This window comes from Rhodococcoides fascians A44A, assembly GCF_000760735.1.
Taxonomy (GTDB): domain Bacteria; phylum Actinomycetota; class Actinomycetes; order Mycobacteriales; family Mycobacteriaceae; genus Rhodococcoides; species Rhodococcoides fascians_E.
The window spans coordinates 1,352,370-1,410,040 of record NZ_JMEX01000008.1 but is presented as its reverse complement, the minus strand read 5'-3'; the positions used below and the strand labels follow the sequence as shown (position 1 = coordinate 1,410,040).

Sequence of the window (57,671 nt, the reverse complement as noted above, 5' to 3'; positions counted from 1 at the left end):
CGCCGGGCGCAGGCAAGCTCACCGCCATTCGTTTCGCAGGCCAGTTCGGCGACGGACTCTTCCAAGCCGCACTCAGCGGCGCCATCCTGTTCAACCCCGAGCGGGAATCGAATCCGGCTGCCATCGCAGCCGGGTTCGCTGTCCTCCTCGTCCCCTACTCCGTCATCGGCCCGTTCGCAGGCGCCATGCTGGACCGCTGGGATCGCCGCGCAGTCGTACTGTGGGCCAACGTACTTCGCATCGTTCTCATCGCCGTCACCGCAACCCTGCTCTGCGTCGGCGGCGGTGAGACACCCCTGCTCCTGCTTGCCCTCACCACCGTCGGACTCAGCCGATTCGTCCTCGCCGGCGTCTCGGCGTCGCTCCCGCACGTCGTACGAACCGAATGGCTCGTACCCATGAACTCCCTCCTCGCCACCATCGGTTCCGGCTTCGCCGCTGCCGGGGCGGGCGCAGCCGTCGGAATCATCGGATACGTCGGGGCGGGAGACTTCGGCTCCGGAATGGCCGTGGCCGCGGCAGCGTCGGGCTCGATCGTGGGCACCGTCGCCGCCGCTCGATTCGCACGTAGGTCACTCGGCCCGGAAACACTCCCCGAGCGTGGTGACCACGGCGCGATGAAAGCCGCGGTGGACATCGCCCACGGACTCGGATCCGGTGCCGTGGCCGTCTGGAGATCGCCGACGGTCACCGCCGCCATGACCGGCATCGGCGCCCACCGAATCGTGTTCGGCGTCGACACCCTCGTCATGGTGCTCATCCTGCGCGAAACCACGTCGAGTTCCCTGCCCGGCGGACTCGCCGGATTCGGCATAGCCGTCGGCGCCACGGCAGCCGGAATGTTCGTCGCTGCCCTGCTGACGCCGTTCGTTCTGCCACGATTCGGCCGTGTTCGCTCGATCATGGTGGCTCTCGCGGCCGCCGCGATCGTCCAGGTCACGTTCATCAACACCCTCACTCAGACGAGCCTGCTCATCGGCGCGTTCCTGCTCGGTGTCGCAGGCCAGACGATCAAGCTCACCGGCGACGCATCGATGCAGACCGAAATCGACGACGATCACCGCGGACGTGTCTTCGCCCTGCAGGACACCGTCTTCAACATCTTCTTCGTCGCCGCTTTGGCGGTCGCGGCGTTCGTCGTCGGTCCGGACACCACCGACCTCGCTGGTGAAACCTCTGCACACGTCGTCGTCCTGGCTGGTGCCGCGGTGTACCTGGTGGGAGTGGTAGCGATACTCCGCAGGTGAGTGGAAATGTAGGCCCTGGCCTACATTTCAACTCACAGGACGTTTTTCTCAACTCACAGGACGTTTTTCCACCAGGCCAGCAGTTCCTTCTCCGCCTCCTCGCGGGGGAGGGGACCTCGGTCGAGTCTGAGCTCCTTCAGGAACTTCCAGGCCTTGCCGACCTCGGGGCCCGCCGGGATACCGAGAAGTTCCATGATGGCGTTGCCGTCGAGATCGGGACGAACCCGCGCCAGGTCCTCTTGCGCCGCCAGGGCGGCTATCCGCTGTTCCAGATCGTCGTAGGTGGCCTGCAGTGCCGCCGCCCGACGCTTGTTACGCGTCGTACTGTCGGCGCGAACGAGCTTGTGCAGCTTGGGAAGTAGATCTCCGGCGTCGGTGGCGTAACGGCGCACGGCCGAATCCGTCCACTGACCTTTGCCGTATCCGTGGAAACGGAGGTGCAGAAACACCAACTGCGACACGTCGTCGATCATCTTCTTGGAGTACTTCAGCGCGCGCATCCGCTTGCGCACCATCTTCGAGCCGACTACCTCGTGGTGGTGGAAGCTGACGCCTCCGCCCGGCTCGTGCCGACGCGTATCCGGCTTCCCGATGTCGTGAAGCAGTGCAGCCCAGCGCAATACGAGGTCCGGGTCACCGTCCTCCAGCTCGATCGCCTGCTTCAGCACCGTCAACGAATGCCAGTAGACGTCCTTGTGCTGGTGATGCTCGTCGATCTCGAGCTTCATCGCAGGTACCTCGGGCAGCACGTACCCGGCCAATCCCGTCTCGCACATCACGTCGACACCCTCGAGCGGGAACTCGCCGAGGATCAGCTTGTCCAACTCCACCTGAACACGCTCGGCCGTGATGCGTTCGATCTGACCGGCCATCTCCGTGATCGCCTGGTGCACCCGCGGCATCAGCGCGAACCCGAGCTGCGACACGAACCGTGCGCCGCGAAGCATCCGCAGCGGGTCGTCGTTGAACGACTTCTCCGGGGTCGACGGAGTGTCCAGCAGTCCCTCGAGCAGTGCGTCCATGCCGCCGAGAGGGTCGACGAACTCCTGCGAGCCATCGGCGCCGAGACGAACGGCCATCGCGTTGACGGTGAAATCACGACGAACCAGGTCCTCTTCCAGGCTGGTGCCGTACCGAACTTCGGGATTACGCGAGACCTGGTCGTAGGAATCGGTGCGGAACGTGGTGATCTCGACCAGCTGATCGCCCTTCGCCGCACTGATCGTGCCGAACGCGATACCGGTGTCCCACTGATTGTCGGCCCACCCGGTCAGGAGCCGCTGGACGACCTCAGGCCTGGCGTCGGTCGTGAAGTCGAGGTCCGTGCCGAGACGACCCAGCACAGCGTCGCGCACACTGCCGCCGACCAGGAACAATTCATGTCCCTCGGCGGCGAACCGACCGGCCAGCGGCGTCAGGATGTCCGACAGTTCTTTCAACGACACGGCAGCCGACGCCAGCAATCGTGCGCGACGGTCGGCGGACACGTCGGGCTGCTGGGGAACAGGAGACTTCTCGGCCACGTCGACAGAGCCTATTAGCAGGCGGTCCGACCGGGGGAAGGGCCCCACGTGAACAGGCTCGGTATGGCCGCGAGTGGAGCCCGCGGAACGAGCTCGGAATGGCCGCGAGTGGAGCCCGCGGAACGAGCTCGGAATGGCAGCCCGAAGCATTGGTTCTTTCCCTCTAGTATTGGTTGGGTGTCTGCTGGCGAACGTGCGAACAGGAGCCGCCGCAACCCGCGGCGGCGGAATTCGCGTGCCGAGACGGACAAACCGCGGCTTCGAACGGTTCGGGAGACGTCTGCTGGTGGGTTGGTGGTGGATGGGCTGGACGGCCCGCCTGCGCAGCGTTGCGCGGCGTTGATCGGCAGAACGGATCGTCGGGGCCGGTTGTTGTGGTCGCTGCCGAAGGGGCATATCGAGCAGGGCGAGACGGCGGAGCAGACGGCGATGCGTGAGGTCGCCGAGGAGACCGGTATCCAGGGTTCGGTGTTGGCGTCGCTGGGAAGTATCGACTACTGGTTCGTGACGGAGGGCCGTCGCGTCCACAAGACCGTGCACCATTACTTGCTGAGGTTTCTGGGTGGTGAACTCTCCGACGAGGACGTCGAGGTCACCGAAGTGGCGTGGGTTCCGCTGAGTGAACTGAACTCGCGATTGGCGTACGCGGACGAACGGAAGTTGGCGGCCATCGCCAGCCGCCTTATAGACGGTATGAGCGGCGAGACGAACGACCCCGAAACGCCCGTCGGCAAGCAGTGATGGCGCTACGTTCCAGGATCACTGCAGCGACGTCGGTGCTCGTTCTCGGTGCGTCGCTGCTGCTGGGGACCGGTGTTGCTGCTGCACAGGATCCAGCCGCGCAGGATCCAGCCGCACAGGATCCACCGGAGAGCTCGCAGAGCGAGGACGGGACCGTCACGTATCAGTCGTCGGCGTCCGATCTTCCTCGGACGACGCGCGGTACTCAGTTTCTCGAGATGTCGATCGACGCGGTTGCTCCCGGGACGGTGACGACGACGAGCGAGCCGTTCGTGACGGTGCGCGCCACTGTCCGCAACACCGGGGACCGCCGGGTCGACGACATCAGCGTCCGTATGCAGAGCGCGGACGCTGTGGAGTCACCGGACGAGCTTCGGACGACGCTGTCGTTGGATCAGCAGGAGTACGCCGACGTCGGTGAATTCCAGGTCGTCGCGGACAGTCTCGAGCAGGGCGCCAGCGCTCAGTTCACGGTGTCGATGCCGCTTCGCGGAACGCAGTCTCCGTCGTTGGGCATCGACCGCCCCGGCGTGTATCCGCTGCTTCTCAACGCCAACGGAACGCCGGAGTACGGCGGAACGGCGCGGCTCGACGACGCCCGCTTCCTGCTCCCGGTCACCGGGGTTCCACGCGATCCGACGGTGCCGGACCCGATGGCTCCCGACGCCGTCCCGCTGCCGCCGAGCACCGCGGACCCGGTGGCGACGACGGTTCTGTGGCCGTTGGCGGACAAACCTCGCCTCGCGGCGGGCATTCCGGGTTCGATCGACGACAGGGTTCGACTCGTCGACGACGATCTTGCCGGTGAGTTGGCGTCGGGCGGACGGCTCGATCAACTTCTGGAGGCAGTGGAATCGGCGACCGCGTCGGACGTCGACCCGGGCGGCAAGCTCGCACAGAGCCTCTGCATCGCGGTGGATCCGGACCTGCTGGTCACCGTCTCCAACATGACGCGCGGATATCTCGTCGTCGCCGATCCCGCCGATCCTGCGGGACCGAGCAGGGAAGGCAACGGTCGCGACGCAGCGACGGCATGGTTGTCGCGGCTCGAGACCCTCACCGAATCGATGTGCGTGACAGCGCTGCCGTTCGCGCAGGTGGATCTGGACACGCTGGGGAACGTGGGCGACGCGTCGTTGGCGTCGACCGCCCTCGAGTCGCCGGCCGAGGTGGTCGACGCGATCCTCGGCGTGACGTCGGTACGCGGTGTGGTGTGGAGTTCGACGGGTCAACTCGGTGAGGCAGGCGCGGCGACGGTGCGGTCCGTCGGCCAACGCACCGCGCTCGTCGCCGACAACAGCATCGCTCCCGGAGCTGCGGGGGCCGTGGCCCGCGTCGTCGGAGACACCACTGTCGCAGCCGAGCTGAACGCGACCGTGTTCGACGGCCCGACGGCGACGGCTCTGGCCGGCGTCGGGACGGATCCGTCGACGCCGCGTTTCACGCCCGACGACCAGCGGTACGACCTGGCCGGCGACTCGCGGACCGCTCGCTTGCAGGATGCTCTCGGCGCGGTGACGTACCACGCGTTGACGCCACCCGACGGCGCTCCTCGAGCTCTGACCATCGCTCCGCCTCAGTACTGGACGGCAGGCGGTGACGAACCCGATGCGATTCTCGGCACGGTGTCCTCGCTGCTCCGGACCGGTCTGGCGACGCCGCGCCCGTTCACCGAGCTGGCCGAGGAGCAACCGACCGGGCTGCCCGTCGAGACCGTCACGACGAGTGTGAGCGATCGGGACCAGAACCTCGAGGATCGCATTCGAGCACAGAGCAAACGCATCGAGGCGTTGCGTGGATCGCTCGTCGAGGACCCCCAATCGGTGTTGACGCCGCGCCGGTTCACCGCACCGCTGCGTGAGGACCTGCTGCGTGCCATCGGGACCGCCGACCGATCGGTGGACCCGACGGCCGCATCGAACACGGCTCGAATCCGTCTGGACACGTCCGAGGCGGGGCTGAACTCCATCTTCGAAGCCGTGACGGTTCTGGCTCCCGGTGGCGTCTACACCCTGGCGTCCGAGCAGAGCCCGCTGCTGTTGGTCGCCCGCAACGATCTCCCCATCGGGGTCAACGTTCGGCTGAAGGTCGACGCTCCCCCCGAGATGACCGTCAGCGACGTCGGAGCGATGGCACTACCGGCGCGCGGAAGTCGAACGATCACCGTGCCCGCCCAGGTCGACGACAGCAGAAACCTCGCCGTCGACTTCTCCTTGACCACTCTGGACGGCCAACAATTGGGCGAAGCGTCCACGGTGTCCGTACGGTCGAACGCGTACGGACAGGCGTTGGCGATCATCACCGCCTGCGCCGGGGTCCTTCTGTTGCTGCTCGCCGGCCGCAGATTGTGGCATCGGTTCAAGGGTCAGCCGGATCCTGCAGACGAAGGGTACGAACGACCATGACGGGTAGCGACTTCCCGTATTCGGGAAACTTGCCCTATAAGGGAGCGCCGCCCGCCGGCGGCGGGCCTCGCGAACGGCTGCCCGCAGCTCAGGTTTTCCGACGCACCGAGCCGCCGAGGCCTGCGCCGTGGGAACGCGACGGACGGACCGCGGTACCGCCTCGGGAGATGCGGAGCTACCCGGCACCGCCGTCCCCCGACGGTGGCCCTGCCCCGGACAACTCGGTCACCCAGCTGATCCCGCGATTCCGCGACGAGGACTATCCGCAGCCCCCTCCGCCGGAGGCGGCACCGCCGCAGATGGACGAGCCGAAACCGCAGAAGAGCCTGCTCGCCGCCACCGGTTCGATCGCGGTGGCGACGCTCGTCAGCCGTATCACCGGCTTCTTCAAGCAGATGATCATGCTGGCGATCCTCGGCGGAGCCATCGCGAGTTCGTTCACCGCCGCCACGATCCTGCCGAACATGATCTCGGAGTTGGTGCTCGGCGCAGTCCTCACCGCGATCGTCGTACCGGTCCTCGTCCGGGCCGAGATGGAGGACCCCGATCGGGGCGCGTCCTTCATCCGTCGGCTCTTCACGTTGGCGTTCACCATGCTGTTCGTCGTATCGGTCGCCGCGACGATCAGCGCGCCCCTCCTCTCGCGCGTCCTGATCAAGGACGACGCCAAGGTCAGCAGCGACCTGACCACCGCGCTGTCCTTCCTGGTTCTCCCCGCGATCCTCTTCTACGGACTGTCCGGCCTGCTGACGGCCGTGCTGAACACCCGCCAGAACTTCCGGCCCGGCGCATGGGCACCGGTGTGGAACAACCTGATCGTGCTCGGTGTCTTCTCCCTCTACTTCTTCGTCCCGGGCGAGATCACGCTGAATCCGGTCGAGATGAGCGATCCGCACATCCTCATCCTGGGCCTCGGCGTCACCGCCGGTGTGGTGACGCAGGTCGCGGCTCTGATCCCGGCGTTGCGGCGCGAAAAGATCGACCTACGCCCACTGTGGGGATTCGACGCCCGCCTGAAGGCCTTCGGTGGGATGGCCGCCGCCATCGTCCTCTACGTGGTCATCAGCCAGGTCGGCCTGGTGTTCGCGACGAACATCTCCGCCGGCGCCGACGAAGCAGGCCCGGCCATCTATTCACAGGCCTGGATCCTGCTGCAACTGCCGTACGGCATCCTCGGCGTGACGGTGTTGACGGCCATCATGCCGAGACTGAGTCGCAACGCCGCCAACGGTGACACGCCGGCCGTCGTCGACGACCTGTCCGTCGCGACTCGCCTGACACTGGTCGCCCTGGTGCCGATCGTCGTGTTCCTGACCTTCACCGGCCCGTGGGTCGGCGAAGCACTGTTCGGTTTCGGCAACTTCAAGGACGAGGCACCGCGATTGGGAGAAGCGGTGAGCTGGTCGGCCTTCACCCTCATCCCGTACGCCCTGGTGCTGATCCACCTCCGCGTGTTCTACGCCCGTGAACAGGCTTGGACACCGACGTGGATCATCCTCGGCATCACCGGAATCAAGATCGCCCTGTCCGCGCTCGCCCCGGTCGTCGCCAGCTCGGACGAGCAGGTCGTGCTGTGGCTGGGTGTCGCCAACGGCATCGGTTTCGTCGTCGGCGCCTGTATCGGCGGAATTCTGCTGCACCGCAGCCTCGGAAATCTCCGCATGGCGAACGTCGGCAAGACGATCTGGATGGTTCTGATCGCGTCGGCCGCAGGCGGGACGGCGATGCTCGCGATCGACCGAATCGTCGATCTCGGTGGCCTCACCGAACCGTTCGGCATGATCGGTGCCATCGTCCGCGTCGGCATCTGCGCAGTGCTGATGCTCGGCATCACCTTCGGGATCCTGTGGTTCGGACGCATCCCGGAAGTCCTGGCCGTCACCGTCGCCATCCGCAGAATCGTCGACCGCGTCCTGAAAAGGTCAGCGCCCGCTCCCGAGCCCGTCGTCCCAGCACATCCCGATTCCATACCGGTCGTCAGTTCTGTTTCTGCATGGGACACTGCACCCGACCGACTCCCGTACCCTGGACGTCGGCGGACCGGGACGCCGTCCTCGTCGCGCCTGCCTGAACCTGGCGGGCGCATGGGGCTACCCGGGGCATACACGCGTGAAGGAGTGAGAGTGACCGACGACGAAGTGGCTGGGGGGCCGGCCGAGTCCGCACACAAGGGCGGCGACCGAGCACAAGGTGGCGTGGAGGTGGACGAGCGGCAGGCCGCATCGTCGGACTCCACCGAGCCGACCACAACAGCGTCGTCCGACAGCACTGCCACAGCCAAGCTCCCGGTGAACAAGCCCGATTCCAACAAGCCCGCTTCCGAGAAGAGCGCCGGCGAGAAGACGTCTCTGATCAAGGGTGCGACCGCGGCCGAGTCCGAGTCGGCTTCGACGACTGCTGCCGCCGAGCCGGCAGCGAGCAAGACACCTACTTCGAAGGCACCGCAGGCCGCGACAGCGGACTCCGAGACAGCCTCCACGGCTGAAGATGCAACCGAGAAATCGACGTCCGCAGCAGGCGCGGAATCGGCCGAGAAGGCCGCAACCCCAGCCAAGGACGCCCCGGCCAAGCAAGCTCCGGCCAAGGACCCTTCAGCCAAGGACGCTCCGGCTGCCGAGGTGACGCCGGTGAAGTCCGGTGCCCCGACCGAGAACCCGCGTTCGCTCCGCGGTCCGAAGCTGATCCCCGGCGCTTCGGTTGCCGGTGGCCGCTATCGACTGCTGGCACCGCACGGCGGTGCACGTGGCCTCAAGTTCTGGCAGGCGCACGACGTCAAGCTGGACCGCGAGGTCGCGTTGACGTTCGTCGACTCCGAGCAGCAATCGACCGACGTCTCGGTGGACCGCCCCGAGGGTCCGCAGGCCATCCTGTCCCGCACACTGCGCCTCGGCCGCATCAATTCCCCCGGCCTGGCACGCGTGCTCGACGTCGTGCGCGGAAGCTCCGGCGGAATCGTCGTCGCCGAGTGGACTCCGGGTCGCTCGCTCCGCGAGATGGCGGACACCGTTCCGTCGCCGACGGGTGCAGCACGGGCCATCAAGGCATTGGCGGCCGCGGCCGAGGCTGCCCACCGCAGCGGCGGCGCACTGTCGATCGACCATCCGGACCGCGTCCGCATCAGCACCAGCGGCAACGCCGTTCTGGCGTTCCCGGCAACGTTGGCCGACGCCGATCCAGGTTCCGACGTCCGTGGTCTCGGCGCGATGTTGTACGCGTTGATCACGGCGCGCTGGCCCCTCGTCGACGCCGCATCCGGCGGACAGCCTCGATCGGTCGGCGGCATGAAGCCCGCAGATCGCGACTCGAACGGTAACGCCGTCGAGCCACGCCGAGTCCGTTCGGACGTACCGTTCGAGATCTCCGCAGTGGCGGTGCGCGCCCTCGAGCAAAACAGTGGCATCAGGACCGCTGCGACGGTTCAGCATGTCCTCGACCAGGCAGCCGTCGTCAACGACAAGACCGATCTGATGCCCGCATTGAGGCTCGGACAGCGGGCACCCGGTGCATCCGGCCATTCGCTCGCCGATCCGGAGGAGATGGCGGCCCAGCAGGAGCGGTCCCGTCGCACCAACATCGCCTTGGCGGTGCTGGGCGTTCTCACGGTGGTCGTGCTGGGATTCGCGGGGTACTGGCTGTTCACGTTCATCGCGGGCGGCAGCTCGGACGAGCCACTGACGTCTCAGGAAGCCCTCGGTCTGACCACCGAGGAGACGGCACCGCCCGCACCGGGTGCGCCCGCTCCTGCGGCCCCGGCGTCGAGCCCGGTGGCAATCGATTCGGTGGAGGTGTTCTCGCCGCAGGGCAGCGCGGACAACGCCGGATCGGCATCCAATGCCATCGACGGGGACCAGTCGACCGTGTGGGCGACGGACTCCTACTTCCAGCCGTTCCCGTCGCTCAAGGACGGTGTGGGCCTGATCGCCACGCTCCCGTCGTCACAGGTGCTCACCAGCGCGTTCGTCAATTCCCCGTCACCGGGAACGGTCGTCGAGATCAGGTCCGCACCCAGCGATTCGCCGAGTCTGAGCGACACCACCGTGATCGGTCAGGCAACTCTGGGTAGTGGCGTGACCGATATCCCGCTCCAGGTCAGCGAGCCGACAAGCCACGTTCTGCTGTGGATCACCGGGTTGAGCTCGGACAGCGGTCGCAATCAGTCGTCGATCGCGGACTTCGGGTTCACCGCACAATCCTGACCAACGGTCTGCGGGATCTCCCCTCACCTGCAGAATGCTTGAATTCGACAACGTTTCGTACTCCGCGGTCTCTATGGCTTAGGCTCTCCAGCAATGCGGTAACACGGGGGGAGCCGTTTTCGTATGGGGAGTGCAGATCTAAGCGGCGTCGGGGATGTTCTGAGTGGGCGTTCCGACGTGGAGTTGTTGGCTGCGCACGTTGCAGGCGACGAGCGGGCGTTCACGACGCTCGTGCATCGACACCACGAGCATCTGTGGATGACGGCGCGGCGAACCAGCTACACCACCGAGGACGCCGCCGACGCCTTGCAGGAAGCTCTGCTGTCCGCGCATCGGACCGCAGCGTCGTTCCGAGCGGATGCGGCCGTACGTAGTTGGCTCCACAAGATCGTCGTCAACGCCTGCCTCGATCGCATCCGACGCAATCGCTCGAGGCCGACGGTTCCACTGCCCGAGGGTGACTCCGCCGAACTGCCGGACGTCCGCGATCAGATGTCCGCGGTCGAAACGTCGATCGAGGTGCACAACGCACTGATGGAGTTGGCCCCGGAGCAACGTGCGGCGGTCGTGGCGGTGGACATGGAGGGATACTCGGTGTCCGACGCGGCCCGGATCCTCGGTGTTCCGACGGGCACCGTCAAGAGCCGCTGTGCGCGCGGCAGATTGAAGCTCGCGGGGCTTCTCGACTTTCTCCGCGAGGAGGGGAACCGATAACCAGGTCGGTGCGTCTTACAGTGTGTAGGACCGAATCATGCGTGGAAGGAGATCGGCATGACTTCATCCGACGCCGGTCTCCTGGAGCCTCCGTACTCGCCGGATCTCCTGGCCGATCTCCATGCAGGCGTTCTTCCGGATGCAGTGAGTGCGCAACTGTGGCCACGCGTCCGACAGGACCCCGATGCGGTCCGGATTCTCGACGCACTCGACGCCGTCACCGAGCGGTTGGCTACCGCAGGCCGTGAGCTGGCCTCGGGCGAGCCGATGCCTCCCGAGGTCGCGGAACGTATCGATCGCGCACTGTCCGCCGCACCCCCGGTTCAGGCTCCGACGGACACCTCGACCCAGAACCGGGCCCCGGTTGCACTCGCGTCGCGTCGTCATACGTCACGCACCGTCCTGGCGGCCGGGATCGCAGCTTCGGTCGTGTTGGTGACGGTGGTCGCGGCAGCGGTGGTGGTGGCGACGTCGGACAAATCGGGCGTCACCGACGGCGGGTACGCGGATGATCTTCGAGCGGATGCACCCACGTTGGTGCTGAGCTCCGACGATCTGGACAGCTCCCTCGCCTTCGACGTGATGGCGACGCGGGGGCGAGACGAGGTCACCGACGCGGGCAACCTTCGCGAATGCCTGATCGCCAACGGCTTTCGCTCGAACAGCACGGTGCTCGGGTCTGCGTCCGTGGAACTCGACGGCAGGCCGGGAGTGATGCTGGTGATCGCGACCGCCTCGGCTGCCGACGGCATGGTGCTGTTGGCGGTCGGACCGGACTGCGGGGCGAACAATCCGGCGACGTTGGTCCGACGCGACATCGAGTGACTGGCCCGATACGAGCGGGAACAACACCCCTTACCCTGGTGTTGTCACACACGTCTGAAGTTCACTTGCTTCACGCGATTGCTACCCGAACATCTATCGGAAGGTCCGCATGACTACGCCCAAGGTTCACGACCTCATCATCGTCGGCTCGGGACCGGCCGGCTACACCGCTGGTGTCTACGCAGCCCGGGCCGAGCTCGAGCCACTGCTGTTCGAGGGCACTCAGTTCGGTGGCGCATTGATGACCACCACCGAGGTGGAGAACTTTCCCGGTTTCCGGGAAGGAATCATGGGACCGGACCTCATGGAGCAGATGCGCGAGCAGGCCAAGCGCTTCGGAGCCGACATCCGCACCGAGGACGTCGAAGAACTCGACCTGACCGGCGATGTCAAGACCGTGTCCGCGAACGGCGAGACCTACCAGGCACGTGCCGTCATTCTCGCGATGGGCGCAGCAGCCCGCTACCTGGGCATTCCCGGGGAAGAGAAATTGCTCGGCCGCGGCGTCAGCGCCTGCGCCACCTGCGACGGCTTCTTCTTCCGCGACCAGGACATCGCCGTCATCGGCGGCGGGGACTCCGCGATGGAGGAGGCGACATTCCTCACTCGGTTCGCGCGCAGTGTCACGATCGTCCATCGCCGCAGCGAATTCCGTGCGTCACGCATCATGCTCGAACGTGCGAAGAAGAACGACAAGATCCGCTTCCTCACCGACACCAAGGTCAACGAAGTCCTCGGTGACACGTCCGTCACCGGCCTGATCATCGAAGACGCCCGCACCGGCGAGACCAGCACCCTCGACGTCACGGGTTTGTTCGTCGCGATCGGCCACGATCCCCGCAGCGAACTCGTCAAAGGCCAGGTGGACCTGGACGACGAGGGCTACGTCAAGGTCGCCTCGCCGTCGTCGGCAACGTCGCTGCCCGGCGTTTTCGCCGCCGGAGATCTCGTCGACCACGTGTACCAGCAGGCCATCACCGCAGCCGGTACCGGATGCACCGCCTCGATCGATGCCGAGCGTTGGCTCGCGGAGCAGGGTGACATCACCAGCAATACGCTCGAACACGCTGACCAGCCGGTCGACGCTGTTTCCGCCTGATCGACCCTGCTTCATCTTTCGTCCCAACCCTCAGGAGCACACCGAATATGTCCGATGACAAGAAGACCGTGACCATCACCGATGCGTCGTTCGTGGACGACGTCCTGACCAGCGAAAAGCCGGTCCTCGTCGACTTCTGGGCGACATGGTGCGGACCGTGCAAGATGGTCGCCCCGGTCCTCGAGGAGATCGCCGCCGAGCACTCCGACAAGCTCACCATCGCGAAGCTGGACATCGACGCCAACCCCCAGGCCGCGCGCGATTTCAAGGTCATGTCCATCCCGACGCTCATCCTCTTCCAGGGTGGCAAGCCCGTGAAGCAGATCGTCGGCGCCAAGGGCAAGGCAGCACTGCTCAAGGACCTCGACGCCGTTCTGTAGCAGGCACACGGTCTACCTCATCCACGCCCGACTGCGCAAGGTCGCTCGTCCGGGTCCACTCGGGCGTGGATTGCGGTCCGTCGGCTACTTTCTGCGACAATCGTCTGATGTGCCGACGCAGTGTCGGCACATCGACTGTTGTTCGTCGGCGTCGTAGCCACCGGTGGTCACGGTTCCTCCGGAACGCGACGCGGCCGACGATCAGCGTTCTTCAGCAGGAGGTCTTGGGGTATGCACCGACTCGGTCACGGCGACAGCGGTCCCGCCGTCGCAGAGGTACGGAGCACGCTGGTTTCTCTCGGATTCCTGCTGGACACCGCGTCGCCCACCACCGATGACACGCTGCACTGGAGTGCACCCACCTCGGACTTCGATTCGTCCCTCGATGGCGCCGTCCGTGCATTCCAGCAACACCGCGGTCTACTGGTCGACGGCATCGTCGGGCCCGCGACGTACCGGTCTCTCAAGGAAGCGTCCTACCGGCTCGGCGCTCGCACTTTGATCTACCAGTTGTCCGCGCCGCTGTACGGCGACGACGTCGCCACCCTCCAGACGCGTCTGCAAGATCTGGGCTTCTACAGCGAACGTGTCGACGGATACTTCGGCCCCAAGACACACGAGGGTCTCTCCTCGTTCCAGCGTGAAATCGGACTGTCTCCCGACGGCATCTGCGGGCCCGCCACACTGCGTTCCCTCGAGTTGCTGGGTGCTCGCGTCACGGGTGGATCCCCGCATGCCATCAGTGAAGAAGAATTGGTACGGCAGTCCGGGCCACAGCTGACCGGCAAGCGCATCGTCATCGACCCCGATCTCGGCGGAGCGGATACCGGCCTGATCGTCGACGGCTTGTACGGCCGAATCTCGGAAGCCGAAATTCTGTGGGACGTGGCAAGCCGACTCGAGGGCCGCATGGCAGCAACCGGTATGGAGACGTTCCTCTCGAGGGCGCGCGGCACCAATCCCAGCGTCGCCGAACGTGCCGAGACTTCCAACGCCTTCAACGCCGACCTGATGATCTCGCTCCGATGTGCGTCGAGTTCCAGCACCGCCGCCAACGGTGTCGCGAGCTTCCACTTCGGTAACTCGCACGGCTCCACCTCGCTCATCGGCCAGGTCCTCACCGGCTACATCCAGCGCGAAATCGTCGCTCGCACACCGCTTCTCGATTGCCGTAGCCACGGCCGAACGTGGGATCTGTTGCGGCTCACCAACATGCCCACCGTTCAGGTGGACCTCGGCTATCTCACCAACTCGGCAGACGTAGCCGTCCTCGGCGATCCTCGCTCACGCGACATCATCGCCGAAGCAATCCTGATCGCGGTCAAGCGTCTCTATCTCCTCGGTCAGGACGATCAGCCGACGGGCACCTTCACGTTCGCGGAACTCTTGGCCGAAGAACTGGCCGCAGCCGACAGGCGCTGAGAAACCCGCCGACAGGCGAATGTCGGCGGGTGTGTCAGCGGACTCCGACGGGCGTCTTGTGCTCGATTTCCACCATCGTCAGGCTCGCTGCGATGAGGAGCTGCTCGAGCGCCGATTCGACGTCTTCCTTCCAACCGTGGTCACGGTCGAGCTCGAGGCGAAGGCGAGGGTAACGGTGATGAGGCGCAACAACTTCGAACCCTGCTTTTTCGAGGAAGTCCGCGTCGATCATGCACGTGGCCTCCGTGCACACCAACGACGCCGATGCTCTCGGCCCCTGCACCTCGTCGTCGTCGGTGCGTCGTAGGCCGAATGCCTCGAGTGCCCGTACGCCGCGATTGACCAGATCTGCGACGACAGCTTGAATCAGCGCTGCCGAGTTTCCTTCGCTGTCGACATCGGATTCGGTTCGGAGGGTCGTCAACAGTACGGCGTCGGCACTCACCGGCGACGTCGGGAATTGCGCGGCTCGGGGGACAGCACTCGGAGGGGCATACAGGGCACAGCCCGCTGTCGCACCGTCGAGTGTGAGCAGTTGTCCGCAGGATCCCCACTCGAGCATGATCATCGACAACCATGCTTCGTTCTCGAGCTCGAGATCTACGGCACCGCCATCTGCTTTGTCGGTAGCTGGATCGAGTACCCAGAAGCGGCATCGCCGTGTATGGGTCGGTAGTCGATCGAAGGAGTCCAACGTGACTCCCGTGACGAGCGGCGACACTGCTTACCTCAGCTTCCAAGCCCTAGAACTTTCGGCGTCCCGCACAGAACATCGGGCACGCTCGTCAAGAATATGCGATCGATCTGCCCGTCGCGCCTCATGTAGCGGGCGCTGAGCCGACTGAACTCGTCCGGTCACACCTCGAATCGACGTGTTCGCTGTAAAGTTCTGCACTGCAGTACTTTTCACGTTCTCGACATACATCTTCGTCCGATCTTCCAGCACTTACGTCACCGTGACGTAATGACCGTGTGTGTCTGTACCTGAATTTTCGCGGCTACTTCTTCTTCTGATTTTCCATCATCTCGACAATGCGCTGAAGATCATCGACCGAGCCGAACTCGACCACAATCTTGCCTTTTTTCTTGCCGAGGCTCACCGTGACTCGGGTGTCGAACGAATCGGAGAGACGATCCGCGACATCCTGGAGCCCCGGCATCTGAATCGGCTTCCGCCGCGGAGCCGGATTGGGACCCGAACTGTCCTCCCGATTTGCGAGAGTGACCGCTTCCTCCGTTGCTCGGACGGACATGCCTTCCGCAACGATCCGTGCCGCGAGAGCCTCCTGAGCGTCGGACCCAGCGTCAAGTGACAGCAACGCACGCGCATGGCCGGCGGACAGAACACCCGCTGCGACGCGTCGTTGCACAGCGATCGGCAGCTTGAGAAGACGAATCATGTTGGTGACAACCGGCCGAGATCGGCCGATCTTGGCCGCCAGTTCCTCGTGAGTGACGTCGAATTCCTCGAGGAGTTGCTGATACGCCGCGGCCTCCTCGAGTGGATTGAGTTGAACTCGGTGAATGTTCTCGAGCAGGGCGTCGCGCAACATCGCGTCATCCGCGGTCTCTCGAACGATCGCCGGGATGGAATCCAGTCCCGCTTCCTGGCTCGCGCGCCACCGACGCTCGCCCATCACGAGCTCGTACTTGCCGCCTTCGAGCGTGCGTACGACGATCGGTTGCATCAACCCGAATTCACGGATCGAGTGAACCAGCTCGGCGAGCGCCTCGTCGTCGAAGACGCTGCGCGGCTGCTTCGGGTTCGGCTGAATCAGCCCCGGAGGAATCTCGCGGTACACCGCACCCGCGGGGGAGAGGTCCTCGTCGGAACTCCGCACCGGCGGTGTCGGGGTGGGCGCCGACGCCACCTCTTCGGCCGATCCCGCGGCAGCCGGCTTCGGCTTGGCCCGTGTGGCCGAGTTGTCCTTACCAATGACGACGTCTGCGGCTGCGTTGCCGAGCCGCGGTCCTGCGTCGGGTCCGGTGGGAATCAGTGCGGCCAGTCCGCGGCCCAAACCGCCTTTGCGTGTCTGACTCATGGTTCCTAGTGCTCCTGCGTTCCGTCGTTTGCTGCGCCGGCGGACCGCGCTGCCAGTTCTCTACCCGCGTCCAAATAGCTCATCGCGCCGCGCGAGCCGGGGTCGTAATCCAAGACGGTCATTCCGTAGCCAGGCGCCTCGGAGACCTTCACACTGCGCGGAATCACCGCGCGGAGGACTGCATCTCCGAAGTGTTTCCGAACCTCTTCGGCGACCTGATCCGCGAGCTTCGTACGACCGTCGTACATCGTCAGGATCACGGTGGAGACATGCAGAGCGGGGTTGAGATGTGCCTGAACCAACTCGATGTTGCGGAGCAACTGACCCACACCCTCGAGGGCGTAGTACTCGCACTGGATCGGGATCAGCACTTCCGTCGCCGCGACCAACGCGTTGACGGTCAGCAATCCGAGCGAAGGCGGGCAGTCGATCAGGACGAAGTCCGCGTCGATGGAGTCGAGGTCCGCCAGTGCCGTCTTCAGGCGTCCCTCACGGGCCACCATGGAGACCAATTCGATCTCTGCGCCGGCGAGGTCGATCGTTGCCGGAATGCAGTACAGGCGCTCGCTGTGGGGGCTCTGTTGGATGGCGTCGCGGGCGCTGACCTCTCCGATCAGGACCTCGTAGCTCGAGGGCACCCCGGAGTGATGCTCGACGCCCAGAGCGGTGCTGGCGTTGCCCTGAGGGTCGAGATCGACAACCAGAACAGTCAGCCCTTGAATCGCGAGCGCAGCAGCCAGGTTGACGGCCGTCGTCGTCTTGCCGACGCCACCCTTCTGGTTGGCGATCGTCAACATCCGTCGTTTGTCGGGCTTGGGGAGCGTGACGCTGCCCGGGTGCAGCACCTGACTCGCTCTGTGCGCCGCCGCACCGATAGGAGTGTCGTCGGGGGAGATACTGCTGTACGCGCCGAAACCAGATCCGTCCGTCGCTTTCGATCCTGCGCTGCTCCGGGAACTTCGGGAACTGGGCGCAGAAGATTCTGTTTCACGTGAAACGTTGCCATCTGTTTCACGTGAAACAGTGGGATCGGATCCACCCGACATATGTGCTCCTTAATGCGGAACGGATTGAACTACGTGGATTGAGGGACCTGACTCGAAGCCAAGTACTGTGTCATGAACGCGGAAAGCGACGGGGGACTCGTTCGGCACGAACCACGATCGTGGGCGTCGGAACAATATCCACGCCACACTTGACGACTTCCAGCTTGCCAGCACCCAAGCGAACAAGGGAAGAGCGATCGCGTTCGATTTCCTCTTCAGCGCTACTTCCCTTGAGGGCGAGCATCCGCCCGCGTTCATGGATCAGCGGGAGAGACCATTTGGCGAGCTTCTCCAGTGGAGCAACGGCACGGGAGGTGACGACGTCGGCCCCACCCGCTTCTTTCTTCACTCCCGGCTGCTCGGCGCGGCCCCGGACCACCAACACATCCAGCCCGGCGCCCTCGATGAATTCCGCGAGATAGACGGTGCGTCGAAGAAGCGGCTCGACGAGTGTCACGTGGAGATCGGGACGCGCAATCGCGAGTGGGATACCGGGTAACCCCGCTCCGCTTCCGATGTCCACCACGCGCTCGCCCTCGTCGATCAGCTCACCGACTACGGCGCAATTCAAGATGTGCCGCTCCCACAACCGAGGAACTTCGCGCGGACCGATCAGCCCTCGCTCGACACCGAGCGTCGCCAACGACTCGTGATACTGCTGCGCCAGATCGACCCGCGGACCGAACACGCGCTCGGCGATGGCCAATACTTTGTCGTCATCAAGCGGCTCTGGTTGCACGTCCTCCATCCTCCCGTGTAGGGGGTCGCTTCGCCAAACCCTCGAGGCGTATTGGCTCGGAAATCACCCAAATTCGTACGATCGGTGGAGTTTCACGTGAAACAGTTTCACCCGACCGGATGTGACCCCGTGGATGTCGGCCGCCGACAAGAGAGCCCTGCAGCGGCGTGGCTGCCTTGGAGCCGAACTCTGGAGATTCGACCACCGCCCCGCTGGACGGACACACAGTGCCTGACAGTTCGGCAATCATTCCTGGACGCCTTCGACCCAGCTTGGTTCGGACCCACTCGTCACCGTTCAGTGACCGGTTCGCTCGCAGTGGACGGACGCACTTCAACTTCATATCACTGAGGCGCCCCGCGGGCTCACTGCGACGGTTTCCGGAGGCTGTCGATGAAACCAAGGAAGTTGGCAGCCGTCGTGTACGAACATTGACGGGGGAGTTCGCCTGTCTTGAAACTCGTTGCGCATCCGCGACGATCCGGCACCCGTAGGATCGTGGCCACGGCCCGTTTTGTCGTTTCACGTGGAACAAGGCAACAGGGTCGGCTCCGGTGTGGTCATCTACAGATCGCGACCGACCAGACTCGATACCGCCGGTCTACAGCGAGCTACCGACTTCGGTCCGTCACGACACGACTTACATGGCTGCCCACTGACCCGCCCATCGGGTCGCAAAGCCGCATCCTGGTTTCACGTGAAACAGGCGCAATCGGGCTTGGGCATTCCCAACTCGGTGTTTAGTCTCTACCCACTCGACCACGTCCATCGCGCACACCCCTTTGTGCGATAACCCTCGACTGCGAACCGGCCTTCTTCGCGGAACCAACGCGTCACGGCCGGACCGACCGTTCCAGACTCGATCGTGCATCAGCACCGCACCGCGCCCCCGAGAGTCCGCGGCCGGTTCCAGCCGGTGCCTGGTTCCGACCCGAACCGGCCTCTTGTCATCGGGCGGGCCCTTGCGAACAAATCCCGCCACGTAGACACCAAACTCTCTTCCTTGACCCTCGTTCGATACATAAGGCCGCCGGATCACTTCACGACCGGGCGTACTCCTCGCAGACCCGCCGGCCCCGATGTCTCGCAATCGGACTCCCACCGGCGATTCTCCGATCATCGCTCGTATGGGGTTGTGTGGCCAACCGTTCGTTCCGACGCCGGGGAATTCGCGGTTCGCCGTCGAGTCTCCTTCTCGCATTCGGAACAATGCGCTGCCGAGCCGATGCGACCATCAATGCAACATCAGCAGTCGGCTGTCAGACGTGACCCAGTACAGCTCCATCGGTCGGATCCTGCGAACCGGACCCTGAGTGAACAGAGACGATCGGGCGACGCTCGACTGATCCTCTCGAACAATGATGATTTCGAACCATAAATTATTCGTACCTCCATCAGTCACCTAAGTTTCACGTGAAACACGGTGACGACGTGACTCCGGCGGTCTCGGATCTCACAACCAACACCGCCTACAGCCGGGGGAGTGGGAGACGATCCGACGACGGACCACGACTCACCGACACCTACGGCCGCGTACGTCTCCGACCCCAAACCCGAATCCCGTCGACACGCCCATCGGGTTTCACGTGAAACAGGCCGTCCGAACGACGACGCGTTCCGACTTTCGATATCGACGCGGCGCCGAATGGTCACCGAAGAGTCGACGCCCTCGCTAGGGTCGCCGTGATCCGGCTCCGCTATACCCGGCACCAAACCGCCGCCAATCACCGAAGTCTGGATCCAACCTCGCTGAGATTCCGACACGGTCAGTCCATCGATAACCGATCCGATGCGTCGAACCGACCGAGGCGGCTCCCAGTTTCACGTGAAACACACCCGCTCCGCGCATCGGCGTCGACGCTATGTCGATGATCGAGCTGTCCGACACGACGTGCGTAGGAAACTGTCACAGTGACGTTTCACGGCCACACTGGACTGCACCGGAAAACACTTGGAAATGCGAACCGGTCCACGAATAACATCGATGCAATTCGACCTAGTCCTGACACACGAAAGCCCCCTGCTGATTGCCGGGGGCTTTCGGTTCGAGCTGACATCATCGTCGAGAGACTCGACTCGACGGGATCTACGTCGGTGACTACGCCTTCACGACGACCACTCGTCGGGACGGCTCAACGCCCGTACTCTCGCTGTCCACGCCGTCGATCTTCGCGACGGCGTCGTGCACGATCTTCCGCTCGAAGGGAGTCATCGGCGTGAGCTCCTCGCGTTCTCCACTATCCAGAACACGACGTGCCGCTTCCACACCCAAGGTGCTCAGTTCACTGCGTCGGTTGGCGCGCCAACCGGCGACATCGAGCATCAGCTTGCTGCGCTCGCCCGTCGACTGCTGAACCGCAAGACGAGTCAGTTCCTGCAACGCGTCGAGGACCTCGCCCTTGCGTCCGACGAGCTTCGACAGATCGGAGCCACCGTCGATGCTCACAACCGCGCGATCGCCCTCGACGTCCAGATCGATGTCGCCGTCGAAGTCGAGAACGTCGAGCAACTGCTCGAGGTAGTCGCCGGCAATCTCGCCTTCTTCGACGAGGTAGTCTTCCGAATCCTCGTCGTCGATGTCCTCGTCGTCGACCTGTGCGGCATCGACACTCTGGGGTTCGGCAACTACAGGTTCTTTGTCCGACTGCTCGGTGTCGACTGCCACGACCTCACTCGCTCCATCCCCAGCGCTCACCGCGTTGTCCGTGTTCGTTTCTTGATCGGTATCTGCAGACATCTCTTGATCCTCGGTATCCCGGCGTCAGCGACGCTTGCGCTTGGACTTGCTTCGGTTGGCCTGTGGTCGCGGCTTGGGCTTCGCGGCGCCGGAGGAACTGCCGGTCGAATCCGCGTCCCCGTCCTCGACCTGTCCGCTTGCCTGAACATCGTCGGGAGCCAATTTCGAGAGCTTCGGACGTGCACCGGGCTTGGGCTTGCTGACGGGCTTCACTCCGGGCTTCGGCGCGTTCTCCGATCGCTTCTCGAGGGCAACCTGCTTCTTCGCTGCTTCCTCTTTGTCGATCTTGCCGAACACGAGGTGCTGCTGACCGTAGGTCCACGCGTTGTTACTCACCCAGTAGAGCAGGATGGCGATAGGCAGGAACGCACCGAACGCCAGGACGCCGAGGGGGAAGACGTACAGCGCGAGCTTGTTCATGATCGCGGACTGCGGGTTGGCCGCTGCAGCCTCACTCTGACGCGCGACCGACGCACGCGAGTTCAGGTGTGTCGCGACAGCCGCAATGATCATCAGCGGCACCGACACTGCGACGATCGTCCACACAGCCGGGATGCCGAGACCGAGGTCTGGGTTGGCGTAGGCGTCGAGCTGATCCTGCGGCATCGTGATGAAGGCCGAGATCGGAGCGCCGAACAAGCGGGCGTCCAGGAACGAGTTGACGTCGTCGACGTTGAACGCGTAGTTCGGAAGCGATCGAGTCTCTTGGGCGCTCAGACCGAGCTGACCGAATCCGGTGCCGGTTCGGTTGAACGACCGAAGCACATGGAACAGGCCGATGAAGACGGGCGCCTGCGCAAGGACCGGGAGACAACCCATGATCGGGTTGAAGCCGTGCTCCTTCTGCAGCTTCTGCATTTCGACGGCCATGCGCTGCTTGTCTTTGCCGTACTTCTTCTGCAGGGCCTTGATCTGCGGCTGCAACTCCTGCATCTGCCGAGTCGTACGCACCTGCTTGACGAAGGGTTTGTACAGAATCAAGCGAAGCGTGAACACCAGGAACACCACGGACAGCGCCCAGGCGAAGCCGTTGTCGTCGCCGAGGACGGCGCCGAACACCTTGTGCCATACCCAGAGAATCCAGGAGACCGGATAGTAGATGAAATCGAGCACGGGTCTATGTACTCCTCTGTTCGTCCACTCCTACGAACGAGTGGATGTCTTCGGTCGAAGTCTGTGTTGCGTCGCTGCTGGTTCGGTGTCGCCACGAACCGCGCTCGGGCACCGGATCCCAACCTCCAGAGTGCCAGGGGGCGCATTTGAGCAAGCGTGCGCAAGCGAGGATCAAGCCTTTGATTGCACCGTGGGTCTTCAACGCGTCGACGGCGTACTCACTGCAGGTGGGGGTGAACCTGCAGGTCGGCAGCCGAAGCGGAGACACGTAATTGCGGTACAGCTCGATCGAGAAGACAAGTGTTCGCACCGGGAGCGAACGAACGAGAGGGAGGAAGCTCATTTACGATGCATCTTTCGACGCAGTGGGGCCGGATGCATCCAAGTAGCCCATCTTCTTCAGTCCGGACCGGACCTGACGATGCAGTTCCTTCGACGTCAGCACCGAAGCTCCTGGTAGAGCTCTGATCACCACGTCGGTGCTGGACGGCACATCCACCACGAGCTGAGCGCAGATATGCCGAAGCCGGCGCGCAACTCGATGACGAGTTACCGCCGGCCCGACTGCCTTGCTCACGATCAGTCCGAATCTGGGGGAGCCGACAGAGAAGACCGAACGTGCGTCGTCTCGCGCGAACGCGTGAACAACCACGTCTTGTCTTCCCATTCGACGGCCTCGACGCACGGCACGCGAGAAATCCGCGCTGCGGTGCAGTCTGTTCGGCTCAGGTAACACCCCGAGCTCCGTAACTCAGACGAACAATGATTTAGGCGGTGAGTTCCTTGCGGCCCTTGCCGCGACGCGCAGAAACGATTGCACGACCTGCACGCGTACGCATACGAAGACGGAAGCCGTGAACGCGCGCGCGGCGTCGGTTGTTCGGCTGGAACGTCCGCTTGCCCTTGGCCACGGTCAACACTCCTCGAAAATTTTCGGCGCCCACTCCAGGCGCCTACTGGCGGTAGTACCGAGTTCGGTCGAACTCGAATTACATCCCACAGCGAGAAGGCCGAACACCGAACTGTAAACACCCAGCAAGCATCGGTCACCTCGCTTCGGGTGACTGTTCGAGAGTACTGATGGAGCGGGGACGGGTCAAACTCGCCCCACCGGGAGTGGAGCTTGCGGGGATGAGCCAAGCACGGGAGTGGAGCCTGCAGGAACGACCCAAGCAATTCGTCTCCCAGAAGACTACATCGGTGTAATTCATCCACAAGGGTGGGGACAGAGGTGTGTGAATAACCGCTCGGACGCGTACCGGTGACGCCGTCGACAGGATTCTTCCGTAGCTCGAGAATTTCGTCGAACGCAACATTGCAGCTCAGGGACCATGAGTGGCCGTTTTCCGACGGATTTCGACGTTCGGGGGTAACACCGGTGTCGTTCATCCACACCTGTGGATAATTGTGTGGAAACAGCCCGCAGGTGGCATATTCGTACCGGGCGCGCGCAATGTCCGTCTTCGAACTCGCCGGCATCCGTTCGCCGTCGGTGACGCTAGTCGACGACGAAGCGCCGCATGACCGCTTCGGCGATCTTCGTTTCGCTGAAATCTGCACAGTTCGGTTTGGTCTAGTAGGAGGCGCCGTGAGCGACGATCCGGGTGCGCTGGCGCGCGTCTGGCCAGAGGTTGTCACGGAGTTGACGTCCGACAGGCACAGTGGTCAACCGCTGACCAAAGGTCAGAAGGCATGGCTCGCTCTGGTCGAGCCGCTCACTCTGACCCAGGGGTTCGCGCTGCTCGCGGTGCCGTCGTCCTTCGCGCAGGAAGCGATCGAACGCGACCTACGTGAGCCGATTCTGCACGCACTCGGCCGTCATCTCGGCCAGGGAGTCGAAGGCCTCGGCGTCAGAATCTCCGCTCCCGAGGACGAGAAGCCCGAGCCCGAACGGACCGGCTATCCCGAGACTCCGAGCTCTCCGACGTATCGGCGCCGCTTCCTCACCAGCTCCGACGACGAGCCGTCGGACTCGGAGACCGCGGACTACGAGGAAGTCGACGACGAGCGAGAAGCGCTCGCGAGTGTGCAGAACTCGTGGCCGACCTACTTCACCAAGCCGCCGGAGACGACGACCACCACCCCGGGTGCGGGAAGTCTCAACGCGAAGTACACCTTCGACACCTTCGTCATCGGTGCTTCCAACCGGTTCGCTCACGCGGCCGCCGTCGCGATCGCCGAAGCTCCGGCCCGCGCCTACAACCCTTTGTTCGTGTGGGGCGCGTCGGGTCTGGGCAAGACTCACCTGTTGCATGCCGCCGGGCACTACGCACAGAGACTTTTCCCCGGCATGCGCGTGAAGTACGTCTCGACCGAGGAATTCACGAACGACTTCATCAACTCGCTTCGTGACGACCGCAAGGTCGCCTTCAAGCGTCGCTACCGCGAAACCGACGTGCTGCTGGTCGACGACATCCAGTTCATCGAGGGCAAGGAAGGTATCCAGGAAGAGTTCTTCCACACCTTCAACACCCTCCACAATGCGAACAAGCAGATCGTCGTGTCCTCCGATCGGCCACCCAAACAGTTGGCCACCCTCGAGGAGCGCCTGCGTACGCGATTCGAATGGGGTCTGATCACCGACGTCCAGCCGCCCGAGCTCGAAACTCGGATCGCGATCCTCAGTAAAAAAGCGAGAATGGATCGCCTGGACGTTCCCCACGACGTCCTCGAGCTGATCGCCAGTCGAATCGAACGCAACATCCGTGAGCTCGAAGGTGCGCTGATTCGCGTCACAGCCTTCGCCTCGCTGAACGGACAAGCACTGGATCTGACGCTGGCCGAGGTCGTACTCCGGGATCTGATGCCGGATTCGACGAGCCTCGAGATCAACGCGGCAACGATCATGGCGGTCACGGCCGAGTACTTCAACACCACCATCGACGACCTGTGTGGCCCCGGCAAGGCCCGCGCCCTGGCCATGGCCAGGCAGATCGCCATGTATCTCTGCCGGGAACTGACGGATCTGTCGCTGCCCAAGATCGGCCAGACCTTCGGCCGCGACCACACGACCGTCATGTACGCCGACAAGAAGATCCGCAAGGAAATGACCGAGCGTCGCAAGGTATACGACCAGGTCCAGGAGCTCACCGCGCGGATCAAGCAGCGCTCGAAGCGCTAGCGACACCGCTCGGACATCCCTCGAGGAACGATCACGGCGCGAGTCACCCGGAGGTACGGGGCTCGCGCCGTTTCACGTCGTGACTCGAGGGATGTGGTGTGTTCCAGGTCATGTTTCGACCTCCGGAAACAACCCTCGAGTCGGTACCGAGGAGTTTTTTTCGTACTTCACTCCATTGATTCACACCTGTGGATAACCATGTGGATAGTGGAGGACTTCTGGGGATGAACTGTGAGGGCCTGTGCACCGCCGAATTTCGTCCACAGGCGGTCCCGAGTTGGCCACCGATTGGTTCAGAGTTCATCCCCACGACACCACGCCTGACGACCAGCGCCGCATGGTGTGTGTGCACAGATTCCACAGGACCTATTAATAAGAAGATTTTCTCTTCGAAGGAATCTCTTCTAAAACAGGTGTTGGGGACCAATCCGTTCACAGGGTCGCTCGAGGGTCTCCGTCGGCGCCCGCCGTCGGGACGTTCCGCTTTCAAGTTGGTCACGAAGGGCATACGGTGTTCATCACCGCAGCCTGTGTCAGACTCTTTGACGCACCGGTAAACGAGCTCACCCGATGCTCGACGAAGACCCCTTCGAGACGATCCGCTGCCGAACGAGAGGAAAAACCGAGCGATGGAGCTTGGAAGTCTGAAGTTTCGCGTTGCTCGCGAAGATTTTTCCGATTCCGTTGCCTGGGTTGCTCGTAGCCTGCCGTCCAGGCCGCCGGTACCAGTGCTCGGTGGTGTACTGCTCGCCGCGGACGACCAAGGTCTGACCGTCTCCGGTTTCGACTACGAAGTCTCGGCTCAGGTCCGCGTCTCTGCGGAAGTGGCGACTTCCGGTCGCGTCCTGGTGTCCGGCAAGTTGCTCGCCGACATCACGAAGTCGCTTCCCAACAAGCCCGTCGACGTCAGCGTCGACGGCACCCGGGTGCTCATCAACTGCGGAAGCGCGAAATTCTCGCTTCCGACGATGCCCGTCGAGGACTACCCCCAGTTGCCCGAGCTGCCGACGCAGACCGGGTCGATCGCAGTGGATGTGTTCTCCGAGGCAATCGCGCAGGTTGCCGTCGCCGCAGGCAAGGACGACACGTTGCCGATGCTCACCGGTATCCGCGTCGAAATCCACGGCACGACGGTCGTCCTCGCGGCGACCGACCGCTTCCGGCTCGCAGTCCGCGAGCTCGAGTGGCTGCCCGTCGGCGGAGAGACCAAGACCGAGGTCCTGATCCCGGCCCGTACGTTGTCGGAATCGGCAAAGACGTTGACGGGCAACGCAAGTTCGCCGGTGGAGCTCGCTCTGGGGTCCGGATCGTCGATCGGCGCCGACGGCCTCCTCGGCATCATCAGCGGAGGTCGTCGGACGACGACGCGCCTCCTCGATGCCGACTTCCCGAAGTTCCGACAGCTGTTGCCACCCGAGCACACGGCGGTTGCCGTCGTGGAGATCGCACCTCTCGTCGAAGCGATCAAGCGTGTGGCGCTCGTCGCCGAGCGTGGTGCGCAGGTTCGCCTCGAGTTCTCCTCCGAAGGCGTCCTGCTGTCGGCCGGTGGTGACGATGCCGGTCGGGCCGAGGAGGCACTGCTCGCCGACTTCCAGGGTGAGCCGCTGACCATCGCGTTCAACCCCGGCTATCTGATCGACGGGTTGTCGTCGCTGCACAGCGAGAAGGTCACATTCGGATTCACGACTCCCAGTAGGCCTGCGGTTCTCCGGCCGACGACGGATGATGAACTGGTACCGGATTCCTCGGGTAAGTTCGCGGCACCGCAGAGCGCCTACACGTATCTGCTGATGCCGGTGCGCCTTCCCGGCTGATCGGGTACCACCCGCGAGGACGTCGGTGGACGTCCTCATCATCGGCAGCATCTTCGACGCAAAGGACACTTCGCATGCAGCTGGGACTGGTCGGCCTCGGAAAGATGGGCTTCAACATGCGCGAGCGGTTGCGCTCGCACGGCCACGAAGTCATCGGTTACGACCCGCGGCCCGAGGTCACGGATACCCCGTCGCTCGAGGGTCTGGCGCAGGCGCTCACCGCGCCGCGCATCGTCTGGGTGATGGTCCCGTCGGGCGAGATCACCCGAAACACCATCGTCGGGCTCGCGGATGCCCTCGAGGAGGGCGACCTCGTCATCGACGGTGGTAACTCGCGCTTCACCGACGATGGACCCAACGCGGAACTGCTGGCGAAGAAGGGCATCGGCTACATCGACGCAGGCGTGTCCGGCGGAGTCTGGGGCCTCGAGAACGGCTACGGCCTGATGGTCGGAGGATCGGAAGACGATGTCGCACGCGCTCAGCCGATCTTCGACGCGCTTCGTCCGGAAGGTGAGCGGGCCGACGGTTTCGTCCATGCGGGCCCTGTCGGTGCCGGCCACTACTCGAAGATGGTGCACAACGGCATCGAGTACGGGCTGATGCAGGCGTACGCCGAGGGGTACGAGCTGCTCGAGGCCGAGGAACTCGTGCAGGATACTCATGGTGTTCTTCGTGCGTGGAGCAAGGGCACCGTTGTCCGGTCGTGGCTGCTCGACCTGCTGGTTCAGGCGCTGGCCGAGGACCCCGAGTTCGCTGAAATCTCCGGTTACACAGAGGATTCCGGCGAAGGAAGGTGGACGGTCGAAGAAGCGATTCGGCACGCGGTTCCGGCACCGGTCATCTCTGCGGCCCTGTTCGCTCGATTCGCATCCCGCCAGGACGATTCACCGGCGATGAAAGCCGTGTCCGCGCTGCGCAATCAGTTCGGTGGTCACGCCGTCAAACGTGCGTCGACCGAAGAAACTCTTCGCGCACCCGATCCCAAGAAATAGATCTTGTTCGTTCGCTCTTTCACCGTGCGGGACTTCAGGTCCTGGGACGACGTCACCGTCGAACTCGAGCCGGGTTCGACGGTGTTCGTCGGTCCCAACGGTCACGGCAAGACTAACCTGCTCGAGTCGCTCGGCTATCTGTCGACGCTGTCGTCGCACCGGGTGTCCTCCGATGCTCCGATGATCCGTGCGGGTGCACAGCGTGCGTTCGCCAGTGCCTCGGTGGTCAACCTCGGTCGAGAACTGACCATCGACATCGAGTTGCTCGAGGGAAAAGCCAACAAGGCCAGGATGAATCGCTCCCCGGTGCGCCGACCGCGGGAGATACTGGGCGTTCTGCACAGCGTGCTCTTCGCTCCGGAGGACCTGTCCCTCGTGCGGGGAGATCCAGGGGATCGACGTCGCTATCTGGACGAGTTGCTCACCACCCGTAGGCCTCGAATGGCTGGTGTGCGAGCAGATTACGACAAGGTGCTTCGGCAACGGTCGGCGTTGCTGAAGACTGCGGGTGGGGCATTGCGTCGTGGCTCACGGTCGACCGACGGTGCCAGCGCGCTCGCCACGCTCGACGTGTGGGACGGTCATCTCGCGGCGCACGGTGCCCAGTTGCTGGCCGCGCGCATCGGCTTGGTTCACGAACTCGAACCGTTGGTGGCCGAGTCCTACGCATCCATTGCGCCTGAATCACGCCCTGCCGCAGTGACATACAGAAGCAGTCTGGGGGACGTACTGCCGCCGGAGTTCGCGGATGTAGCCCGTGTACCGGAGCCCGACGACGTCGATGTGCTCGAAGCTGCGTTTCTCCATCGGCTGAACGAGATGCGTCAACGCGAGATCGAGCGCGGAGTCTGTCTGGTGGGACCACACCGAGACGACCTCGAGTTGATGCTCGGTGATCAGCCCGCGAAAGGGTTTGCCAGCCATGGTGAATCGTGGTCGTACGCCTTGTCGTTGCGGCTGGCGTCTTTTCGGTTGTTACGGGCGGAGGGTACCGACCCGGTGTTGATGCTCGACGACGTCTTCGCCGAGCTCGACCGCAAGCGTCGCAGTGCCCTGGCCGCCGTCGCGGCCGAGGCGGAGCAAGTGTTGATCACCGCCGCCGTCGCGGAGGACATTCCGCCGGAGATCGATGCTCGTCGGTGGAAAGTCGAAGCAGTGCAACATAGTTCGGAACGAATCTCGACGATAACCCCGATCGACGCCACCGTCGACTCCACCGAAGGAGTATGAGACGTGAACGAAGAATCAGGCGAAGGAACGGACGAGCTCAAGGGCGTCGACTTGGCGCGCCGTGCCCTCGAGGACGCGCGAGCTGCCGCCAAGGCGAGCGGCAAATCCGTCGGGCAGGGGCGTTCTTCGCCGAAGGGAGGCGTCCGCGCACTTCGAGGTCGACGTAAGCGCGGATGGTCCGGTGCAGGTCCCGACGACCGTGACCCGCAGACTCTGGGTTCGCTCGCCGGGTCGATCGCGCAGAAACGCGGATGGTCGGACAAGGTGGCGGAAGGTACGGTGCTCGGGCGGTGGCCCGCGGTGGTCGGCGAGGACATCGCGTCCCACGCGACGCCGACGAAACTCGAGGACGGTGTTCTGAGCGTCACCGCCGAGTCCACGGCGTGGGCGACGCAGCTGCGCTTGATGCAAGCGCAGATTCTGGCCAAGATCGCCGCGGCAGTGGGACACGGCGTCGTGAAGTCCTTGAAGATCCACGGACCCACGACCAAGAGTTGGCGTAAGGGCGACCGCCACATCAAGGGCCGCGGGCCGCGAGACACGTACGGGTAGATTCAACTCCTACCGAAGCGGACCGACGCTGTGAATTGTCCCTATTGCTTGGATCACACTGATGAATCAAGGTGATCTTGGTTGCTCTGCACAGCCTCGGTGCGTAGCGTAATTCGGTGATCGATCACAAGCAACGAGATCGGGATCGTTGCTCGTGATCCGACCCGCTACGACGAAGGGACCGTGTGTTCTCACCCGACGCCAAAGAAGAATCCGACAGGTCGGCGATCGACCGACAGCCGGAGGACCGCGTGGTGCTCCAGGCTCGAAACGTCAGATTCGACTGGTCTGCTCTGCCGCTGCACTACGTCGACGGCGATCCGCTCGCGACTCATCTGGTCAACGTGATGCATCTACTCCTGCCCGAGGGTGAGGAGTGGTTCGTCCGTACCTTCAAGGAAGCGCTTCCTCTGATTCACGACGAGCGCCTACGTGAAGACGTCATCGGTTTCATCGGCCAGGAGGCGATGCACGCCACGGCCCACACCCAGGTGCTCGATTCGTTGACCGCCCACGGTATCGATGTCGCACCGTACGTCGAGCAGATGCAGTTCCTGTTCGGTCGCGCGCTCGGAAACAGGCGCACGCACACCAGGAACAGCTTGGTGGAACGAGTGGCGCTGATCGCAGCCGTCGAACATCTGACGGCGTTCCTCGGTGACTGGGTGCTCAACGCGCGTGCGCTCGACGAGGTCGATTTCGATCCGACTATGCTCGACCTGCTTCGGTGGCACGGGGCCGAGGAAGTCGAGCACCGCTCGGTGGCATTCGAGGTCATGCAGTACTTCGATGTTCGCCCCGCCCGGCGCATCCGAACCTACGTCGCGATCGCACCCACGTTGGTGTGGTTCTGGACTCGTGGTGTGCGGTACCTGATGGATCGCGATCCGACGCTGGCTCACCTGCCCGCGAAGCAACGCCGGCCGTCGCTTCGACATTATCGCGCGGTTGCTGCACGTGGTCTCTTCCCCGGCCCCAAGATGATCTGGAAGGCCTCGCTTCGCTACTTCGCCCGTGACTACCACCCCTCGAGCGAAGGGTCGACCGAGCAAGCCGTGCAGTACCTGGCAACGTCGCCCGCCGCACGAGCGTGCGCACGGTGACCGCGGTTTCGAATCCGGAATCGAGAGTCGAGCACGTGGTGTCCAAAAAGAAGCAGGGACTGCGAAAGCGGTTGTCCGACATGGCCAGAACGGTCGACACCTTTCGTGAGGGTCGTCAGGTTCCACAGGATCTGTACGGGCGCGCCGTGCCCGATCAGACGATGTCTCTCGTCACCGACGCGTTGGACAAGTGGTTCGCGTTGCTGGACAACGGCGAGTTCGACGACAGCCACGCGGCTGCGCCGGTAGTCCGCGACATCGCATTGACGCTCCGTTCGCGCGAGGTTCTGTGCGTGGACCAACAGGTCGTCCGGCTGGAATTCGAAAGTGCACTGGGCGAAGAACTTCCGGCATGGGCTCCGGGAATGCACCTCGATTTCGTCCTGCCGTCCGGTCGACGCCGGCAGTACTCGTTGTGCGGTGACCCGTCGGATGCACGCGCGTACACCGTTGCGGTGCGGTTCATTCCGGACGGCGGCGGTGGTTCGGCGGAGATGCATGCACTCGAGATCGGAACGCCCGTCACCGTGACAGGTCCGCGCAACGGATTTCCGTTCGTCGCCGACGGCCGGGCGGTGTTCGTCGCAGGCGGAATCGGTATCACCGCCATCCTTCCGATGGTGCGGGCAGCCCGCGCCTCCGGGATGGACTGGTACCTGGAGTACCGGGGGCGCTCGCGGGAGTCGCTGCCGTTCCTCGACGAGATTCTCGCCTTGGACAGCGAACGGGTGAACGTCCGCACCGACGACGTCGACGGGATCGCGTCGGGTAGTGAACTGCTCGGTCGCGTGGCGGGCGGTGCCGTCTACTGCTGTGGCCCGCCGCCGATGATCGACGCGGTGCGCGTGGCCGTCGACGGCACCGACGCCACCCATCTGTACTTCGAGCGTTTCTCTCCACCTCCGGTTCGGAACGGTGTGGAGTTCGAGGTCCAATTGGTCGATTCCGGTGACGTGATCACCGTCGGCGCAGAACAGACGGCGTTGCAGGCGATCCGTGAGGTGAAGCCGTCCGTGGCGTACTCGTGTCAGCAGGGCTTCTGCGGAACGTGCCGAACCCGAGTGCTCGTCGGCACTCCCGAACACCGCGAGACTCGGCTGACCCCCGAGGAGCAGGAGAACGAGATGCTGATCTGCGTGTCGCGGGCAGCGGGTGGACGGATCGTCCTCGATCTGTAGCCCTCGGAGCTGATTCTGCTGTCCATATTTGCCGTCGGGACGCGAAAAAATGCGTCTGTGAGGCAACCAGGGGGCATTTCGGGGTGTCATCGTCCCCATGCCGTCGGTACGTACCAGTAGTATGGACGGGTAACAGAGAAGCCCTTCGGATCTGCTCACCGTCACGGCCTACCCGCAGGGTGAGGCAGGACGGCCGAGCAGACTCGTGCGGTGGCACCACCCGGTGCCCACACGGCAGCACCCATTCGGTGCGAGGGGGACCTTGACGCTGAAGGAGAACAACCGAATCGTGGCTGCCGAGAAGTCGGGTAAGACCGAGAACAAGGATTACGGCGCTTCGTCGATCACCGTGCTCGAGGGACTGGAAGCAGTTCGCAAGAGGCCCGGTATGTACATCGGATCCACTGGTGAGCGAGGCCTGCACCACCTGATCTGGGAGGTCGTCGACAACTCCGTCGACGAGGCCATGGCCGGATACGCTTCCACCGTCGACGTCACCATTCACGAGGACGGCAGCGTCGAGGTCAAGGACGACGGTCGAGGAATTCCCGTCGCCACGCACGCCTCCGGTGTTCCCACCGTCGAGGTCGTCATGACGCAGCTGCACGCCGGTGGAAAGTTCGACTCGGACTCGTACGCCGTGTCCGGTGGTCTGCACGGCGTCGGCATCTCCGTGGTCAACGCTCTCTCCACCAAGGTGGAACTCCAGATCGCTCGCGACGGTCACCGCTACACGCAGACGTACGACTACGCCAAACCAGGCCCGCTCGAGACCGTCGGCGACACCGAGGACACCGGCACGATCGTCCGCTTCTGGCCGGACGGCAAGATCTTCGAGACACTCGATTTCAGCTTCGACATCGTGCACCGTCGCCTCCAGGAGATGGCGTTCCTGAACAAGGGACTGACCATCAACTTCACCGACGAGCGCGTGGCAGCAACCGACGCCAGCGAGGAAGAGCTGGCCGAGACCGCGGAGGCACCGAAGTCCGCGTCCGAGGAAGAAGCTCAGGCCGTCGAGGCCAAGCCCGCCAAGGTCAAGAAGCGCACGTACCACTACCCCGACGGCCTCGTCGACTTCGTCAAGCACATCAACAAGACGAAGACATCCATCCACAACTCCGTCGTGGGCTTCACCGCCAAGGGTGAAGGCCACGAGGTCGAGATCGCGATGCAGTGGAACGCCGGTTACTCCGAGTCGGTCCACACTTTCGCCAACACGATCAACACGCACGAGGGCGGCACGCACGAGGAAGGCTTCCGTACCGCGCTCACCTCGACGGTGAACAAGTACGCAGCGGACAAGAAGCTCGTCAAGGAGAAGGACGGCAAACTCACCGGCGACGACATCCGCGAGGGTCTCGCCGCGGTCATCTCCGTCCGGGTGGGGGAACCGCAGTTCGAGGGTCAGACCAAGACGAAGCTCGGCAACACCGAGGTTCGCTCGTTCGTGCAGAAGGCGTGCAACGAGCACCTGGCGCACTGGTTCGAGTCCAACCCGGCCGACGCGAAGACCATCATCAACAAGGCCGTGTCCTCGGCTCAGGCCCGTATGGCCGCGCGCAAGGCGCGAGAGTTGGTGCGCCGCAAGAGCGCGACGGACATCGGTGGCCTGCCCGGCAAGCTCGCCGACTGCCGCTCCAACGACCCGAGCAAGTCCGAGATCTACATCGTGGAGGGCGACTCCGCCGGCGGCTCGGCCAAGTCCGGTCGTGACTCGATGTACCAGGCGATCCTCCCGCTCCGCGGAAAGATCATCAACGTCGAGAAAGCTCGCATCGACCGCGTTCTGAAGAACAACGAGGTCCAGTCGATCATCACCGCGTTCGGCACCGGTATCCACGACGAGTTCGACATCACCAAGCTCCGCTACCACAAGATCGTGCTGATGGCCGACGCCGACGTGGACGGCCAGCACATCTCGACGCTGCTGATGACGTTGCTGTTCCGTTTCATGCGTCCGCTCATCGAGCACGGCCACGTCTATCTGGCCATGCCGCCGCTGTACAAGTTGAAGTGGAGCCGCGGCGAACCCGACTTCGCGTACTCCGATCGCGAACGCGACGGACTGCTCGAGGCCGGTATCGCCAACAAGCGCAAGATCAACATCGAGGACGGCGTCCAGCGTTACAAAGGCCTCGGCGAGATGAACGCGAAGGAACTGTGGGAGACCACGATGGATCCATCGGTGCGCGTGCTCCGATTGGTCACCCTCGACGATGCCGCCGCCGCGGACGAGCTGTTCAGTGTCCTGATGGGCGAAGACGTCAGTGCCCGGCGCAGTTTCATCGCCCGCAATGCCAAGGACGTCCGCTTCCTGGACGTGTGACGAACTTTCACGCACTACTTGAAATTCGTTACACCTCTTAGACTTTCGCTGAAGGAGATTCCATGTCGGACATAACCGAGCCTCCTGTCGGGCCTCCCGGACAGACCACGAACGCCGAGGGCGGCGACCGCATCGATCCGGTCGACATCCAGCAGGAGATGCAGCGTAGCTACATCGACTACGCGATGAGCGTCATCGTCGGCCGCGCACTTCCCGAAGTACGCGACGGCCTCAAGCCCGTGCACCGTCGTGTGTTGTACGCGATGTACGACTCCGGCTTCCGCCCGGACCGCAGTTACGTCAAATCCGCACGCCCCGTTGCCGAAACGATGGGTAACTACCACCCGCACGGTGACACCTCGATCTACGACGCGCTGGTGCGTCTGGCTCAGCCCTGGTCCATGCGGTACCCGTTGGTCGACGGCCAGGGCAACTTCGGCTCCCGTGGCAACGACGGCGCGGCTGCCATGCGATACACCGAGGCACGTCTGACGCCTCTCGCCATGGAGATGTTGCGGGACATCGACGAGGAAACCGTCGACTTCATCCCCAACTACGACGGCAAAACCCAAGAGCCGACGGTACTTCCGTCGCGGGTGCCCAACCTGCTGATGAACGGCTCCAACGGCATCGCCGTCGGTATGGCCACCAACATTCCGCCGCACAACCTGCGTGAACTCGGCGACGCCGTCTTCTGGGCACTCGACAACCACGAGGCCGACGAAGAAGCGACCCTCGCCGCGTGCATGGAACGCGTGAAGGGCCCCGACTTCCCGACCCACGGCTTGATCGTCGGCGGGCAGGGCATCCAGGATGCGTACTCGACCGGACGCGGATCCATTCGCATGCGCGGCGTCGTCGAGATCGAGGAAGACTCCAACGGCCGCACCACGATCGTCATGACCGAGCTTCCGTACCAGGTCAACCCGGACAACCTGATCACGTCGATCGCGGAGCAGGTGCGCGACGGCAAACTGGCCGGCATCTCCAAGATCGACGACGAGTCCTCGGACCGCGTCGGCATGCGCATCGTCGTCACCATCAAGCGCGACGCCGTCGCGAAGGTGGTGCTGAACAACCTCTACAAGCACACCCAGCTGCAGACGAGTTTCGGCGCGAACATGCTGTCGATCGTCGACGGTGTGCCGCGCACCCTGCGTCTGGATCAGATGATCCGCTACTACGTGGCTCATCAGCTCGACGTCATCATCAGGCGCACGCGATACCGGCTGCGCAAGGCCGAGGAGCGCGCTCACATCCTGCGCGGACTGGTCAAGGCACTCGACGCTCTGGACGAGGTCATCGCCCTCATCCGTCGTTCGCCGACCGCCGACGACGCCAAGGCCGGCTTGATCGAACTGCTCGACATCGACGAGATCCAGGCCGACGCCATCCTCGCGATGCAGTTGCGTCGTCTGGCTGCCCTCGAGCGTCAGAAGATCATCGACGAGTTGGCCGAGATCGAACGCACCATCGCCGACCTGCAGGACATCCTGGCCCGGCCGGAGCGTCAGCGTCAGATCGTCCGCGACGAGCTCGGCGAGATCGTCGAGAAGTACGGCGACGACCGTCGTACCCGCATCATCGCCAGCGACGGAGACGTCAACGACGAGGATCTCATCGCCCGCGAGAACGTCGTTGTCACCATCACCGAAACCGGCTACGCCAAGCGCACCAGAACCGACCTGTACCGCTCGCAGAAGCGCGGCGGCAAGGGAGTGCAGGGCGCGGGACTGAAGCAGGACGACATCGTCAGCAAGTTCTTCGTCTGCTCGACGCATGACTGGATTCTGTTCTTCACCACCAAGGGCAGGGTCTATCGCGCCAAGGCGTACGAGCTTCCCGAGGCCAACCGGACGGCCCGCGGGCAGCACGTCGCGAACCTGCTGGCGTTCCAGCCCGACGAGCGCATCGCGCAGGTCATTCAGATCAAGACTTACGAGGACGCGCCCTACCTGGTGCTCGCCACCAAGGGTGGGCTGGTCAAGAAGTCCAAGCTCACCGACTTCGACTCCAACCGAAGCGGCGGCATCGTCGCGGTCAACCTCCGCGGCGAGGACGAACTGGTCGGCGCTGTGTTGGCGTCGTCCGACGACGACCTGTTGCTGGTGTCCGCTCAGGGTCAGTCGATTCGCTTCTCCGCAACCGACGAGGTTCTGCGTCCGATGGGTCGCGCGACCTCCGGTGTCCAGGGCATGCGGTTCAACGGCGAGGACGAGCTGTTGTCGCTGAACGTGGTGCGGGAGGGCAAGTACCTGCTGGTGGCCACCTCCGGTGGCTACTCCAAGCGCACCGCGATGGAGGACTACCCGGCGCAGGGCCGCGGCGGAAAGGGCGTGCTGACGATCCAGTACGACCCGAAGCGTGGCACCCTGGTGGGGGCTCTCATCGTCGACGACGAGGACGAGCTGTACGCCATCACCTCCAGTGGTGGTGTAATCCGGACCGCAGCGAAGCAGGTACGGAAGGCCGGTCGACAGACGAAGGGCGTTCGGTTGATGAATCTCGGGGAAGGCGACACACTGCTCGCTATTGCCCGTAACGCCGACGAAGCCGAACCCGAGCCCGGCGCCGCCGGAGACGAAGACGACGCACCGAAGGAGTCGTAAGTGAGCACTCCCAACAGGCCTGGTAGCAGGCCCGTTCCGCCCAGCGACGCCGAGCAGCCACGCACTTCTGCGCGGCCGCAGCCGGCGGTTCGCCCCGGAACGCCGCAGAACGGCGGCGGGCGTCCTCCGTCGCGACCCGGTGCGCCGGCCCCTCAGCAGGCCGGTCCTCAGCAGGCCGGTCCTCAGCAGGGCGCTCCACAGCAGTCCGGTTCTCAGCAGTCCGACCCACGGCAAGGGAACGGTGCGCGTCCCGCCGGCGGCGATCGGCAACCGCCGAGCCAGCCGGCGCGTCAGGCACCCGAACGCCAGGCACCCGAACGTCAGGGAGGTGCTCCGGAAACCGCGAGGACGTCCGACGGCTCGGCGCGTGAGCAGGCCACAGCTCGGCCTCCCCAGCCGCCGACTACTGCCCAGCCGCCGACGACTCAGCAGGCTCCGACTCAGCAGGCTCCGGCATCGGCACCTCAGCGTCCGGATCAGCGTCAGCCGGAGAACCAGCGGCCCGCGGAGGCACCGAAGTCGCAGCCGCAGAATCAGCCGCGTCCGCCTGCACCGGCACGCCCGGCTGCTGCCCAGCAGCCGCCCACCGAGGCGGCACCACGGGTGGACAACGAGCGTCCGTTCGATCCACTGGGTGCGGGTGATGTCACGCAGCCGCCGGCGGGTGGCTACCAGAACGGTCCGGGACCGGTGCGCAGTGCGCCTGTCCAGAACGGTTCGGGTCAGGGCAGTGCCTCGGGTCAGGGCAGTGCCTCGGGACAGGTCGGTGGTTCGGGTCAGGGCGCACCTCCGTGGCAGCGCGGTCCGGCGAACGGCGCACAGAGCCAGCCGCAGACCAACCTGTCGGCGCGCGGCGGAACGCTGCCGCCGGTCGGACCGGGCGCTCAATCGGGCCAGCCGGGACAGTCCGGACAGCCAGGCGACGATCGTCGTGGAACCCAGGCAGGGGCCGCAGCAGCAGCCACCGCCGCAGTGGGCGCCGAGAGTTCGGCGGACAGTTCACAGCGTCGAGAAGCAGCCAAGACGAAGGCCGCCGGCATCGACGGACCGACGCGGCACATCGAACGCAAGGATCTGGCGAAGGACATGCCGGACCTGTCGGAGGTCCGGCACACGGCACCGGCGTCGGAGACGCAGCAGATCGCTCAGCCGGTCGCCATCGCAGCGCGTGAGGACGGAACTCCTCTGCGTGCCACGATTCAACTGCGCAAGATTGATCCGTGGTCGACGCTCAAGATCTCCCTCGTCATCGCGGTATCGCTGTTCTTCGTGTGGATGGTCGCAGTCGGGCTGCTGTACGCGGTTCTCGACGGAATGGGTGTCTGGGATCGCTTGAACAGTGCGTTCACCGACATCGTGTCCGAGTCGGGTGACGGTGGATTGGTCAGTGCCGGACAGGTATTCGGCTACGCCGCAGTGATCGGTGTCATCAACGTGGTGTTGTTCACGGCGTTGACGACCATCGGATCGTTCATCTACAACTTGTCCTCCGACCTGGTCGGGGGCGTCGAAGTAACCCTCGCGGATCGGGACTGAACCAGGTCGCTCGAGAGTGCCGGATCGAGCCGTTTTGGAGTACGGCGGTTCGATGCGGTAATCTCTCTCCTCGGTTCGGAAAGAGAAATCTTCTGTCCGAATCGAGGTTCACGGGCCTATAGCTCAGGCGGTTAGAGCGCTTCCCTGATAAGGAAGAGGTCGGAGGTTCAAGTCCTCCTAGGCCCACACCGAGCAATACGGAAGAGGGACATGATCATGAAAATCCTTCTTCTGATCGGTGCAGTGATAGCAGTCGTGTCGGCAGCGTCGAAGGTGCGGTCCCTCCGCAACAGTGACGGTGTGTGGCACGAGGTTTCCACTCGCTGATCGTCCGCACGGAGTCGTCAGGACCAGGAAATTTCGAGTTCGAGATTTCGTAAGGTACTGTTCGCTTGCACCACCCCGGGGCCTTAGCTCAGTTGGTAGAGCGCTGCCTTTGCAAGGCAGATGTCAGGAGTTCGAATCTCCTAGGCTCCACAATTAGATATAGCTCCACAATTCGATAGCTTTACAGATCGACAGTGACCCCGATACGCGAATGCGTGTCGGGGTCACTGCGTTGTGGGATCACTGCGTTGTGGGTCCGATTTCATCGTGAGGTGCGTGTGTCAGGGTTCAGGTCCCTGATATGCAGTCGGCAGCAGCGCGGCTGTCCGTCCGGGTGTGGTGGGTGGGAACGGATTCCTCGTCGGGACGGAAGTAGTTGTATCGGTAGGGGCTGGCCCAGAGTCTGCTGACCGAGCTCGAGGTCTGGTGCCGCACGTAGGTGGTTGCGGCGACGTGGATGAATCCGAGTACGAGTACCAGTGCGAGGAAAGTTGCCATGGTGCAAGTGTCGATCGGTGCAGGCCACGTCGAACAGTGGCAGTTATGTCATACTTCCGCGAAAAACTGCCAATGTCTGTGACGGTGGCCAAACGGCCGCGGTCCGGATGTGGAGATTCCCAGACAACCGGCGGACGGGGGACCGGGCGCCGGGGACTGCTCTAGCGTCAGCGCGTATCAGGCCACTCGGACGCGACGTGCGTATCGAACTCGTGAACAGGAATCAGCGATGCGCAACCTCGATCACACCGAACTGCTGACCGAACTCGAGGCGACGATGGAGCTGAACCTCGACCGCCACCTCGCGATAGCGAAGGAATGGCATCCCCACGACTACATTCCGTGGGACGAAGGCAGGAACTTCGCGGCGATGGGCGGTGACGACTGGGACGAGTCGCAGTCGTCACTGTCCGACCTGGCGCGTACGGCGATGATCACGAACCTGCTCACCGAGGACAACCTGCCGTCGTATCACCGAGGTCTGGCGGACAACTTCTCGCTCGACGGGGCCTGGGGTACGTGGGTCGGTCGGTGGACGGCAGAAGAGAACCGGCACGGCATCGTGATGCGGGATTACCTCGTCGTGACCCGAGCGGTGGACCCTGTCGAGCTCGAACGGGCACGGATGCAGCACATGACCACAGGCGTCGACGCTCCGATGGACGGTGCGAACTTCCTGCACTCGGTCGCCTACGTGACGTTGCAGGAGCTTGCGACCCGTGTGTCCCACCGCAACACCGGCCATGCGTGCGGTGACCCGGTGGCGGACCGAATGCTGGCTCGAATCGCCGCGGACGAGAACCTGCACATGATCTTCTACCGGAACCTCGGCGAGGCCGCGCTCGACCTGACACCGGATCAGACGGTGCGGGCAATCGCCGACGTCGTGACGGACTTCGCCATGCCAGGACTCAACATGCCCAACTTCCGCAAGAATGCGATGTCCCTGGCCAAGCACGGAATCTACGATTTACGCCAGCACCTCGACGAGGTACTGATGCCGGTCCTGCGGAAGTGGCGCATCTTCGACCGCACCGACTTCGGGCCCGGCGGCGAGCAGGACAGGGATCGCCTCGCGGCATTCGTCGAGCAACTCGGGGTGAAGGCGACCAAGTTCGAGGAGTCGCGCGATCGCCTCCTTGCCCGCGAGTCGGCTCGAGCCGAACTGGTGTCCTAGCTTTCTCCCCCTCGGCTCGTTCCCTACGGTTCACCGGGTTCGCTTCGCGTTCGGATGTCGGCGGAAGGTGTTAAAGTCCCGCACGACAGACGTCGCCGTCGACGCTGGATGCGATGTTCTGGGGGAGGTGGGGCGGCAATGCTGGATCGTCTGATGGCGAAAACTCGAAAGCTGGACGAGTCCGCGCTCACCCTTCTGGTGTACATCGGGGGCACGACGGTTCTGTACGCGGCAGGGGGAAGCGCGTACTGGCCGAGCGCAAATACCTGGGCGCGGTGTGCGGTTCTCGTGTCCCTGATTCTCGGTGTCGCGGCGACCGTCATGTTGATGCGGTTGAAGGGTCCGAGCCCCAAGCGCACGATCGGTCATGTCACCTTCATGGGGATCGTTGCTGTCGCACTGTCCTTCTCGGCCAGCAACACCTTGCCGACGTACCTGATCTGTGTCCTGGCGACGATGTTCCTCGGCATGCACATCGGCGCTTTCTGGTCCGAGCGCAACGCCGGGATGTGGGTGGGCGCGCTTGCGGTGTTCGCGGTACTCGGCGCCGCGGCAGGCCCGTTCGAGTCCTCGTTCATCGCGTACGTGCTCATTGCCCTCGGCGTCGTGGGTGCCACCGAAGTGTTCGGGGCCTTCGCCAGGCGCATGCGGTACACCGCCACGCACGATGCGCTCACCGGATTGTTGAACAGATTCGGCTTCGAGTCCAAGGTCGCCAAGATGTTGCCCGTATGCGCGGCGCGCGGTCTGTCGGTCAGCATGGCCGTTCTGGACCTGGATCATTTCAAGGACATCAACGACGAGTACGGGCACATCGCAGGCGATGTCCTTCTCGCGCGCGTGTCGAAGGCCTGGAAGGCGGAGTTGAGCCGACGGGACGTGCTGGGCCGTCTGGGCGGCGACGAGTTCGTGCTCTTCATGCCCGGAGTGCTCGAGGCCGAGGCGTGGCAGATCATCGACCGTCTTCGGCGTGCACATCGTGCCGAGTGGAGTGTGGGCATCGTCTGCATGCCTGCTGCGCGTCGCTGGGCGGAGATCTACCGCGCGGCCGACGCCGATCTGTATCGAGCCAAGCGAAGCCGTCCTCCCAAGTCGGCCCGCCCGTCCGCACCGTCCGCACCGCCCCGCCCGTCCACACCGCCCCGGCCGGGCACGTCGGGGCCTGAACAGTCGGAATGGAGAATAGCGCGCTGACGTTGCTCCACAGATTTCATCCACAGGCTGTGGACAACGCTCCGCAGCCTGGCGCCGGGCGGGGTTGACTGTCTGTCATGTCGATCGCGTCCGCGTCGACCTGACCGACATCGGGGTGGATGTGTTGTTGTGGAACGAAATTCAGCGATGGCAACCGTCGGAGATCACCCTGCTGGGTGCGCGGGTTGCACGGACGGCCGACTCTCTCGCCTCCACGGTCGGCGAGATCGAGGCCGCCGTTGCACAGCTCGAGTGGAGCGGAGACGCGGCTGATGCCGCACAGTTCTCGGTGTCGCACCTGATCGCGGACTACCGCGCTCACGCCGACGAGCTGGGTCGCATCGCCCGCGCTGTGACGACGTTCGCGAAACAGGCCCATCCTGTGCGGGCCGCGCTGCGAGAGTGCGACAGCATCGGCGTCGAACACAGGCTCGAGATTTCCGATTCGGGAACGGTGGCCGATCCGCTGACGACGTACTCCGTCGCGGCCGAGGATGCGTTCGACCATGCACGCGATCGTCTCAGGGTGATACGTGAGCTCGAGGCCCGAGCCCGGCAAGTGATCCGCCGTGCCACCGACATCGACGTCGCAACGGCCGCTGCGCTTGCCGCGGACGTCGATACAGCCCCGGACGTCTTACCCACGCCGACAGCGGCAGCAGCGGCGAACAACGTGTCCTGGCAGATGGCGAGTCCGGCGGAGCGAACGGCACTGCTCGTCCGTGATCCCGGCGCTGTCGGGAATCTCGACGGCGTTCCGGCCGAGGTACGCGACGCCGCGAATCGGAGGCTCCTGATCTCCGAGCGAGCGCGTCTGGAATTGGTTGCCGACGACCTCGCTCGGACGTTGGACGGCAACGTCTTCGGCGGGCTGTTCGACGACGCGGACGCCGGTCTCGCTCAGACCGAGAAGCGGTTGAAAGCACTCGACGAGATCGAAGCCGTTCTGGCACAGGGTAATCGCCAATTGCTGGTGCTGGACAACACCAGCGGTGAGGACACGTTGGCGGCTGTTTCGGTGGGTAACGTGTCGACAGCCACTCACGTCGCCGTGTTCGTCCCTGGACTGGATTCCGATATCGGCGGCGATGTCGGGCGCTACGACTCCGACATGGACGCGCTGGCTGCGACTGTGCGAAGCGGGCTGCCCCCGGACGAATCGGTGGCGTGCGTGACGTGGATGAATTACGAGGCGCCGCATCTCGGCTGGAACCTGCTCGATCCGACGCGCACCGTCGTCTCGCCGATGGCGGCCGCGGTCGGCGCTCCCCGTTTGGCTGCGTTCCTCGATGGTCTCGACGCCTCACGCACGGACGATCCGCATCTCACGCTGCTGGGGCACTCGTACGGCTCTCTCACTGCCGCGCTCGCCCTACGAGGGGTGTCCGGCGTGGACGATCTCGTGGCGCTGGGCTCACCCGGTCTCGGCTTCGACGACATCTCGGCACTCTCGGTACCGCCGGGACACACGTTCGTGGCGGAGGCGCGCGAGGACGTCGTCGCCGATACGGGGTTCTTCGGATCGGATCCGAGTGAGCTCGACGGTGTCAGGCCACTGGCGACGCGGTCCGACGGAGGTCTCTCGGACAGCCGAGGCCACAGTGAGTATCTGACGGACGGCACCGTCACACAGCGAAACGTCGGCCTGGTGATCGCGGGTCGAGCCGGTGAGGCGAGCGGCTAGACGCTACGTCTGCTGCGGGGTGTCCGCGCGCGTCGCGGCCTGTGCGGACGATCCGTTCACCGGGGACTCGCTGTAGTCCTCGAGGCTCGGCGGAGCGTCCGCCGGCGGGTCGAACGCGTTTCGCCGCTTGGACACGAGCACCGCAATGCCTCCGGCCGCACCCAGAACTGCGCCGACCGCGACGATCTTGCGTGTCGGAGTACCGAGCAGCGACGGGCCCGAGGAGGTCTTCGACGTACGGGTCTTCGCCGTCTTGATCTTCGACGATGCCGAGGTCACTCGACGGACTCGGCGACGGGCGGCTTCGCGTCGGGCCAGCGCGTACGCCCGGTTCGCCAGCTGTAGTCCGACGCCTGCGGATCCGGTTCCGAAAATTTTCGCTGCCTTGACGAGGGTGCCCCCGGTGCTCACGGCGACATCCCGGAACTGCGCAGACTTCGATGTGCTCGTCATGCCCCCACTGTTCCACATCCTGTGCGGCCACATCCGACCGTCCGCGACCGGCCGACGAGCGCGGGGTGGCACGATGGTGGGGTGAGCACACCAAACAAGACATCAACGGCAACGCTGCACACCAACCGCGGCGACATCGTCATCGAGCTGTTCGGCAACCACGCGCCGAAGACCGTCGAGAACTTCACCGGCCTCGCGGACGGTTCCAAGGAGTACACGACGTCCAACGCGTCGGGCTCCGATTCCGGTCCGTTCTACGACGGCGCGATCTTCCACCGCGTCATCGACGGCTTCATGATCCAGGGCGGAGACCCCACCGGCACCGGTGCAGGTGGCCCCGGCTACAAGTTCGCCGACGAGTTCCACCCGGAACTCCAGTTCGACCGCCCCTACCTGCTGGCCATGGCCAACGCCGGACCGGGAACCAACGGATCGCAGTTCTTCATCACCACGACGAAGACGCCGCACCTCAACCGCAAGCACACCATCTTCGGTGAGGTCACCGACGAGGCGTCGAAGAAGGTCGTCGACGCTATCTCCGGCACTCCCGTCGGACGCGGTGACCGTCCCGTCGACGAGGTCGTCATCACCAGCGTCACGCTGGCCTGATACCTCGAGTTTCAACTCTTTTTCGAAGAGGAGCATCGGTAGATGACGAACCCCGGCTGGGGTGGCGCGTACGGCGATCAGCCCACTCCACCTCAGTCGAGGTGCGTCCGACACCCTGACCGACCCACGGGCCTTGCGTGCTCGCGGTGCGGTCGTCCCGCGTGTCCACAGTGCCTGCAGGCAGCGGCCGTCGGGCAGCACTGCGTCGACTGCGTACGTGCAGGCAATGCGCAGGTCCGTCGTGCGCGCACCGTCGCCGGCGGGTCTGCGGACTCGACGTACGGTCTGGTCACGTACGTCATCATGGCGCTGAACGTTCTGGTGTTCGCGGCGACGGCCTTGCAGTCCCGCAGTGTCATGGACAACACCGGCGCGTCGTCGCTGTACGAGTCCTTGGCCTTGTTTCCGCCTGCCGTCGCGCTCGGAGACTACGAGCGGCTGATCGGTAGCGGATTTCTTCACTACGGCTTGATTCACCTGCTCGTCAACATGTTCGCGCTGTACATCATCGGTCGCGACGTGGAAGCGATCCTCGGAAAGACCCGCTACATCGCGGTGTACGTGGTTTCTCTCGTCGGCGGTAGTGCGTCGGTGATGCTGCTCGAGGACCCGTTCACCGCGACGGTCGGCGCATCCGGTGCCATCTTCGGCCTACTGGGTGCACAGGCGATCATCCTGCTCAAACTCCGCCGGAGCCCGACGCCTGCGCTGGTCGTGATCGGCCTCAACATCGTCATCAGCATCACCATCCCCGGCATCTCGCTGTGGGGACACATGGGTGGCCTGGTCGCCGGTGCGCTCGCGACGGCGGGCATTCTGTTCGTTCCCGCGCGGGTGCAGAACCGTCGGACCCGCAGCTACCTCGGATGGGCGGCCGTAGCCGCAGTCGCAGTGGTGGCGCTCGCGGTCATCGCCTTCCGGGTGCTCGACCTCCGATCCCGAATGGGCCTCTGACGCTCTGCCTGTCTCCGGGGGCCGGTGTCGGGAGTGCTGTCAGCGCTCCTCGACGAATCCGCGTTGCTCGAGGGCGTCGTACACGTTCTGGGGGCTCGTCCCCAGATCCCACCGGCCGAAGATCACGAGTCGATCGTCGTCCTCGCCCGGGTGGCGGACGTTCAGCTCGAGCATCGGAACACGACGTCCCAGCCGGGGGTACGGCACCAGCGTGATGCGGGAGATCTCGTCGCGCGTGTACGTGTGAATGCCGGACAACCGCTTCACGGACAGCCGTCCCGCCGAATCTATCCACAGGCGCGGTCGCTGATACGCAGCGAGACCGGCGATTATCCACAGGCCCAGGGCGCCGATCGAGATCAGCACGCGGCCCGCTGGATCGTTGTCGGTGAGAAATGCGGCCACGAGCAGGGCAAACCCGCCGACGGTCAGTGCGATCACCGCAGGCAGGGGCGTCGCCCACGACAAGTTGTCCACATTCTGTGGATGGCCGCCCGATTCATCCACAGGCTTTATCCACATTGGGGATGAATAACATGTGTGTAAGTAGATCGGCCGGACGACGGTAGGGCGACGCCGTCATCGCCACTTCATCGTCATGACGAGACCGACCACCATGAACCCGAAGCCGATCAGGAAGTTCCATGCTCCGAGGCTGTTCATCCACGAGATGTCCTCGGCGGCCAAGTAGTAGACAAGCAGCCACAGGAGCCCGACCAGCATGAATCCGAGCATCACGGCAACGTAGAACGGGCTGGACGGGCCCGACGCCACCGAACCGGGCGTACGCGTCCCGGGAGCGATCACATAGTCCTTCTTCTTGCGTACCTTCGATTTCGGCATTCCTCGCCCTTTCGTCGTCGCGGTCTTCGTCTGGGTGTGCACGGAAGCGGTGCCTGTGGATACCGGACTGTGAACAGCTGTGGACAATCGCGGACCGGCCTGTGGATGAACACGGCCGAGTCGCCACTGCGTGACCTTGCGGCCCGCGGAGATCCCCCGAGCAGGTAGCGTTCGGTGCTGTCACATGATCACGGCAGCCTGAAGGCCCAACTGCGTGCACATGTCCTGTACACGCTAGCTCAGCGGAAACGCTGGGGAGAGCACCGGAGGATTTCATGGCTTCGGACAACGACCGCTCGGGCGTGCTCGCGTCGCGCGCGTGGCAGGTGATGGTGGTCGTCGTGTGCCTTCTCGTCGGTGTGCTGTTGTCCACCACGCGGCAGTTCTCCAGCGGTGACGAGATCCGTCGGACCGACACCACACGCCTGTCGACGCTGGTCAGATCAGCTCAGGATGATGCGGACCAGGCCGAGAACACGCGGGACGAGCTGGCGGCGCAGGTCGAGCAACTCCAGCGGGAAGCCGGTGCCGGAGACTCCGACGTCGCCGACGCGCTCGCCGGCGTCGGCCCACTGTTGGCGCCTGCCGGGCTCGAGGCGGAGTCGGGCCCGGGAGTCGTGGTGACACTGACCGATGCACCGAGGGGAAGCGACGGGCGGTACGCCTCGGACGCATCCCCGGACGATCTCGTGGTCCATCAACAGGATGTGCAGAGCGTTCTCAACGCGTTGTGGTCCGGCGGCGCTACCGCGATCGCGATGCAGGACCAGCGGGTCGCCGGCAATGTCGCACCCCGGTGCATCGGAAACACGTTGCTGCTGGGCGGGCGGACGTACAGCCCGCCGTACATCGTCACCGCGCTGGGCGACGCGGCCGCACTGAACGCCGCTCTCGACGCCGAGCCGGGTGTGCAACTCTTTCGGCAGTACTCGGTCCGATACGGCCTGGGTCTCACCGTCGGAGCCTCCGACGATCTGACGGTGCCCGCATACCAGGGGTCTCTCCGGCTGCAGTTCGCCCAGCCAGGATGACCGACAGGCCGTGACCTATTCTGGGGCGCATGCGCATCCTCGTCGTCGACAACTACGACAGCTTCGTCTTCAACCTCGTCCAGTACCTGGGCCAGCTCGGAGTCGACGCAACGGTGTGGCGCAACGACGATCCGCGCTTGGACGACCGCGATGCCGTGGCCCGCGACTTCGACGGCATTCTGCTCAGCCCGGGACCAGGCACTCCTCAGCGTGCGGGAGCGACGATGGATCTCGTCACCGCCGCCGCGAAGGAAAGGACCCCTCTGTTGGGGGTGTGCCTCGGGCACCAGGCGATCGGGGCCGCGTTCGGTGCGACGGTCGACCGCGCGCCGGAACTACTGCACGGCAAGACCAGCTCGGTGAATCACGATGGCATCGGAGTCCTCGAAGGGCTGCCGCAACCGTTCACCGCTACTCGGTACCACTCGCTGACGGTGCTTGCCGACACCATTCCCGACGAGCTCGAGGTGACGGGCCGAACCGACTCGGGTCTCGTGATGGCCATGCGGCACAAGGACTTTCCGATCCACGGTGTCCAGTTCCACCCGGAGTCGATCATGACCGAGGGCGGGCACCGAATGTTGGCGAACTGGTTGAAGGTGTGCGGGGCGGAAGCCGACGACGCGTTGGTGGATCGGCTCGAGGCCGAGGTAGCGCTGGCGTTTCGGTAGCAGCGAACGTGCCGATGTGACGGCCATCGGGCGCCCGTCGAACCAACCTGCACATCCCGCCGCTCGAATCCGTACGTGCACGCACCGCGGCGGGCATTTTGCTCCACTGTTCGGCCGAAATCGGCAGAACGTGCACCTTTCGCCCCGATAGTGGAGGTTTTTGCCCGCTCGCCGTGTGTGAACGGGAGCGGACGTCAGCGCCCCGGAATTCCCAGGGCGCCGACCGTGACGTTGACGGTCTGGGTCTTGGTGATTTCCGACCCGGCTGGTTCGGCCTGATTGACGATGCGGTTCACGACGGTCGGGTCGAGCTGGACCTCGGTCGTGGTGCTGATGTTAGACGTCGTGCCCGTCCAGCCTGCGGACTCGAGGGCGGACAGTGCCTGGGACACCGTCAGACCGAGCAGGTCCGGCATCGGGATCTTGTCGCCGTTGGACACTCGCAGGGTGACGGTGTCACCTTCGACTGCGTTGGACCCACCTGCCGGGCTGGTCGAGACGACCTCTCCCACGGGTTGGCTCGAGTCGATGTTCTCGACTTGAACTCTGAATCCGGCGCCTTCGACGTTCGGCTGCGCCACGGCGACCTGCTGGCCGACGACGTCCGGAACGCGGATCTGCGCAGGACCGGAGCCGAGGGTGATCTTCACGGACGATCCGACGGTGATGCCGACCCCCGACGACGGATTCTGCTCGACGACCTTGTCGAGGTTCTCCGGCGTCGACGGTGCACGCGCGCGGGTGCCGTCGAGTTCGAGGCCCAGCGCGGACAGGGCCTGTGCGGCCTGCTGTTCGGTCTTGCCGGTCAACTGCGGCACCTGAACCTGCTCGGGTCCGGTCGACACCTCGAGGTTGACGGTGCTCTTGGAGTCCACTTCGGCGCCTGCGCCCGGTCTGGTGGTGATGACGTCGCCGGATGCGACGGTGGCGTCGGGCTTCTCCTGGATCGCGACCCGCAGGTCGGCCTCCTGGAGGCGTGCTTCGGCGTCGGACGCGGACAGGTTGGACACGTCGGGGATCGCGACGCGGTCCGGTGAGGAGCCGGGGCCCAGAGACCACAGGAACGCACCCACGATTCCCACGATCACCAGTGCCGCGACGGACAGGAGGGCAATCCTGACGCCGCGGTGCCGCGGCTCGGAGTCATCGGAGTCCGCGTGGCGCCCGGTGCTCGTGCTGTCGGCGGAGTCGGCGGTCGCCTTCGCTCGTGGTTGCGGTGCACGTGCGTCCATGGCGCCGAGGATCGTGGTGCGATCCTCGTCGTTCATGACGGTCGGTGCGCTGGGGCGTTGCCCACCGAGGACGCGGACCAGATCGGTACGCATCTCCGCGGCGGACTGGTAGCGGTTGGCGGGGTTCTTGGCCATCGCCTTGAGGATGATCGAGTCGAGTTCGCGCGGAACGTCGGGGTTGACGCGTGACGGTAGCTCGGGATCCTCACGGACGTGCTGGTAGGCGACGGCGACGGGCGAGTCACCCTTGAACGGCGGTTCTCCGGTGAGGATCTCGAACAGGACGCAGCCCAGCGAGTACACGTCCGACCGTGCGTCGACCTGCTCGCCCCTGGCCTGTTCCGGCGACAGGTACTGCGCGGTTCCGATGACGGCGGCGGTCTGCGTCATCGGGCTCGAGCTGTCGGCGATGGCGCGGGCGATGCCGAAGTCCATGACCTTGACGGCGCCGGCGTTGTTGATCATCACGTTCGCCGGTTTGACGTCGCGGTGCACGATTCCGTTGCGGTGCGAGAAATCCAGCGCAGCGCAGACGTCGGCGATGACTTCCATCGCGCGCCTGGCGGGCATCGGACCTTCGGCGCGCACGATGTCCCGCAGTGTGCTGCCGTCGACGTACTCCATGACGATGAACGGAAGCGGTCCTGCTTCCGTCTCGGCTTCACCGGTGTCGTAGACCGCGACGATCGCGGGATGGTTGAGTGCGGCCGCGTTCTGGGCTTCGCGACGGAAACGCAGGTAGAACGTGGGGTCGCGGGCGAGGTCGGCACGCAGGACCTTGATGGCGACGTCGCGGTCGAGGCGGTTGTCGCGCGCGAGATGAACCTCGGACATGCCACCGAATCCGAGAATCTCGCCCAGCTCGTAGCGGGACGAGAGGTTGCGGGGAGTCGTCATGGCTGTCCTAGTCGATCAAAGAAGGGTCGATCGGTGGGGGGTCGATCCGAGAATTCGTCCGCTGCGGCGGCGCCGTCCGTGGTGCCCGACGCCTGAGGTTCTTCCTCCTGGCCGCCGCCGATTCCGGGGATGGACGGCAACGTGAACGACGGGATGGTGATCCCGCCGCGGCTCGTCGTCGTGGTCTCCGAGGTGGTGGTCGGTTCGGTCGTCGTCGGTTCCGTCGTGGTCGTCGTGGTGGTGGTGGTCGTCGGTTCCGTGGTGGTCGTCGTCGGCTCGGTCGTGGTGGTGGACGGCTCCGTGGTGGTCGTCGTGGTCGTGACCGGCTGCTGAGACGTCGTCGGCGGAACGAACGGCGCGGGAGTTTCGTCCTCCCGATTCAGCAGCACGAACCCTCCGATGACGATCGCGAGGAGCAGCAGACCTCCGCCGCCCCAGGCGAGGGCCTTCTGCGCCGAGGACATGCCGGTCTGTTCGGGTACCGCAGGCGCAGCGGCACCTGTTGGTGGGCCGGTGTAGCGGTTCTGCGACGTCGGCATCATCTGCGTGCTGGTCGGCGTCGGCGCCGGTACGACGCCCGGCATCATCACTCGACCCGTGCCGGGTCCCCGGCTGGTACCGGGCGCGGGCGGCCTCCGGCCCGCGCGGACAGCGGCCACGGCGTCGGCGAATTCACCGCCGTTGGCGTAGCGCTGTGCCGGGTCCTTCGCCATCGTGATCTCGATGAGCTCTCGGACGCCTGCAGGGAGGTCGGCGGGCAGCGGGGCAGGTGTCTCGCGCACGTGCTTCATCGCGACCGTCAAAGCCCCGTCGCCGACGAACGGGCGTGTCCCCGACAACGCCTCGTACCCGACGACTCCGAGCGAGTAGACGTCGGATGCCGAGGTGGCTTCCTCACCCAGGGCCTGTTCCGGCGCGATGTACTGCGCGGTGCCCATCACCATGCCGGTCTTCGTGACCGGGGAGGCGTCGACGGCCTTCGCGATTCCGAAGTCGGTGATCTTCACCTGGCCGGCCGGGGTGATCAGGATGTTTCCCGGCTTGACGTCGCGGTGTACCACTCCCGCGGTGTGGGCGACCTGCAGTGAACGCCCGGTCTGCTCGAGCATGTCGAGGGCATGACCGAGGGGGAGCCGGCCGATGCGTCCGAGGACGGCGTTGAGGGGCTCGCCGTTGACGAGTTCCATCACCAGGTACGCGAGGGACTCGCCTGCTTCGTCGCGGGTCTCGCCGTAGTCGTAGACACCCGCGATGCCGGGGTGGTTGAGCTGGGCGGTGGTCCGGGCTTCGAAACGGAAGCGCTGCAGGAATTCCGGGTCCTCGGAGAACTCGGCCTTGAGCACCTTGACGGCGACCTTGCGATCGAGGCGGTTGTCCATCGCCTCCCACACCTGGCCCATTCCGCCTGTCGCGATCAGTCGTAGCAGGCGGTAGCGCTGTGCAATGACTGCACCGTTCTTCAGTGGCACGAGATGGTCACCTCCCCTGCAATCCGGCAGCGATGACGGCGCGACCGACCGGAGCTGCGACCGACCCACCGGTTGCGGCGAGGGCGCGGTCGCCGCCGTCCTCGACGATTACTGCGATTGCGATCTTCGGATTGTCGGCGGGCGCGAACCCGATGTACCAGGCGTGCGGCGGTGTGTTCCGCGGATCGGTGCCGTGCTCGGCGGTTCCGGTCTTCGACGCGATCTGCACGCCCGGGATCTTGCCTTCGCCGCCGGTGTTGTTCTCCGACCCGATCATCAGGTCGGTGAGCGTCTTCGCGGTTTCGGGACTGATCGCCTCGCCTGCGGACTGCGGGACCGTCGTCGACAGGTTGGACAGGTCAGGGGACTGCAGCTGGCTGACCAGGTGCGGGTCCATCCGTACTCCGGAGTTGGCGACGGTCGCCGCGATCACCGCGTCCTGCAACGGCGTCAGTGCGACATCGCGCTGTCCGATGCTGGACTGACCCAGGGCGGCATCGTCGGGGATCTGGCCGATGGTGCTGTCCGCGACAGGCAGCGGCAGCGACGTCGTCTCGCTGCCGATTCCGAATGCGCTCGCCGTGTCCTTCAGTGCGTCGGCGCCGGTTGCGATACCGAGCTCGACGAAGGCGGTGTTGCACGAGCGCGCGAAGGCCTCACGCAGCGTCGCCGTCGGGCCGCCGCCGCAGGTGCTTCCGTTGTAGTTCTCGAGGGTGGTCTCGGTGCCGGGCAGCGTGATGGTCGGGGCCGCCGTCAACTGGTCGTCGGGTGTTGCACCGTTCTGGAGGGCCGCGGCGGTGACGAGCACCTTGAACGTCGACCCGGGCGGGTACGTCGCCGAGATGGCGCGGTTCAGAAGCGGTTTCGCGGGGTCGGCGTTCAGTGCGTCCCAGGCCTCGGTGGTCTGCGCGCCGTCGTGGCTGGCCAGCAGGTTCGGGTCGTAGCTCGGCGAGCTGGCCATCGCGAGGATGTTGCCGGTCGACGGTTCGATCGCCACGACCGATCCGGTGTATCCGCGGGAGAACAGCTGATCGTAGGCGACCTGCTGGACGACGGGATCGATTGTCGTGACGACGTTGCCGCCGCGTGGGTCGCGTCCGGAGATCAGGTCGAACAGGCGGCGACCGAACAGGCGGTCGTCGGAGCCGTTCAGTACTTGATCCTCGGTCCGCTCGAGGCCGGTGCTCGAGTACAGCATCGAGTAGAACCCGGTGATCGGGGCGTTGGCCATCGGGCTGTTGGGCGCCAACTGGTTCGGTGGGTAGGTACGCAGGTACTTGTACCGATCGTCGGTGGCGATCGACGCGGCGAGGACCTGGCCGCCGGCCGAGATCTGACCGCGCTGGCGGGAGTACTCGTCGAGCAGGACTCGGGAGTTGCGTGGATCGGACCGTAGGTCGTCGGCCTTGATGACCTGCAGGTACGTGGCGTTGAGCAGCAGCGCGACGACCATCACCATGACGGCGACGGAGACGCGACGGAGCGGAGTGTTCATGAGCGCTTCACCATCTCGGTCGGTGCCTCGGCGATGGGGGCGGCCGGTGCCGGCTTCTTCTTCGGCGTCGCGGGTTCACGTGCGGCGTCGGAGATCTTGATCAGCAGGGCGACGAGCAGGTAGTTGGCGAGAAGCGACGATCCTCCGTAGGACAGGTACGGCGTGGTGAGGCCGGTGAGCGGGATGAGCTTGGTGACGCCGCCGACGACGACAAACAACTGGATCGCGACGGTGAAGGACAGGCCTGCGGCGAGGAGTTTGCCGAAGCTGTCACGCACCGCCAACGCAGTCCGCAGACCACGGATGATGAAGACCAGGTACAGGACCAGCACCGCGGTGAGTCCGATGAGGCCGAGTTCCTCGCCGATGGCCGCGATGATGAAGTCGGTCTTCGCGAACGGCACCTGCGACGGACGTCCGCTGCCGAGGCCCGTTCCTGCGAGACCACCGGTGGCGAAACTGAACATCGACTGGACGATCTGGTAGCCGGTGTCGTTGTAGTCGTCGAACGGGTGCAGCCACGTGTCGGTACGGATCTTGACGTGGCCGAACACCTGGTACGCGAACAGGAACCCGACGAGCAGCAGGCCGAAACCGATGATGAGCCATCCGACGCGTTCGGTCGCGATGTAGATCATGACCAGCACGGTGCCGAAGATCAGCAGCGACGAACCGAGGTCCTTCTCGAACACGAGAACACCGACGGAGACGATCCACACCAGAAGGATGGGCCCCAGGTCGCGGGCGCGGGGGAAGTCCATGCCGAGGAAGTGCTTGCCGGCGGTGGTGAACAGTTCACGCTTGGCGACCAGCAGCGACGCGAAGAAGATGAGCAGCAGGATCTTCGCGAACTCGCCCGGCTGAATGCTGAACCCCGGCAGCCGGATCCAGATCTTGGAACCGTTGACCTCGGAGAACGCCGATGGCAGGACGGCTGGGATGGCGAGCAGCACCAAACCGCACAATCCGACGGTGTAGCTGTACCGAGCGAGGGTGCGGTAGTCGCGGAGGAGAACGAGGAGCGCGATGAAACCGGCGATGGCCAGGGTTGTCCACAGGACTTGCTGGTTGGCGTCGGGAGACGGAATCTCCTGTCCCAGATACGCAGCCGACTGCTGGTCCGCGAGATCCAGTCGATGGATCAACACCAATCCGAGCCCGTTGAGCAGCGCCACGATCGGCAGCAGCAGCGGGTCGGCGTACGGAGCGAACCGACGTACGGCCAGATGAGCGACTGTGACCAGCGCGAGGTACGCCAGACCGTACTTCGCCAGATCCCACGTGATCGCCTGTTCCTGGCTCGCTTCCACCAGAACGAGCGACAGCGTCGTGATGAGCACTGCGATACCGAGCAGAAGCAACTCGATGTTGCGGCGATTGGACTGGACCGGAGCAGGCGCGAATCCGCCCGGTGGGCTCGGAAAGGACGCCCCCACAGATGGATTGGAGCTCATCAAGTACCGGTCCTGCAGTTCTGACCCGGCAACTGGGTGACCGTGGGTGCCGGAGTGGTCGTGGTCGGCGGCGCAGCAGGATCGGCAGGCGGCGCGGCCGGGTCTGCGGGCGGTGCAGGAGGTGCCGCCGGATCCGCGGGCGGCGCGGCGGGCGTCGGCGACGGAGTGGTCTGGCTCGTCGTCGAGGCGACCTCGTCGCACGGCGGGAGAAGATCTCCCGAGGCGAGGCGGTTCATCTGACTGTCGACGTCGTCCAGCTTGCCCGACGGCAGCCCCGCGCGCACCTGCTCACGGGCGGCAGGAGCGAGGTCGTCGACCTGGAAGACGGTGCAGTCGGCGGGAACGGTGTCGGGTGCGCTCAACGTGAGTGCCCCCTCGTCGCCGAGGCATCCGATGCTGTGCACGGATTGCAACGAGTATCCGAGGATCGAACCGGGCACACCGCGCATCACGGCGACGCGGCCGTTGTCCTCGCCCACGTAGTAGTTGCCACGGATGGCCGCATTGGCGACGAAGGCGCCGCCGACGAGCAATGCGACGACGGCGAGAGCAACGAGCGTCCACCGCAGCTTGTGCGACTTCTTCTCCGGCACCGGTGCAGGCGTCGTCACCCGCTTCGGAGTGGTCCGGGGTGGGCGCATGGCCGCGGCGCGTCCGGCTGCCGTGTTCGGCGGCGGAGCGTCTTCCTCGTCCTCGGTGCTGGCTGCGCCGCCGAGAATGGGCGAGCTCTGCCCGTAGTCGATGTCCACGACGTCGGCGACGACGACGGTCACGTTGTCCGGACCGCCACTGCGCAGCGCCAATTCGATGAGGCGGTCCGCGCACGACGCGCAATCACCCTCGTTCATCGTGTTCTCGATGGTCTCGTCGCTCACGACGTCGGACAATCCGTCGGAGCACAGGAGATAACGGTCTCCGGCTTTCGCTTCCCGCACGGTCAGCGTCGGCTCGATCTCGTTGCCGGTCAACGCGCGCATGATCAACGAACGCTGCGGGTGCGTATGTGCCTGTTCGGCGGTGATCCTGCCCTCGTCGACGAGGGACTGGACGAACGTGTCGTCGCGGGTGATCTGGGTCAGCTTGGTGTCGCGGAGCATGTAGGCGCGGGAGTCGCCGATGTGGCAGAGCCCGATCTTCCTGCCTGCGAACAGAATTGCGGTCAGGGTTGTGCCCATGCCGTCGAGCTCGGGCTCGTCCTCGACCTGATCGGCGATGGACGCGTTGCCTTCGCGCGTCGCGGCTTCGAGCTTGCCGAGGAGGTCGTCGCCCGGTTCGTCGTCGTCGAGGTGCGCGAGCGCGGCGATCATCAACTGCGACGCCACCTCGCCTGCCGCGTGGCCGCCCATGCCGTCGGCGAGGGCGAGAAGACGCGCACCGGCGTAGACAGAATCCTCGTTGTTCGAGCGCACCAAGCCGCGATCACTGCGGGCGGCGTATCGCAGTACCAGTGTCACGGGCGCAGCTCGATCACGGTCTTACCGACACGCACCGGCGTGCCGAGCGGAACTCGAACTGCCGTCGTCACCTTCGCGCGATCGAGGTAGGTCCCGTTGGTCGAACCCAGATCCTCGACGTACCAATCGCCGCCGCGTGGCGAGATTCGAGCGTGGCGAGTGGACGCGTAATCGTCGGTCAGCACGAGCGTGGAGTCGTCCGCGCGGCCGATGAGAACAGGCTGGGTACCGAGTGAAATTCGTGTTCCGGCGAGACCGCCCTGTGTCACCACTAGATTCTTGGCAACCTTCTGTTTGTTGAACGACGGGAGAACTTTCGACCCGCCCGAGTACCGCGCAGGCATCCGCATTCCCGACGCCGCGTAGATGTCGCTGCGAAGCGTGCGAAGTACGGCCCAGACGAAGAACCACAACAACAGCAGAAAGCCTGCCCTGGTCAACTGCAGAATCAAGCCCTGCACAGCCGTCCACCTCCTTCGCAGGTCGTACTTGGTCGGCGTCGCGGGCGCACGCCGGGATCTCCCCCCGAGCCGCCAGCGATCGTAATGACACGACGTCTCACGCAGCATCCTAAGGGGAAGCTGCGCGTGTCGATCACCATACGGGTGAGGTGCGTCAGACGATGCGGACGAGGATCTCCGAGTGACCAGCGCGAATGACGTCGCCGTCGGCGAGTTGCCAATCCTGGACCGGTGATCCGTTGACCGTCGTTCCGTTGGTGGATCCGAGGTCGGAGAGCATCGCCACCCGGCCGTCCCAGCGGATCTCGACGTGCCGGCGGGACACGCCGGTGTCCGGGAGACGGAACTGAGCGTCCTGGCCACGGCCGATGATGTTCTGGCCGTCGCGGAGCTGGAAGTACCGTCCGCTGCCGTCCTCGAGTTGCAGCGTTGCCGTCAGGCCCTGGCTGTCGGAGTACGCGGGCTCGTCGTAACCGTAGGCAGGCTGCTGATACCCCGCGGTGGGGTACTGGCCCTGGGGGTACCCGTTCTGCTGCGGCGGGTAGTCGTACGCGGGCTGCTGGTAGCCGGCGGGTTCGGCGTACGCCTGCTGGTCGTAGCCCTGGTCCGCGTATGCCTGCTGGCCGTAGTTCTGCTGGCCGTATGCCTGCTGGTCGTAACCCTGGCGTCCGTACGACGGATCGGAGTAGGCCTGGCCGCCCTGATCACGTGCAGCCTGCTCATGCCCTGCCTGCTCGTACCCGTTCTGATCCGAGTACGCCTGCTGGCCGTATGCCTGCTGGTCGTATCCCTGATCCGGATACTGCTGGTCGTAGCCCTGATCTGCGTACTGCTGGTCGCCGTACGCCTGGTCGTCGTGGCCCTGGCCGTAGGACTGAGGGTCGTACTGACCCTCCTGGACGGGTGCCTGTGCTGCCGGGGCGCCGTAGCCGCCTCCGTACGGCGCACCGTTGCGGTAGCCCTGGTCTGCTGCTGCGCGCGGATCGCGTCCGTTCTGCTGTGCGTACCGAGGATCCTGACCCGGCGCCGGGTATCCGCCGCGTGCGCGAGGGTCGGGGCGAGAGCCGTCGGC

The 57,671-nt window shown here is 64.7% G+C and carries 47 protein-coding genes and 2 tRNA genes (2 of these 49 cut by a window edge); 28 read left to right on the top strand and 21 right to left on the bottom strand.

Going from position 1 to position 57,671, the window contains the following annotated elements; all coding sequences use genetic code 11:
* Nucleotides 1-1,247: the 3' portion of an MFS transporter gene (locus BH95_RS18960; RefSeq protein WP_019665078.1), read on the top strand. 37 nt of this gene lie to the left of the window's left edge; 1,247 of the gene's 1,284 nt are visible here — the last part of the coding sequence; the start codon falls outside the window, past its left edge; the stop codon is at nt 1,245-1,247.
* 53 nt (nt 1,248-1,300) lie between these two features.
* Here the strand turns inward: BH95_RS18960 and BH95_RS18955 are convergent, their stop codons facing one another.
* Entirely contained in the window at nt 1,301-2,770 is a 1,470-nt protein-coding gene (locus BH95_RS18955; RefSeq protein ID WP_037160653.1) for a CCA tRNA nucleotidyltransferase, read from the bottom strand.
* Nucleotides 2,771-2,947: 177 nt separating this feature from the next.
* Here BH95_RS18955 and BH95_RS18950 point away from each other — a divergent pair, with 177 nt between their 5' ends.
* The 8 genes from BH95_RS18950 to BH95_RS18915 all read left to right on the top strand — a co-directional run bounded on the left by BH95_RS18950 (nt 2,948) and on the right by BH95_RS18915 (nt 14,552).
* Nucleotides 2,948-3,511, top strand: a complete 564-nt coding sequence (locus BH95_RS18950) for an NUDIX hydrolase (protein WP_026347790.1) — start codon at nt 2,948-2,950, stop codon at nt 3,509-3,511.
* Complete coding sequence (locus tag BH95_RS18945) at nt 3,511-5,916, top strand: DUF6049 family protein (protein WP_037183523.1); 2,406 nt, start codon at nt 3,511-3,513, stop codon at nt 5,914-5,916. The genes BH95_RS18950 and BH95_RS18945 overlap by 1 nt, the downstream gene beginning before the upstream one ends.
* Nucleotides 5,913-10,112, top strand: coding sequence for a lipid II flippase MurJ (locus tag BH95_RS18940; protein WP_037183521.1), 4,200 nt, complete (start codon nt 5,913-5,915; stop codon nt 10,110-10,112). Before BH95_RS18945 ends, BH95_RS18940 begins: the two co-directional genes overlap by 4 nt.
* A gap of 123 nt (nt 10,113-10,235) precedes the next feature.
* The gene (gene sigM, locus BH95_RS18935; RefSeq protein ID WP_051104895.1) at nt 10,236-10,826 is read left to right on the top strand and encodes an RNA polymerase sigma factor SigM; all 591 of its coding nucleotides are present in this window, start codon (nt 10,236-10,238) and stop codon (nt 10,824-10,826) included.
* 57 nt (nt 10,827-10,883) lie between these two features.
* The gene (locus BH95_RS18930) at nt 10,884-11,651 is read left to right on the top strand and encodes a hypothetical protein (protein ID WP_037183519.1); all 768 of its coding nucleotides are present in this window, start codon (nt 10,884-10,886) and stop codon (nt 11,649-11,651) included.
* Between the two features lie 109 nt (nt 11,652-11,760).
* Entirely contained in the window at nt 11,761-12,750 is a 990-nt protein-coding gene (gene trxB / locus BH95_RS18925; RefSeq protein WP_037183517.1) for a thioredoxin-disulfide reductase, read from the top strand.
* A 47-nt stretch (nt 12,751-12,797) separates the two neighbouring features.
* Nucleotides 12,798-13,130, top strand: a complete 333-nt coding sequence (gene trxA / locus BH95_RS18920) for a thioredoxin (RefSeq protein ID WP_019665070.1) — start codon at nt 12,798-12,800, stop codon at nt 13,128-13,130.
* A 231-nt stretch (nt 13,131-13,361) separates the two neighbouring features.
* Nucleotides 13,362-14,552 carry an N-acetylmuramoyl-L-alanine amidase gene (locus BH95_RS18915; protein WP_037183514.1) on the top strand — a complete coding sequence of 397 codons (1,191 nt, stop codon included), beginning with the start codon at nt 13,362-13,364 and terminating at the stop codon, nt 14,550-14,552.
* Between the two features lie 34 nt (nt 14,553-14,586).
* Here BH95_RS18915 and BH95_RS18910 read toward each other — a convergent pair whose 3' ends face one another.
* The 9 genes from BH95_RS18910 to rpmH form a co-directional block, all read right to left on the bottom strand.
* Nucleotides 14,587-15,273, bottom strand: coding sequence for a hypothetical protein (locus tag BH95_RS18910; RefSeq protein WP_019665068.1), 687 nt, complete (start codon nt 15,271-15,273; stop codon nt 14,587-14,589).
* Between the two features lie 277 nt (nt 15,274-15,550).
* Nucleotides 15,551-16,594, bottom strand: a complete 1,044-nt coding sequence (locus tag BH95_RS18905) for a ParB/RepB/Spo0J family partition protein (RefSeq protein ID WP_019665067.1) — start codon at nt 16,592-16,594, stop codon at nt 15,551-15,553.
* A 5-nt stretch (nt 16,595-16,599) separates the two neighbouring features.
* Complete coding sequence (locus BH95_RS18900; RefSeq protein ID WP_037183512.1) at nt 16,600-17,640, bottom strand: ParA family protein; 1,041 nt, start codon at nt 17,638-17,640, stop codon at nt 16,600-16,602.
* Nucleotides 17,641-17,710: 70 nt separating this feature from the next.
* Nucleotides 17,711-18,388 carry a 16S rRNA (guanine(527)-N(7))-methyltransferase RsmG gene (gene rsmG / locus BH95_RS18895; RefSeq protein WP_037183510.1) on the bottom strand — a complete coding sequence of 226 codons (678 nt, stop codon included), beginning with the start codon at nt 18,386-18,388 and terminating at the stop codon, nt 17,711-17,713.
* Between the two features lie 2,089 nt (nt 18,389-20,477).
* Nucleotides 20,478-21,116: a Jag family protein gene (locus BH95_RS18890; RefSeq protein WP_037183508.1), complete on the bottom strand. Its 639-nt coding sequence runs from the start codon at nt 21,114-21,116 to the stop codon at nt 20,478-20,480.
* A gap of 24 nt (nt 21,117-21,140) precedes the next feature.
* Nucleotides 21,141-22,229 (bottom strand): membrane protein insertase YidC, encoded by a 1,089-nt coding sequence (gene yidC / locus BH95_RS18885; protein ID WP_033189447.1) that lies wholly within the window; start codon nt 22,227-22,229, stop codon nt 21,141-21,143.
* Nucleotides 22,230-22,233: 4 nt separating this feature from the next.
* Entirely contained in the window at nt 22,234-22,572 is a 339-nt protein-coding gene (gene yidD, locus BH95_RS18880) for a membrane protein insertion efficiency factor YidD (protein WP_019665060.1), read from the bottom strand.
* Nucleotides 22,573-22,965, bottom strand: coding sequence for a ribonuclease P protein component (gene rnpA, locus BH95_RS18875; RefSeq protein ID WP_080738036.1), 393 nt, complete (start codon nt 22,963-22,965; stop codon nt 22,573-22,575).
* 31 nt (nt 22,966-22,996) lie between these two features.
* A complete protein-coding gene (rpmH, locus tag BH95_RS18870; protein WP_026347786.1) occupies nt 22,997-23,140 on the bottom strand; it encodes a 50S ribosomal protein L34 in 144 nt (47 codons plus the stop codon).
* A 677-nt stretch (nt 23,141-23,817) separates the two neighbouring features.
* On the opposite strand from rpmH, the gene dnaA reads away from it, so the two are divergent.
* The 12 genes from dnaA (at nt 23,818) to BH95_RS18810 (ending at nt 39,173) form a co-directional block, all read left to right on the top strand.
* Nucleotides 23,818-25,350 (top strand): chromosomal replication initiator protein DnaA, encoded by a 1,533-nt coding sequence (gene dnaA, locus BH95_RS18865; RefSeq protein WP_026347785.1) that lies wholly within the window; start codon nt 23,818-23,820, stop codon nt 25,348-25,350.
* Between the two features lie 629 nt (nt 25,351-25,979).
* Entirely contained in the window at nt 25,980-27,164 is a 1,185-nt protein-coding gene (gene dnaN / locus BH95_RS18860; RefSeq protein WP_026347784.1) for a DNA polymerase III subunit beta, read from the top strand.
* On the top strand, nt 27,164-28,159 hold the full coding sequence (gene gnd, locus BH95_RS18855; protein ID WP_371828334.1) for a phosphogluconate dehydrogenase (NAD(+)-dependent, decarboxylating): 996 nt from the start codon (nt 27,164-27,166) through the stop codon (nt 28,157-28,159). Before dnaN ends, gnd begins: the two co-directional genes overlap by 1 nt.
* Nucleotides 28,160-28,162: 3 nt before the next feature.
* Nucleotides 28,163-29,389: a DNA replication/repair protein RecF gene (gene recF, locus BH95_RS18850; RefSeq protein WP_026347783.1), complete on the top strand. Its 1,227-nt coding sequence runs from the start codon at nt 28,163-28,165 to the stop codon at nt 29,387-29,389.
* A gap of 3 nt (nt 29,390-29,392) precedes the next feature.
* Nucleotides 29,393-29,941 carry a DUF721 family protein gene (locus tag BH95_RS18845; RefSeq protein ID WP_019665053.1) on the top strand — a complete coding sequence of 183 codons (549 nt, stop codon included), beginning with the start codon at nt 29,393-29,395 and terminating at the stop codon, nt 29,939-29,941.
* A gap of 185 nt (nt 29,942-30,126) precedes the next feature.
* A complete protein-coding gene (locus BH95_RS18840; protein ID WP_033189444.1) occupies nt 30,127-31,044 on the top strand; it encodes a metal-dependent hydrolase in 918 nt (305 codons plus the stop codon).
* Nucleotides 31,032-32,222, top strand: coding sequence for a PDR/VanB family oxidoreductase (locus tag BH95_RS18835; RefSeq protein ID WP_037183503.1), 1,191 nt, complete (start codon nt 31,032-31,034; stop codon nt 32,220-32,222). Before BH95_RS18840 ends, BH95_RS18835 begins: the two co-directional genes overlap by 13 nt.
* Nucleotides 32,223-32,511: 289 nt before the next feature.
* The gene (gyrB, locus tag BH95_RS18830; RefSeq protein WP_026347781.1) at nt 32,512-34,551 is read left to right on the top strand and encodes a DNA topoisomerase (ATP-hydrolyzing) subunit B; all 2,040 of its coding nucleotides are present in this window, start codon (nt 32,512-32,514) and stop codon (nt 34,549-34,551) included.
* 62 nt (nt 34,552-34,613) lie between these two features.
* Nucleotides 34,614-37,160, top strand: a complete 2,547-nt coding sequence (gyrA, locus tag BH95_RS18825; protein WP_020112254.1) for a DNA gyrase subunit A — start codon at nt 34,614-34,616, stop codon at nt 37,158-37,160.
* Nucleotides 37,161-38,696: a DUF3566 domain-containing protein gene (locus BH95_RS30070; protein WP_244165036.1), complete on the top strand. Its 1,536-nt coding sequence runs from the start codon at nt 37,161-37,163 to the stop codon at nt 38,694-38,696. It abuts the gene before it with no gap.
* Between the two features lie 112 nt (nt 38,697-38,808).
* Nucleotides 38,809-38,882, top strand: a tRNA-Ile gene (locus tag BH95_RS18815).
* A gap of 218 nt (nt 38,883-39,100) precedes the next feature.
* A tRNA-Ala gene (locus tag BH95_RS18810) sits at nt 39,101-39,173 on the top strand.
* 138 nt (nt 39,174-39,311) lie between these two features.
* On the opposite strand, the gene BH95_RS18805 is transcribed toward BH95_RS18810, so the two are convergent.
* Nucleotides 39,312-39,521 (bottom strand): hypothetical protein, encoded by a 210-nt coding sequence (locus BH95_RS18805; RefSeq protein WP_020112257.1) that lies wholly within the window; start codon nt 39,519-39,521, stop codon nt 39,312-39,314.
* A gap of 229 nt (nt 39,522-39,750) precedes the next feature.
* Here BH95_RS18805 and BH95_RS18800 point away from each other — a divergent pair, with 229 nt between their 5' ends.
* The 3 genes from BH95_RS18800 to BH95_RS18790 all read left to right on the top strand — a co-directional run bounded on the left by BH95_RS18800 (nt 39,751) and on the right by BH95_RS18790 (nt 43,576).
* On the top strand, nt 39,751-40,698 hold the full coding sequence (locus BH95_RS18800; RefSeq protein ID WP_037140858.1) for an acyl-ACP desaturase: 948 nt from the start codon (nt 39,751-39,753) through the stop codon (nt 40,696-40,698).
* 138 nt (nt 40,699-40,836) lie between these two features.
* Nucleotides 40,837-41,892, top strand: a complete 1,056-nt coding sequence (locus tag BH95_RS18795; protein ID WP_037183499.1) for a GGDEF domain-containing protein — start codon at nt 40,837-40,839, stop codon at nt 41,890-41,892.
* 115 nt (nt 41,893-42,007) lie between these two features.
* Nucleotides 42,008-43,576, top strand: a complete 1,569-nt coding sequence (locus tag BH95_RS18790; RefSeq protein ID WP_037183497.1) for an alpha/beta hydrolase — start codon at nt 42,008-42,010, stop codon at nt 43,574-43,576.
* Between the two features lie 3 nt (nt 43,577-43,579).
* Here BH95_RS18790 and BH95_RS18785 read toward each other — a convergent pair whose 3' ends face one another.
* Nucleotides 43,580-44,029 carry a hypothetical protein gene (locus BH95_RS18785; protein ID WP_037183495.1) on the bottom strand — a complete coding sequence of 150 codons (450 nt, stop codon included), beginning with the start codon at nt 44,027-44,029 and terminating at the stop codon, nt 43,580-43,582.
* A gap of 81 nt (nt 44,030-44,110) precedes the next feature.
* Between BH95_RS18785 and BH95_RS18780 the strand changes: the two genes are divergently transcribed.
* Complete coding sequence (locus tag BH95_RS18780; protein WP_019665041.1) at nt 44,111-44,638, top strand: peptidylprolyl isomerase; 528 nt, start codon at nt 44,111-44,113, stop codon at nt 44,636-44,638.
* A 42-nt stretch (nt 44,639-44,680) separates the two neighbouring features.
* On the top strand, nt 44,681-45,592 hold the full coding sequence (locus BH95_RS18775) for a rhomboid family intramembrane serine protease (RefSeq protein ID WP_037183493.1): 912 nt from the start codon (nt 44,681-44,683) through the stop codon (nt 45,590-45,592).
* 39 nt (nt 45,593-45,631) lie between these two features.
* Here BH95_RS18775 and BH95_RS18770 read toward each other — a convergent pair whose 3' ends face one another.
* Both BH95_RS18770 and crgA read right to left on the bottom strand, forming a co-directional pair.
* On the bottom strand, nt 45,632-46,114 hold the full coding sequence (locus BH95_RS18770; protein ID WP_170949125.1) for a PH domain-containing protein: 483 nt from the start codon (nt 46,112-46,114) through the stop codon (nt 45,632-45,634).
* A 57-nt stretch (nt 46,115-46,171) separates the two neighbouring features.
* Nucleotides 46,172-46,435, bottom strand: a complete 264-nt coding sequence (crgA, locus tag BH95_RS18765; protein WP_019665038.1) for a cell division protein CrgA — start codon at nt 46,433-46,435, stop codon at nt 46,172-46,174.
* A 275-nt stretch (nt 46,436-46,710) separates the two neighbouring features.
* On the opposite strand from crgA, the gene BH95_RS18760 reads away from it, so the two are divergent.
* Both BH95_RS18760 and BH95_RS18755 read left to right on the top strand, forming a co-directional pair.
* Nucleotides 46,711-47,466, top strand: a complete 756-nt coding sequence (locus BH95_RS18760) for a DUF881 domain-containing protein (RefSeq protein WP_019665037.1) — start codon at nt 46,711-46,713, stop codon at nt 47,464-47,466.
* 29 nt (nt 47,467-47,495) lie between these two features.
* A complete protein-coding gene (locus tag BH95_RS18755) occupies nt 47,496-48,137 on the top strand; it encodes an aminodeoxychorismate/anthranilate synthase component II (RefSeq protein ID WP_019665036.1) in 642 nt (213 codons plus the stop codon).
* Nucleotides 48,138-48,331: 194 nt separating this feature from the next.
* Here the strand turns inward: BH95_RS18755 and pknB are convergent, their stop codons facing one another.
* The 7 genes from pknB to BH95_RS18720 form a co-directional block, all read right to left on the bottom strand.
* A complete protein-coding gene (gene pknB, locus BH95_RS18750) occupies nt 48,332-50,266 on the bottom strand; it encodes a Stk1 family PASTA domain-containing Ser/Thr kinase (protein WP_019665035.1) in 1,935 nt (644 codons plus the stop codon).
* The gene (locus tag BH95_RS18745; RefSeq protein WP_179276779.1) at nt 50,263-51,735 is read right to left on the bottom strand and encodes a serine/threonine-protein kinase; all 1,473 of its coding nucleotides are present in this window, start codon (nt 51,733-51,735) and stop codon (nt 50,263-50,265) included. Before BH95_RS18745 ends, pknB begins: the two co-directional genes overlap by 4 nt.
* Before the next feature lie 7 nt (nt 51,736-51,742).
* On the bottom strand, nt 51,743-53,230 hold the full coding sequence (locus BH95_RS18740; protein WP_019665033.1) for a peptidoglycan D,D-transpeptidase FtsI family protein: 1,488 nt from the start codon (nt 53,228-53,230) through the stop codon (nt 51,743-51,745).
* Nucleotides 53,227-54,684 (bottom strand): FtsW/RodA/SpoVE family cell cycle protein, encoded by a 1,458-nt coding sequence (locus BH95_RS18735; RefSeq protein WP_026347777.1) that lies wholly within the window; start codon nt 54,682-54,684, stop codon nt 53,227-53,229. Before BH95_RS18735 ends, BH95_RS18740 begins: the two co-directional genes overlap by 4 nt.
* Entirely contained in the window at nt 54,684-56,138 is a 1,455-nt protein-coding gene (locus BH95_RS18730) for a PP2C family protein-serine/threonine phosphatase (protein ID WP_019665031.1), read from the bottom strand. Before BH95_RS18730 ends, BH95_RS18735 begins: the two co-directional genes overlap by 1 nt.
* On the bottom strand, nt 56,135-56,599 hold the full coding sequence (locus BH95_RS18725; protein ID WP_020112263.1) for an FHA domain-containing protein FhaB/FipA: 465 nt from the start codon (nt 56,597-56,599) through the stop codon (nt 56,135-56,137). Before BH95_RS18725 ends, BH95_RS18730 begins: the two co-directional genes overlap by 4 nt.
* A gap of 154 nt (nt 56,600-56,753) precedes the next feature.
* Nucleotides 56,754-57,671: the 3' portion of a DUF3662 and FHA domain-containing protein gene (locus BH95_RS18720; protein ID WP_037183491.1), read on the bottom strand. The gene runs 522 nt beyond the window's last position; the window shows 918 of its 1,440 coding nt (coding positions 523-1,440); the start codon falls outside the window, past its right edge — the gene reads right to left on this strand; the stop codon is at nt 56,754-56,756.

Excerpts from the sequence above, each read along its gene's own strand:
- BH95_RS18945 (WP_037183523.1), top strand. The coding sequence starts at position 3,511 with ATGGCGCTACGTTCCAGGATCACTGCAGCGACGTCGGTGCTCGTTCTC.
- crgA (WP_019665038.1), bottom strand. The coding sequence starts at position 46,435 with ATGCCGAAATCGAAGGTACGCAAGAAGAAGGACTATGTGATCGCTCCC.
- BH95_RS18760 (WP_019665037.1), top strand. The coding sequence starts at position 46,711 with ATGGCTTCGGACAACGACCGCTCGGGCGTGCTCGCGTCGCGCGCGTGG.
- pknB (WP_019665035.1), bottom strand. The coding sequence starts at position 50,266 with ATGACGACTCCCCGCAACCTCTCGTCCCGCTACGAGCTGGGCGAGATT.
- BH95_RS18755 (WP_019665036.1), top strand. The coding sequence starts at position 47,496 with ATGCGCATCCTCGTCGTCGACAACTACGACAGCTTCGTCTTCAACCTC.
- rsmG (WP_037183510.1), bottom strand. The coding sequence starts at position 18,388 with ATGGAGGACGTGCAACCAGAGCCGCTTGATGACGACAAAGTATTGGCC.
- BH95_RS18915 (WP_037183514.1), top strand. The coding sequence starts at position 13,362 with ATGCACCGACTCGGTCACGGCGACAGCGGTCCCGCCGTCGCAGAGGTA.
- BH95_RS18905 (WP_019665067.1), bottom strand. The coding sequence starts at position 16,594 with ATGAGTCAGACACGCAAAGGCGGTTTGGGCCGCGGACTGGCCGCACTG.
- BH95_RS18785 (WP_037183495.1), bottom strand. The coding sequence starts at position 44,029 with ATGACGAGCACATCGAAGTCTGCGCAGTTCCGGGATGTCGCCGTGAGC.
- sigM (WP_051104895.1), top strand. The coding sequence starts at position 10,236 with ATGGGGAGTGCAGATCTAAGCGGCGTCGGGGATGTTCTGAGTGGGCGT.
- BH95_RS18890 (WP_037183508.1), bottom strand. The coding sequence starts at position 21,116 with ATGTCTGCAGATACCGATCAAGAAACGAACACGGACAACGCGGTGAGC.
- BH95_RS18735 (WP_026347777.1), bottom strand. The coding sequence starts at position 54,684 with ATGAGCTCCAATCCATCTGTGGGGGCGTCCTTTCCGAGCCCACCGGGC.
- BH95_RS18805 (WP_020112257.1), bottom strand. The coding sequence starts at position 39,521 with ATGGCAACTTTCCTCGCACTGGTACTCGTACTCGGATTCATCCACGTC.
- BH95_RS18800 (WP_037140858.1), top strand. The coding sequence starts at position 39,751 with ATGCGCAACCTCGATCACACCGAACTGCTGACCGAACTCGAGGCGACG.
- trxA (WP_019665070.1), top strand. The coding sequence starts at position 12,798 with ATGTCCGATGACAAGAAGACCGTGACCATCACCGATGCGTCGTTCGTG.
- BH95_RS18900 (WP_037183512.1), bottom strand. The coding sequence starts at position 17,640 with ATGTCGGGTGGATCCGATCCCACTGTTTCACGTGAAACAGATGGCAAC.
- BH95_RS18775 (WP_037183493.1), top strand. The coding sequence starts at position 44,681 with ATGACGAACCCCGGCTGGGGTGGCGCGTACGGCGATCAGCCCACTCCA.
- dnaN (WP_026347784.1), top strand. The coding sequence starts at position 25,980 with ATGGAGCTTGGAAGTCTGAAGTTTCGCGTTGCTCGCGAAGATTTTTCC.
- BH95_RS18770 (WP_170949125.1), bottom strand. The coding sequence starts at position 46,114 with ATGTGGATAAAGCCTGTGGATGAATCGGGCGGCCATCCACAGAATGTG.
- BH95_RS18940 (WP_037183521.1), top strand. The coding sequence starts at position 5,913 with ATGACGGGTAGCGACTTCCCGTATTCGGGAAACTTGCCCTATAAGGGA.
- yidD (WP_019665060.1), bottom strand. The coding sequence starts at position 22,572 with ATGAGCTTCCTCCCTCTCGTTCGTTCGCTCCCGGTGCGAACACTTGTC.
- BH95_RS18930 (WP_037183519.1), top strand. The coding sequence starts at position 10,884 with ATGACTTCATCCGACGCCGGTCTCCTGGAGCCTCCGTACTCGCCGGAT.
- gyrA (WP_020112254.1), top strand. The coding sequence starts at position 34,614 with ATGTCGGACATAACCGAGCCTCCTGTCGGGCCTCCCGGACAGACCACG.
- trxB (WP_037183517.1), top strand. The coding sequence starts at position 11,761 with ATGACTACGCCCAAGGTTCACGACCTCATCATCGTCGGCTCGGGACCG.
- BH95_RS18740 (WP_019665033.1), bottom strand. The coding sequence starts at position 53,230 with ATGAACACTCCGCTCCGTCGCGTCTCCGTCGCCGTCATGGTGATGGTC.
- BH95_RS18795 (WP_037183499.1), top strand. The coding sequence starts at position 40,837 with ATGCTGGATCGTCTGATGGCGAAAACTCGAAAGCTGGACGAGTCCGCG.